Annotated in this window: 64 protein-coding genes, 2 pseudogenes and 2 other annotated features (1 of these 68 running past the window's edge); of the genes and pseudogenes, 47 read left to right on the forward strand and 19 right to left on the reverse strand. The window is 35.2% G+C overall.

Annotation, left to right across the window (positions count from 1 at the left end; translation table 11 throughout):
• Nucleotides 1-310: 310 nt before the first annotated feature.
• On the reverse strand, nt 311-1702 hold the full coding sequence (gene fumC, locus ACFCYJ_RS18280; RefSeq protein ID WP_376075635.1) for a class II fumarate hydratase: 1392 nt from the start codon (nt 1700-1702) through the stop codon (nt 311-313).
• Between the two features lie 381 nt (nt 1703-2083).
• Nucleotides 2084-2299 (reverse strand): hypothetical protein, encoded by a 216-nt coding sequence (locus ACFCYJ_RS18285; RefSeq protein ID WP_376075636.1) that lies wholly within the window; start codon nt 2297-2299, stop codon nt 2084-2086.
• A gap of 237 nt (nt 2300-2536) precedes the next feature.
• Nucleotides 2537-2736 (forward strand) — a binding site (T-box leader).
• A 138-nt stretch (nt 2737-2874) separates the two neighbouring features.
• Here ACFCYJ_RS18285 and ACFCYJ_RS18290 point away from each other — a divergent pair.
• The 4 genes from ACFCYJ_RS18290 (at nt 2875) to ACFCYJ_RS18305 (ending at nt 6497) form a co-directional block, all read left to right on the forward strand.
• The gene (locus tag ACFCYJ_RS18290) at nt 2875-3786 is read left to right on the forward strand and encodes an EamA family transporter (protein ID WP_376075637.1); all 912 of its coding nucleotides are present in this window, start codon (nt 2875-2877) and stop codon (nt 3784-3786) included.
• A 38-nt stretch (nt 3787-3824) separates the two neighbouring features.
• Entirely contained in the window at nt 3825-4562 is a 738-nt protein-coding gene (locus tag ACFCYJ_RS18295) for an AAA family ATPase (protein ID WP_376075638.1), read from the forward strand.
• Complete coding sequence (locus tag ACFCYJ_RS18300) at nt 4559-5782, forward strand: GNAT family N-acetyltransferase (protein WP_376075640.1); 1224 nt, start codon at nt 4559-4561, stop codon at nt 5780-5782. The genes ACFCYJ_RS18295 and ACFCYJ_RS18300 overlap by 4 nt, the downstream gene beginning before the upstream one ends.
• A gap of 271 nt (nt 5783-6053) precedes the next feature.
• Nucleotides 6054-6497 (forward strand): hypothetical protein, encoded by a 444-nt coding sequence (locus tag ACFCYJ_RS18305; protein ID WP_376075642.1) that lies wholly within the window; start codon nt 6054-6056, stop codon nt 6495-6497.
• Between the two features lie 32 nt (nt 6498-6529).
• Here the strand turns inward: ACFCYJ_RS18305 and ACFCYJ_RS18310 are convergent, their stop codons facing one another.
• Nucleotides 6530-6952: a hypothetical protein gene (locus ACFCYJ_RS18310; RefSeq protein ID WP_376075643.1), complete on the reverse strand. Its 423-nt coding sequence runs from the start codon at nt 6950-6952 to the stop codon at nt 6530-6532.
• A gap of 149 nt (nt 6953-7101) precedes the next feature.
• Here ACFCYJ_RS18310 and ACFCYJ_RS18315 point away from each other — a divergent pair, with 149 nt between their 5' ends.
• The 3 genes from ACFCYJ_RS18315 (at nt 7102) to ACFCYJ_RS18325 (ending at nt 8145) form a co-directional block, all read left to right on the forward strand.
• Entirely contained in the window at nt 7102-7278 is a 177-nt protein-coding gene (locus tag ACFCYJ_RS18315; RefSeq protein ID WP_376075644.1) for a hypothetical protein, read from the forward strand.
• Between the two features lie 95 nt (nt 7279-7373).
• Complete coding sequence (locus ACFCYJ_RS18320) at nt 7374-7913, forward strand: sigma factor-like helix-turn-helix DNA-binding protein (protein ID WP_376075645.1); 540 nt, start codon at nt 7374-7376, stop codon at nt 7911-7913.
• 10 nt (nt 7914-7923) lie between these two features.
• Complete coding sequence (locus ACFCYJ_RS18325) at nt 7924-8145, forward strand: hypothetical protein (protein ID WP_376075647.1); 222 nt, start codon at nt 7924-7926, stop codon at nt 8143-8145.
• A gap of 602 nt (nt 8146-8747) precedes the next feature.
• Here ACFCYJ_RS18325 and ACFCYJ_RS18330 read toward each other — a convergent pair.
• Together ACFCYJ_RS18330 and pdxR are read right to left on the reverse strand one after the other, a co-directional pair.
• Nucleotides 8748-9068 (reverse strand): hypothetical protein, encoded by a 321-nt coding sequence (locus ACFCYJ_RS18330; RefSeq protein ID WP_376075648.1) that lies wholly within the window; start codon nt 9066-9068, stop codon nt 8748-8750.
• Nucleotides 9053-10441 carry a MocR-like pyridoxine biosynthesis transcription factor PdxR gene (gene pdxR, locus ACFCYJ_RS18335; protein ID WP_376075650.1) on the reverse strand — a complete coding sequence of 463 codons (1389 nt, stop codon included), beginning with the start codon at nt 10439-10441 and terminating at the stop codon, nt 9053-9055. The genes ACFCYJ_RS18330 and pdxR overlap by 16 nt, the downstream gene beginning before the upstream one ends.
• Nucleotides 10442-10554: 113 nt before the next feature.
• Between pdxR and ACFCYJ_RS18340 the strand changes: the two genes are divergently transcribed.
• The 5 genes from ACFCYJ_RS18340 to ACFCYJ_RS18360 all read left to right on the forward strand — a co-directional run bounded on the left by ACFCYJ_RS18340 (nt 10555) and on the right by ACFCYJ_RS18360 (nt 13003).
• Nucleotides 10555-10995: a GNAT family N-acetyltransferase gene (locus ACFCYJ_RS18340; protein ID WP_376075651.1), complete on the forward strand. Its 441-nt coding sequence runs from the start codon at nt 10555-10557 to the stop codon at nt 10993-10995.
• A gap of 15 nt (nt 10996-11010) precedes the next feature.
• Nucleotides 11011-11439, forward strand: a complete 429-nt coding sequence (locus ACFCYJ_RS18345) for a GNAT family N-acetyltransferase (protein WP_376075652.1) — start codon at nt 11011-11013, stop codon at nt 11437-11439.
• Between the two features lie 337 nt (nt 11440-11776).
• Nucleotides 11777-12385 (forward strand): CPBP family intramembrane glutamic endopeptidase, encoded by a 609-nt coding sequence (locus ACFCYJ_RS18350; RefSeq protein ID WP_376075653.1) that lies wholly within the window; start codon nt 11777-11779, stop codon nt 12383-12385.
• 272 nt (nt 12386-12657) lie between these two features.
• On the forward strand, nt 12658-12843 hold the full coding sequence (locus ACFCYJ_RS18355; RefSeq protein WP_376075654.1) for a helix-hairpin-helix domain-containing protein: 186 nt from the start codon (nt 12658-12660) through the stop codon (nt 12841-12843).
• Nucleotides 12836-13003, forward strand: a complete 168-nt coding sequence (locus ACFCYJ_RS18360; protein WP_376075656.1) for a hypothetical protein — start codon at nt 12836-12838, stop codon at nt 13001-13003. The genes ACFCYJ_RS18355 and ACFCYJ_RS18360 overlap by 8 nt, the downstream gene beginning before the upstream one ends.
• 329 nt (nt 13004-13332) lie before the next feature.
• Here ACFCYJ_RS18360 and ACFCYJ_RS18365 read toward each other — a convergent pair whose 3' ends face one another.
• A complete protein-coding gene (locus ACFCYJ_RS18365) occupies nt 13333-14052 on the reverse strand; it encodes a metallophosphoesterase family protein (protein WP_376075658.1) in 720 nt (239 codons plus the stop codon).
• Nucleotides 14053-14284: 232 nt separating this feature from the next.
• Entirely contained in the window at nt 14285-14782 is a 498-nt protein-coding gene (locus tag ACFCYJ_RS18370) for a DUF1648 domain-containing protein (protein WP_376075659.1), read from the reverse strand.
• Between the two features lie 87 nt (nt 14783-14869).
• Here ACFCYJ_RS18370 and ACFCYJ_RS18375 point away from each other — a divergent pair, with 87 nt between their 5' ends.
• The 3 genes from ACFCYJ_RS18375 (at nt 14870) to ACFCYJ_RS18385 (ending at nt 17687) form a co-directional block, all read left to right on the forward strand.
• A complete protein-coding gene (locus ACFCYJ_RS18375; RefSeq protein WP_376075661.1) occupies nt 14870-15610 on the forward strand; it encodes a sulfite exporter TauE/SafE family protein in 741 nt (246 codons plus the stop codon).
• Nucleotides 15611-15623: 13 nt separating this feature from the next.
• Nucleotides 15624-16559, forward strand: a complete 936-nt coding sequence (locus ACFCYJ_RS18380) for a PD-(D/E)XK nuclease family protein (protein WP_376075663.1) — start codon at nt 15624-15626, stop codon at nt 16557-16559.
• A 900-nt stretch (nt 16560-17459) separates the two neighbouring features.
• Nucleotides 17460-17687, forward strand: coding sequence for a hypothetical protein (locus tag ACFCYJ_RS18385; RefSeq protein WP_376075665.1), 228 nt, complete (start codon nt 17460-17462; stop codon nt 17685-17687).
• A gap of 167 nt (nt 17688-17854) precedes the next feature.
• Here the strand turns inward: ACFCYJ_RS18385 and ACFCYJ_RS18390 are convergent, their stop codons facing one another.
• Entirely contained in the window at nt 17855-18298 is a 444-nt protein-coding gene (locus ACFCYJ_RS18390; RefSeq protein WP_483869488.1) for a tubby C-terminal domain-like protein, read from the reverse strand.
• Nucleotides 18299-18574: 276 nt separating this feature from the next.
• Here ACFCYJ_RS18390 and ACFCYJ_RS18395 point away from each other — a divergent pair, with 276 nt between their 5' ends.
• Nucleotides 18575-18964: a RidA family protein gene (locus tag ACFCYJ_RS18395; protein ID WP_376075668.1), complete on the forward strand. Its 390-nt coding sequence runs from the start codon at nt 18575-18577 to the stop codon at nt 18962-18964.
• Between the two features lie 359 nt (nt 18965-19323).
• Here the strand turns inward: ACFCYJ_RS18395 and ACFCYJ_RS18400 are convergent, their stop codons facing one another.
• A complete protein-coding gene (locus ACFCYJ_RS18400) occupies nt 19324-20247 on the reverse strand; it encodes a VanZ family protein (protein ID WP_376075670.1) in 924 nt (307 codons plus the stop codon).
• 470 nt (nt 20248-20717) lie between these two features.
• Between ACFCYJ_RS18400 and ACFCYJ_RS18405 the strand changes: the two genes are divergently transcribed.
• The 3 genes and pseudogenes from ACFCYJ_RS18405 to ACFCYJ_RS18415 all read left to right on the forward strand — a co-directional run.
• Nucleotides 20718-20915, forward strand: a complete 198-nt coding sequence (locus tag ACFCYJ_RS18405; RefSeq protein ID WP_376075672.1) for a hypothetical protein — start codon at nt 20718-20720, stop codon at nt 20913-20915.
• Nucleotides 20916-21013: 98 nt separating this feature from the next.
• On the forward strand, nt 21014-21325 hold the full coding sequence (locus ACFCYJ_RS18410; RefSeq protein WP_376075674.1) for a YfzA family protein: 312 nt from the start codon (nt 21014-21016) through the stop codon (nt 21323-21325).
• 42 nt (nt 21326-21367) lie between these two features.
• Nucleotides 21368-21566: pseudogene (locus ACFCYJ_RS18415) on the forward strand (CPCC family cysteine-rich protein); the annotation flags it as partial.
• 67 nt (nt 21567-21633) lie between these two features.
• Here the strand turns inward: ACFCYJ_RS18415 and ACFCYJ_RS18420 are convergent.
• Nucleotides 21634-21879 (reverse strand): YkuS family protein, encoded by a 246-nt coding sequence (locus ACFCYJ_RS18420; RefSeq protein ID WP_376075675.1) that lies wholly within the window; start codon nt 21877-21879, stop codon nt 21634-21636.
• Nucleotides 21880-22024: 145 nt separating this feature from the next.
• Between ACFCYJ_RS18420 and ACFCYJ_RS18425 the strand changes: the two genes are divergently transcribed.
• A complete protein-coding gene (locus ACFCYJ_RS18425) occupies nt 22025-22468 on the forward strand; it encodes a hypothetical protein (protein WP_376075677.1) in 444 nt (147 codons plus the stop codon).
• Between the two features lie 87 nt (nt 22469-22555).
• Here ACFCYJ_RS18425 and ACFCYJ_RS18430 read toward each other — a convergent pair whose 3' ends face one another.
• The 3 genes from ACFCYJ_RS18430 to ACFCYJ_RS18440 form a co-directional block, all read right to left on the reverse strand.
• Nucleotides 22556-23713: a hypothetical protein gene (locus ACFCYJ_RS18430; protein WP_376075679.1), complete on the reverse strand. Its 1158-nt coding sequence runs from the start codon at nt 23711-23713 to the stop codon at nt 22556-22558.
• 436 nt (nt 23714-24149) lie between these two features.
• Nucleotides 24150-25307: a hypothetical protein gene (locus ACFCYJ_RS18435; protein ID WP_376075680.1), complete on the reverse strand. Its 1158-nt coding sequence runs from the start codon at nt 25305-25307 to the stop codon at nt 24150-24152.
• Nucleotides 25308-25664: 357 nt separating this feature from the next.
• The gene (locus ACFCYJ_RS18440; RefSeq protein ID WP_376075681.1) at nt 25665-26822 is read right to left on the reverse strand and encodes a hypothetical protein; all 1158 of its coding nucleotides are present in this window, start codon (nt 26820-26822) and stop codon (nt 25665-25667) included.
• Nucleotides 26823-26964: 142 nt separating this feature from the next.
• On the opposite strand from ACFCYJ_RS18440, the gene ACFCYJ_RS18445 reads away from it, so the two are divergent.
• Both ACFCYJ_RS18445 and ACFCYJ_RS18450 read left to right on the forward strand, forming a co-directional pair.
• Nucleotides 26965-27132 carry a transmembrane Fragile-X-F protein gene (locus ACFCYJ_RS18445; RefSeq protein WP_376075682.1) on the forward strand — a complete coding sequence of 56 codons (168 nt, stop codon included), beginning with the start codon at nt 26965-26967 and terminating at the stop codon, nt 27130-27132.
• A gap of 41 nt (nt 27133-27173) precedes the next feature.
• Nucleotides 27174-27848, forward strand: coding sequence for an HAD family hydrolase (locus ACFCYJ_RS18450; RefSeq protein ID WP_376075684.1), 675 nt, complete (start codon nt 27174-27176; stop codon nt 27846-27848).
• A gap of 149 nt (nt 27849-27997) precedes the next feature.
• On the opposite strand, the gene ACFCYJ_RS18455 is transcribed toward ACFCYJ_RS18450, so the two are convergent.
• Entirely contained in the window at nt 27998-28759 is a 762-nt protein-coding gene (locus tag ACFCYJ_RS18455) for a hypothetical protein (protein WP_376075686.1), read from the reverse strand.
• Nucleotides 28760-29102: 343 nt separating this feature from the next.
• Complete coding sequence (locus tag ACFCYJ_RS18460) at nt 29103-29678, reverse strand: LOG family protein (protein ID WP_376075688.1); 576 nt, start codon at nt 29676-29678, stop codon at nt 29103-29105.
• Nucleotides 29679-29827: 149 nt separating this feature from the next.
• On the opposite strand from ACFCYJ_RS18460, the gene ACFCYJ_RS18465 reads away from it, so the two are divergent.
• Both ACFCYJ_RS18465 and ACFCYJ_RS18470 read left to right on the forward strand, forming a co-directional pair.
• Nucleotides 29828-30145 (forward strand): MazG nucleotide pyrophosphohydrolase domain-containing protein, encoded by a 318-nt coding sequence (locus tag ACFCYJ_RS18465; protein WP_376075755.1) that lies wholly within the window; start codon nt 29828-29830, stop codon nt 30143-30145.
• Between the two features lie 25 nt (nt 30146-30170).
• Nucleotides 30171-30614, forward strand: coding sequence for a GNAT family N-acetyltransferase (locus tag ACFCYJ_RS18470; RefSeq protein WP_376075690.1), 444 nt, complete (start codon nt 30171-30173; stop codon nt 30612-30614).
• Between the two features lie 50 nt (nt 30615-30664).
• Here the strand turns inward: ACFCYJ_RS18470 and ACFCYJ_RS18475 are convergent, their stop codons facing one another.
• Complete coding sequence (locus ACFCYJ_RS18475; RefSeq protein ID WP_376075691.1) at nt 30665-31129, reverse strand: NUDIX domain-containing protein; 465 nt, start codon at nt 31127-31129, stop codon at nt 30665-30667.
• A gap of 95 nt (nt 31130-31224) precedes the next feature.
• Between ACFCYJ_RS18475 and ACFCYJ_RS18480 the strand changes: the two genes are divergently transcribed.
• Nucleotides 31225-31731, forward strand: coding sequence for a hypothetical protein (locus ACFCYJ_RS18480; protein ID WP_376075693.1), 507 nt, complete (start codon nt 31225-31227; stop codon nt 31729-31731).
• A 78-nt stretch (nt 31732-31809) separates the two neighbouring features.
• On the opposite strand, the gene ACFCYJ_RS18485 is transcribed toward ACFCYJ_RS18480, so the two are convergent.
• Nucleotides 31810-32982 carry a multidrug effflux MFS transporter gene (locus ACFCYJ_RS18485; protein WP_376075695.1) on the reverse strand — a complete coding sequence of 391 codons (1173 nt, stop codon included), beginning with the start codon at nt 32980-32982 and terminating at the stop codon, nt 31810-31812.
• 307 nt (nt 32983-33289) lie between these two features.
• On the opposite strand from ACFCYJ_RS18485, the gene ACFCYJ_RS18490 reads away from it, so the two are divergent.
• From ACFCYJ_RS18490 to ACFCYJ_RS18505, 4 genes are all read left to right on the forward strand, one after another.
• Nucleotides 33290-33493, forward strand: coding sequence for a hypothetical protein (locus ACFCYJ_RS18490; protein ID WP_376075697.1), 204 nt, complete (start codon nt 33290-33292; stop codon nt 33491-33493).
• A gap of 38 nt (nt 33494-33531) precedes the next feature.
• On the forward strand, nt 33532-34395 hold the full coding sequence (locus ACFCYJ_RS18495; protein WP_376075699.1) for a GNAT family N-acetyltransferase: 864 nt from the start codon (nt 33532-33534) through the stop codon (nt 34393-34395).
• A gap of 107 nt (nt 34396-34502) precedes the next feature.
• Nucleotides 34503-35027, forward strand: coding sequence for a GNAT family N-acetyltransferase (locus ACFCYJ_RS18500; protein WP_376075700.1), 525 nt, complete (start codon nt 34503-34505; stop codon nt 35025-35027).
• 203 nt (nt 35028-35230) lie between these two features.
• Complete coding sequence (locus tag ACFCYJ_RS18505; RefSeq protein ID WP_376075702.1) at nt 35231-35440, forward strand: hypothetical protein; 210 nt, start codon at nt 35231-35233, stop codon at nt 35438-35440.
• 72 nt (nt 35441-35512) lie between these two features.
• Here the strand turns inward: ACFCYJ_RS18505 and ACFCYJ_RS18510 are convergent, their stop codons facing one another.
• Nucleotides 35513-36682 (reverse strand): YhgE/Pip domain-containing protein, encoded by a 1170-nt coding sequence (locus ACFCYJ_RS18510; RefSeq protein ID WP_376075703.1) that lies wholly within the window; start codon nt 36680-36682, stop codon nt 35513-35515.
• Nucleotides 36683-36836: 154 nt separating this feature from the next.
• Between ACFCYJ_RS18510 and ACFCYJ_RS18515 the strand changes: the two genes are divergently transcribed.
• The 3 genes from ACFCYJ_RS18515 (at nt 36837) to ACFCYJ_RS18525 (ending at nt 39204) form a co-directional block, all read left to right on the forward strand.
• On the forward strand, nt 36837-37457 hold the full coding sequence (locus ACFCYJ_RS18515; protein WP_376075705.1) for a TetR/AcrR family transcriptional regulator: 621 nt from the start codon (nt 36837-36839) through the stop codon (nt 37455-37457).
• Nucleotides 37458-37654: 197 nt separating this feature from the next.
• Entirely contained in the window at nt 37655-38278 is a 624-nt protein-coding gene (locus ACFCYJ_RS18520; RefSeq protein WP_376075707.1) for a DJ-1/PfpI family protein, read from the forward strand.
• A gap of 149 nt (nt 38279-38427) precedes the next feature.
• A complete protein-coding gene (locus ACFCYJ_RS18525) occupies nt 38428-39204 on the forward strand; it encodes a class I SAM-dependent methyltransferase (protein WP_376075709.1) in 777 nt (258 codons plus the stop codon).
• Nucleotides 39205-39342: 138 nt separating this feature from the next.
• On the opposite strand, the gene ACFCYJ_RS18530 is transcribed toward ACFCYJ_RS18525, so the two are convergent.
• Complete coding sequence (locus tag ACFCYJ_RS18530; RefSeq protein ID WP_376075711.1) at nt 39343-39741, reverse strand: glucosamine 6-phosphate synthetase; 399 nt, start codon at nt 39739-39741, stop codon at nt 39343-39345.
• Between the two features lie 317 nt (nt 39742-40058).
• Here ACFCYJ_RS18530 and ACFCYJ_RS18535 point away from each other — a divergent pair, with 317 nt between their 5' ends.
• From ACFCYJ_RS18535 to ACFCYJ_RS18605, 15 genes and pseudogenes are all read left to right on the forward strand, one after another.
• Nucleotides 40059-40649 carry an undecaprenyl-diphosphatase gene (locus ACFCYJ_RS18535; protein ID WP_376075712.1) on the forward strand — a complete coding sequence of 197 codons (591 nt, stop codon included), beginning with the start codon at nt 40059-40061 and terminating at the stop codon, nt 40647-40649.
• 125 nt (nt 40650-40774) lie between these two features.
• A pseudogene (locus ACFCYJ_RS18540) lies at nt 40775-40957 on the forward strand (23S rRNA (adenine(2503)-C(8))-methyltransferase ClbB); the annotation flags it as partial.
• Nucleotides 40958-41424: 467 nt separating this feature from the next.
• Complete coding sequence (locus ACFCYJ_RS18545) at nt 41425-42903, forward strand: Lsa family ABC-F type ribosomal protection protein (protein ID WP_376075713.1); 1479 nt, start codon at nt 41425-41427, stop codon at nt 42901-42903.
• Between the two features lie 1012 nt (nt 42904-43915).
• On the forward strand, nt 43916-44146 hold the full coding sequence (locus ACFCYJ_RS18550; protein WP_376075714.1) for a helix-turn-helix transcriptional regulator: 231 nt from the start codon (nt 43916-43918) through the stop codon (nt 44144-44146).
• Nucleotides 44147-44148: 2 nt separating this feature from the next.
• The gene (locus tag ACFCYJ_RS18555) at nt 44149-44451 is read left to right on the forward strand and encodes a hypothetical protein (protein WP_376075716.1); all 303 of its coding nucleotides are present in this window, start codon (nt 44149-44151) and stop codon (nt 44449-44451) included.
• A 449-nt stretch (nt 44452-44900) separates the two neighbouring features.
• Nucleotides 44901-45485, forward strand: a complete 585-nt coding sequence (locus ACFCYJ_RS18560) for a hypothetical protein (RefSeq protein ID WP_376075718.1) — start codon at nt 44901-44903, stop codon at nt 45483-45485.
• A gap of 37 nt (nt 45486-45522) precedes the next feature.
• Complete coding sequence (locus ACFCYJ_RS18565; RefSeq protein WP_376075720.1) at nt 45523-45831, forward strand: hypothetical protein; 309 nt, start codon at nt 45523-45525, stop codon at nt 45829-45831.
• Between the two features lie 488 nt (nt 45832-46319).
• Nucleotides 46320-48143, forward strand: coding sequence for an IucA/IucC family protein (locus ACFCYJ_RS18570; RefSeq protein ID WP_376075721.1), 1824 nt, complete (start codon nt 46320-46322; stop codon nt 48141-48143).
• Complete coding sequence (locus tag ACFCYJ_RS18575; protein WP_376075723.1) at nt 48115-49869, forward strand: IucA/IucC family protein; 1755 nt, start codon at nt 48115-48117, stop codon at nt 49867-49869. The genes ACFCYJ_RS18570 and ACFCYJ_RS18575 overlap by 29 nt, the downstream gene beginning before the upstream one ends.
• The gene (locus tag ACFCYJ_RS18580; protein ID WP_376075725.1) at nt 49866-51104 is read left to right on the forward strand and encodes an AMP-binding protein; all 1239 of its coding nucleotides are present in this window, start codon (nt 49866-49868) and stop codon (nt 51102-51104) included. Before ACFCYJ_RS18575 ends, ACFCYJ_RS18580 begins: the two co-directional genes overlap by 4 nt.
• The gene (gene asbD / locus ACFCYJ_RS18585; protein ID WP_376075727.1) at nt 51101-51358 is read left to right on the forward strand and encodes a petrobactin biosynthesis protein AsbD; all 258 of its coding nucleotides are present in this window, start codon (nt 51101-51103) and stop codon (nt 51356-51358) included. Before ACFCYJ_RS18580 ends, asbD begins: the two co-directional genes overlap by 4 nt.
• Nucleotides 51359-51371: 13 nt before the next feature.
• Nucleotides 51372-52346, forward strand: a complete 975-nt coding sequence (locus tag ACFCYJ_RS18590) for a DUF6005 family protein (RefSeq protein ID WP_376075729.1) — start codon at nt 51372-51374, stop codon at nt 52344-52346.
• A complete protein-coding gene (locus ACFCYJ_RS18595) occupies nt 52343-53167 on the forward strand; it encodes a sugar phosphate isomerase/epimerase family protein (protein ID WP_376075731.1) in 825 nt (274 codons plus the stop codon). The genes ACFCYJ_RS18590 and ACFCYJ_RS18595 overlap by 4 nt, the downstream gene beginning before the upstream one ends.
• A gap of 453 nt (nt 53168-53620) precedes the next feature.
• The gene (locus ACFCYJ_RS18600) at nt 53621-55750 is read left to right on the forward strand and encodes a type IA DNA topoisomerase (protein WP_376075732.1); all 2130 of its coding nucleotides are present in this window, start codon (nt 53621-53623) and stop codon (nt 55748-55750) included.
• A 279-nt stretch (nt 55751-56029) separates the two neighbouring features.
• Nucleotides 56030-56293 (forward strand) — a binding site (T-box leader).
• 64 nt (nt 56294-56357) lie between these two features.
• A protein-coding gene (locus ACFCYJ_RS18605; RefSeq protein WP_376075733.1) for an MFS transporter crosses the window boundary here: on the forward strand, nt 56358-56651 show its 5' portion. 933 nt of this gene lie beyond the right edge of the window; only the first 294 of its 1227 coding nucleotides appear in the window; it begins with the start codon at nt 56358-56360; its stop codon lies beyond the right edge, outside the window.

Consider the following 56651-nt stretch of genomic DNA (forward strand, 5'->3'; position numbering starts at 1 on the left):
CTTGAAAAAGCTGCCGCCTGCAAAATACAGACAGCAGCTTCAAAAAGTTGCCTAGCTTTTTTTCAAAATGTCCTTTACAAAGGGTACACTTTATTAACCCCAATCCTACTCATACTTTTTTATCTAAACGATTACCCTATTTGATAGCTCAATTTTCATTTAACAAGCCATTATTAAATTAAATAGCCCCAATCTTGCCCCAAATCGATGCCGTAATATGCATTAACTTACTTGGTTCAAAAGGGTCCTCATCATCAAAAAACTGTATATCAATGTTTTGTCAGCTTGGTGTTTTCAACTTGCGCTAATATCACTTTACATTTGGATAAATCATCGTCGCAGGGTCCACATATTCATCGAACTGTTCTTCCGTTAGTAACCCTGTAGCAATCACTGCTTCTTTTAAAGTTGTACCTTCTTTATGGGCTTTCTTCGCGATTTTTGCCGCATTTTCATAACCGATGTAAGGGTTTAATGCAGTTACAAGCATTAATGAGTTTTGTAAATTATGATCAAGCACTTCTTTATTTGGCTCAATTCCTACAGCGCAATGATCATTAAATGATTTCATTGTGTCCGCAAGTAGGCGAGTGGATTGTAAGAAGTTATAAATAATTACTGGCTTAAAGACATTCAGCTCGAAATTACCTTGGGAAGCGGCAAAGGCAATTGTTGCGTCATTGCCAACGACTTGTGTAACAACCATCGTCATCGCTTCACTTTGCGTTGGATTTACTTTACCAGGCATAATAGATGAGCCTGGCTCGTTTTCTGGAATCGTAATTTCACCGATACCTGAACGAGGACCGCTCGCTAACCAACGAACATCATTGGCAATTTTCATTAAGTCAGCTGCAAGAGCCTTTAATGCGCCATGTGCGACAACGGCTTCATCATGACTTGTTAGTGCATGGAATTTGTTTGCGGCTGAAGTAAAATGTTTGTCAGTAAGTACACTAATTTCAGCTGCTACACGCTCACCAAATTCAGGATGTGCGTTAATACCCGTACCAACTGCTGTTCCACCAATCGCTAGTTCTTTCATATATTCAATATTTTGGACAATCATATGCTCAGATTTAGCAAGCATTGCTACCCAGCCACTAATTTCTTGACCTAAAGTAAGTGGTGTTGCGTCTTGTAAATGCGTACGACCAATTTTAATAATATCTTTGAATTTCTCTGCTTTGTCATCCAGTGTTGCTTTTAGTAAGCGTAGACGAGGAAGTAAATAATCTTCTACTTTTAACACTGCTGCAATATGCAAAGCAGTTGGGAAAGTATCGTTTGAGCTTTGAGATTTGTTGACATCATCGTTAGGATGAATACGATCAGCCTCACCAGCATTTTGTAAAATTTGGTTTGCTCGGTGCGCAATTACTTCGTTGACGTTCATATTTGACTGTGTGCCACTACCAGTCTGCCAAACTACAAGAGGGAATTGATCGTTCCATTGACCATTTAAAATTTCATCAGCTGCTTGCACAATCGCATTTGCTTTAATATCTGAAAGTTTACCTAGTTTATTATTGGTGATCGCAGCACTTTTCTTTAAAATAGCCATTGCTTGAATTAGCTCAATAGGCATTTTTTCTGTACCGATTTGGAAATTTTCTTTACTGCGCTGCGTTTGAGCACCCCAAATTTTATCTGCAGGTACTTTAATTTCACCCATAGTGTCTTTTTCAATACGATAATCCATGTAAAACAGCTCCTTTATTTATGTAAATCTCTCCAATTAATAATCATCAATTATGCATTGGCGTAATTTTGTCCGATTTGGCTTTGTGCTTGCACAAAGAAGTTAAAAAACGGATATTCTTAGTCTGATGTAAGAATATCCGTTTGATACATGCTTATTTCAAAAAAATAGGGGGGATTCTGAACTAAGCATGTCGGAGTAAAGAAATAATCTACCGATAATGATAATCGTTATCAATTAAAAAGTCAAATACTTTACTTGGAATATTTATGGTCATTGAGAACAATTTTCGATGAAAGTTTTATTAGCGTTCGATTCCCGCTTTTTAATAGTTAAGACGCTACCATTAAATGATAGCGTCGGCAGATAAAAAGGGAAGAGCTATCTCTTTTTCTTCCCAATTTCTTTTAATGGTTGTTTTTTAGGTATTTTTTCAAAAATGATACTTACATGATAGTTGTGGTCGTCTATTTGAGTAATCTGAACAACTTTTGCTTTACGTCCTTTAATTTTTATGTTCTCTTCGATAATAGGAAGATTAACTAGTAGCTGGCTTAAAACGGACGTTTTGTTTTCATAAAAATGAGTTACAAACATATTTTTTCTCCTTATAACTTTTTTATTAAACCTAGAAAAAACTTGAGTTTCATACCTTCCTTTACGATTCGTTTGTAATCTAAAAGAGACAGGAGGTTCATTAGAAGGGGGAAGGTTTTACTCAATGTATGATAAGAACTTATCGTATAGAACATTTGTTAACCGGCGGTAGACCCTATTTTGGAATCATTTTAGTGGCTTGACGAAAAAGTGAAAATCGATTATGATGTATCGAATAAATTAACAATGATTGGAAGTAGTAATGAATGTAGTTTGCTTTAGAGAGATGATGGCTGGTGGAAATCATCGCAAACCATTTATGAACTCGTCCAGGAGTTTTTATGCAGAATGAAGTAAGCATAAACGGCAACTACCGTTATAGTAAAGTGAGCTTTTTAGCTAATCAGAGTGGTACCGCGGATAACTTCGTCTCTATATTTATTTGAGATGAAGTTTTTTTATTTGGGAAATTGAGAAACGCTCGAATACCGGATCGCTCAGAAAAGATGAATTGCTTCATCGACAAAATTCTCGGGCTGTGTGTGTTTATAAAAATAAATACGAGGGGGAAATGTATGGAGATTACAAAAAAACAGGCAACTACAGTAGGATTAGTAGCTCTTGTATTTTCAGCACTTTTAACTTCGATGAGCCAGGTTTTCTATGCAAAGCAGGTGCAAGAAGTACCGACATTTTTATTTACGGGTATTAGTTTTTTCATGACAGCTATTTATTTCTCTTTCTTTGCACGCAAACAGAAACAAGCTAATCGGTGGAAGGGAAATATAAATGATGTAGTGAAGTTGAATGTCGCATCCGTGTTAGCTTTTATGGGGTTTTATTTCGCTCTAAAATATGTAGAGTCAGCGATTGTAAGTGCACTTGAGATGGGCATTGGACCACTTTTTGTCTTGGTGTTAGCCGTTTTCGCCAAGGAATCAATTCCGAAAGCACAATGGGTAATTGCCACAGGGACATTTATCGCTTGTACTATATTAATAGTAGCAGTTGTTAGTGGGAAATCAGCTGTTCAAATGGACATAACATGGCCCGTGATCTTAGCATTAATAGCAAGTGTTGGCTGTGGAGTTGGAGCTGTACTATGTACGATATATTCTAAGAGATTAAGTGAGGCTGGTTGGACGACTTCAATGATTTTAGCGAATCGTTATTATGGCATAATTTTATTATCTTTTTTCGCGACTTTCGACATATTTTTCAAATATTTCTCGGGAAATATTTCATGGATAATCGCAGTGACAGCAGTGGGTGTCATGCTTCCAATGTATTTATTAAAGATAGGTATTCAGTATTGTTCGCCCTTAATCGTAATGATGAGTTTATGCTTTGTTCCATTATTCACATTTTTCTTTCAGATGTTTGATGTAAGGCTATCATGGTCGCCCGTTTCCTTGATAGGAATCAGTCTTTTGTTTATTTTGGGCGTGTGTAGCTTGTATTTAGAGAAAAGATCGGTTTCAGAGTAGCGTAAGCGCGGTATAATAGTAGTAAGGGAGGAAACAAAATGTATTTAAAATCATGTAAGGTATTACAGGGAGATATTGTGGATAAAGACCAGTATCCCTTTAATATACCAAGTTTACAGGATTTACAGGAGCTAGAGTTTCCTACGAATGTGACCTTCTTTGTTGGGGAAAACGGCTCTGGGAAATCAACCTTGTTGGAGGCTATAGCTGATCGCTGTGATTTTAATACAGCGGGTGGTGGTCGTCAAAATTTATATGAAGTACATAAGGCGGAGTCTTCACTCGGGGAATTCATCCGTTTATCCTGGTGGCCAAAGGTTTCAAATGGCTTTTTCCTACGTTCGGAAACGTTTTATCAATTTGCGAGTCATATTGATTTGTTAGAAGAAAGGGACCCAAAGAAAAAGTATGCCGCTTTTGGTGGTAAATCGTTACATCATCAATCACATGGTGAGTCCTTTTTATCGCTATTCATACATCGTTTTAAAGGCAAGGCCATTTATTTATTGGATGAGCCTGAAGCGGCATTGTCACCGACTAGACAGCTTAGTCTCCTTAAAATTATGAAGGATTTGGAGCATGAGGCACAATTTATTATCGCCACACATTCACCTATTTTGCTTGGCTATCCAAATGCGACCATCTATAGTTTTGATAATGGGGACATTGAGTCTATTCGCTATGAGGATACCATTCATTACATTGTTACGAAGCGCTTTTTAAATGCACCAGAAACTATTTTTTCAGAGTTATTTGATGAGGAGAGAGAATCATGAATCAACGTAAAGGCTTAGTCATGCGAGAAATTCGATTAGATGAAATGGCACAGTCTATCGATTTGCTTAATTATGTTTTTCAAATGTCCATGTCCATTCATAAGGATCGTCGCTTTGTGAATGCTAAAAGTAAGCAATTTAATGAGGGGCATGCCATTGGTTGGTTTGATGGTTCACATCTTGTATCTCAAATTTTAAGCCTACCTTTTGAGGTAAATGTTCATGGTAGGATCTATGAAATGGGAGGCATTACTGCGGTCGGAACGTATCCTGAATATTCTGGGCATGGTTTGATGGAGAGCCTTATTATTGAGAGCTTGGAGCGGATGCGCAATGAAGGACAATGTATATCCTATTTATTTCCATATTCAATCCCGTATTACCGAAAAAAGGGCTGGGAAATTATGAGTGACATTGTGGAATTTCAAATCAAAGATACGCAGCTTCCTCACCATAAAGGCTTAAACGGTAAAATTCGCCGTGTCGATCCGAAACATGAAGATGTTGTAACCATTTATGCGCGCTATGCCAAGAAGACACACGGTGTCATGGTACGTAATAGCATTGCTTGGAATGAAAAGTTTCAGGAAGATTTTTGGGAAGAAAAATTTATTGATAGTGATGTGAACCTCCAGGCAGCAGTGTATTATGATGAGGATGATCTGCCACAGGGGTATATGTTTTACCGCATTATGGAGGAAAATTACTACATCGACGAGATTGTCTATTTGCAGGAAGAGGCGCGTAAAGGCTTATGGAATTTTGTCTCAGCACATAGCTCGATGATTTATAATGTCTATGGTAAAACAACTGGCAATGAAGCCGTTGCCTTTTTACTAGAAGATAGTGAAATTATTCAAAAGGTATCCCCTTATTTTATGGCACGAATTGTAGATGTAAAAGAATTTCTGTTACGCTATCCATTCACCGGAAATGATTTTCAGCTTCGACTCGCTGTTACTGATCGCATTGTGGCATGGAATAATGGCACATTTGTCATTACAAAGCAAAATGGAAAAGTTGCAGTCGAAATGGTGAGTGAGACACAGTCTGAAAATGCTATTCAGCTAACGGTCCAAACGCTTGCCACGATGTTACTTGGCTATAAACGACCGAGCTATTTAGAAAAAATTGAGCGTTTACACGGAAATGCCATTGAAATTGCATTACTAGAGACGGTACTACCAATAGGCATTCCAACGTTTATTGATTATTTTTAACAAATATATGGGGATTTGTGCAGAGACAGCCTGTGCAGATTCCTTTTTTATGGGTTCAGGGGGAAAGTAATTGGTCAGGTACAAGGGAAAACTAATCGGGTAAGCGAAAAAACCGCTCTACAGGGATTTGACTACTTCTAATGTTATGTAATTTCAAAATGTATGGACATAAATAAAGAGATTTTAAAAAAAGAGGTTGTTAAATCGAATCAACATTTCCCTTTATAGAGTGTTAGCTAACAAAATAAAATCATAAATAGGGGGAATTACAATGGGACTTTATTCAACAACTCGAACGGTCGATGTTACAACAGCACAAATCGCGGAGATGGTTCGTGCACAAAAAAAAGTAGTTGAACTACTTGCAAATAAAAAGGTAAATGAATCTGTTGTAAAGAATTCATACACTTCATTTGGTACCGGTGTTTTAGGACTCGTTTTCTTGACAAGCGCAGTGACTTCTGTAGCAGCAGGTTTTATGAGTCTTTTAACAAGTCTTAATGCTTCGGAAATATCGTGGCTGATGAACGATGTAAACACGGGGTACACACAGCTTTTAGAATCTCACTTCACGATGGTAAATGGTGGATGGGCTAAATGTAATATGACGATTACGGATAATCGCGAACGTCCTAATTACGAATTCGGATTTATCAAATCTCGAAAAGTTAATAGCTTTACAACGCCCGGTGGACAAATAGGTTATCCGGCTTAATAAAAAGGCACTTACTAAATTGTAAGTGCCTCTTATTTCGTTGCTTTTTCTAAAATACTAAAAAAGTCGCTATCGTTTACGATGGCATAGTCTTTGTTAGTACTAATGATAGTCAGTGATTTCTCATCTGAATCAAGGTACATTGCATAACCTGTATTTAATGCAATGGTGATTCGGTAATCGTAATTAAAGGCGTTTATGGTTGTTTTTTTAAATTTTGCGTTTTGAAAAGCTTTTATAAGTTCTCGTTTTGTTTTTTCTGGGATTTCAATTTCCGTATATATATCTTCTTTGTCTGTATTGATACTATGAATGGTTACAGTTGGATTTTTTGCTTTAAAATCAGCGTTTTCTAATACATCTGTTGCAGAGTAGTTTTGGTTTTTCATTGCAATAAAAAAAACACTGGCTATAACGATTATGAGTAAAGGTAATATAATTTTGAACTTTTTCATATAGCCCCCCTCTTTATCTTTTTTAAAATTATAGCAAATTTTAGGGATTAATGGACTTTTAGAGGCATAATAAGTGTTAATTTAACGAATTTTAAAAAAGGTTGTCAAACTATTTATAGATTTCCCTTTATAAAAAAAGGAGGGATTCGATGGGAGAATATGAATTCTTAATTGGTTTGATTAGTAATACAGGATTTCCAATTGTCGCTTTTTTATTGGTCTTTTGGAAATTCGATAAATCGTTAGGTTTATTAACCGAAGCTGTAAACAACAACACAAACGCTGTTCAACTATTAATACAAAAAGAAAATCATGAAAATAAGTAAATTTTAAAAAGTAAATTGAACATAATTGTGGATATACATTTTCTTTTTTTACTCTAAAATAGAACATATATTCCAATTTGATTGGAGTTGATTTTTTGTTTCAAAATCGTCTATTAAAGTCTTTTTTAGATGATGAAAAAGTAAGTGAACTTTATAAAAGCTATTTAAAGAATCCTACAACTCATACAAGAGATACTATTGAAAAGCTATTCCAAATTCACGTTAGAAAAATTCAATTACTTAGTTACTTTTCTCGTGTTTTACATTTCGAATCTCAAAGATATGACAAGAAAATTCGCCGTAATAATCGATTTAATCAGTTGATCTTAGATAATGACATTAATGATGGTGAGAATAAGTTTATTGATTTAATTTCAAATGAAAGTTTGTATGGTGATTTTGAATTGATATATTCTACGGAATATACTCATTTAGAAACTATTTTCGAGGACAAGCAACTTTATAATATTGTTTCGAAATTAAGTCAAAAAAAGAAACATATACTGCATTCTATTTTTGTAGAAAATCTAACGGAAGAAGAAGTTTCGAAAAAAATAGGTGTTTCGAAACAAGCGGTCAATAAAGTTAAAAACGAAACTTTTCAAAAGATTAGGCAGGATTATAAAAAAATTTGAGGTGATGTTGATGCCTATGAATGAATTAAGAAGTACGGCATTTCAACTAGAAATTCTAGATATGTTGCAGCCTAAAATTAAATCAGTTTTACATCAGACGAGTTTTCAAAATAGATTGGATTTAGAGCAAGAAATTTCGTTAATGATCATTATGACTGTTCAAACAAAACAATTCAGAAAAGTACCTTCGTTCTTCAAACTTATTGAATGTGAAAAAATTAAAATTATATAAAGACAATCTTCCCCGAAAAATAATAGTATTATTAGTTAACGCTTAGAAAGATTTTAAATACACGTGATACACTATACGAGAAGTATTTAATTCAATAGGCTACTTCTTTAATAAATCGCAACATGACGCCAATTTTCCTGATAAAGATATGACTTTAATGAAGCATTGGTAAAGCTAAAAGCAGCTGCATCTAAGCAAAAGCCTAAAGTGAATAAAAAATAATAGAAGTTAATAAAGACCTAAAAGAAACTAATAAAGAAGTAGCTTACTTCTCCTAATAATGAACTAATAGTAATCAAAATTTAGACGTTTTGAACGCTATTGGCTTATCAGAAAACAATAATTCAAGAGCGAATTCGACAAGAGGATCCGCATGACCGGTGATCAATTTTTAATGAGATTGCGAATTTAAATACAAGAAGTAGAAAAAATAAAACATATTATGTTTCAGAGGAGTTAGCACAAGTAGACCTAGCAGATGAGTTAAATATAAAAAAACGCAGTTAGTTAAGTCAGATGTAATGGCTTTAAAAAAACATCTACTCGAAGAAGAAGTAGATGTTTTTTAATTTGTTTTTTTGTGTTTATTGTAAATGTATATTTTAATAGGCTTTTCTTTTATAAGTTTGTTTGAATTTCGCTAAAACTTCAGTAATTTTGTTTTCCATTTCTTTACCGATATCTGTTGGTTTTTGATTTTCATCTAATAGTAATTTTGCTTTTTTAATGTGAACAGAATAATTTTTAAATTCAGTCGATTTGATTACGTTTTGAACAAGGGTTTCTATCGCATTTTTTACTGAAGTATAGTATTCTGCGATTCTAATGACTGCTATGTTTATTTCGTTTGAGCTAATTTTGTACGTGAGGGGATTGACTACCTCGCTACACCCGAACCCACTTGGAATTAAATTAAAATCCAAGCTTTTTTTAGCAGTCGCACACCTAGGATGATTTCTTCCATTTTTAACTTACTAAAGCCTAATTGAATAATTGGCACTGAACTTGGCTGTTGTAGAAAATAGGGGCTCGTAGGGTAGACTTTTACTCCGTGTTGTTGTGCATTTTGAATGAGCTGTTCTTCTGAAAATTGTGTATGCACTTTAACCAATATATAAAGCCCAGATTGCTCTCCGAGAATCGTAATTTTTTCTCCGAATTGCTTGTTAAGTTCCTCTACAAGTGTATTTATTTTATGTTTATAGGTGATACGCATTCTTTTAATATGACGTGTCCATTCGCCTTGTTCCATGAATTTCGCCATTGTTAATTGATGTAAGGACGAGGCGTTATGTTCAAAATGAGCAAAGCGTTTTTTATATGGCTGAACAAGTGCTTTTGGTAGCACCATATAACTTAAACGAATCGCTGGTAAAAATGATTTTGAAAATGTCCCCATGTAAATAACACGAGACTTGTCGATGGAGGCGAGAGCAGGAAACGGCTGTTGCGTATAACGGAATTCACCATCATAATCATCCTCAAGTATATATCCATCAACATTTTTGGCCCACTGAATTAAAGCTTGTCGTTGCTGAATGCTCATGGAAACACCATATGGAAAATGGTGAGAAGGGGTGACATAGAGTAGGCGCGAATGAAACTGCGTTAAATACTCAAGCTGTGCACCGTTTTCCAACACAGGTAATGTCTCTATATGAAAGTCATGAAGCTTGAACGCTTCCCGTGCACCGTTGTAGCCAGGGTCTTCTAAAATAACACTTTGGAAATCCTGCTTTAATAGAAATCCTAGATAAATTAACATTTGTTGCGTGCTGCTACCAATAATTATGTCCTCTTCATTTACATGAACCCCACGAGCTTGAAGTAAATAATGTACAAGCTGTTCCTTTAAAAGGGGCTCACCGAAAGGATCGCCATATTGATAGCACTCGTTTAAAGGTAACACTTGATTAGCTACTTGACGCCATATTTTTAAAGGGAAATGCTGTTGATCGACAGCGCCAGCACGAAAGTCAATGATGATATCTTCACTGTTATTTTTCGTATTTTGAGTAAGGCTTGATCGTTCTTTCTCCTGTAGAAACACTTGCTCAAATTCATTGACGAAATAACCCTTTCGTCCTTCACCGCGTATGAATCCTTCCGCTACGAGCTGCTCATAGGCAGTTAACGTTGTATTCCGACTGACATGTAAAGTATCGGCTAGCCGTCGAATAGAAGGAAGAGAATCATTCGTTTTCAATCTCCCTTGTTCGATTAACCATTTGACCTGCTGATAAATTTGTTTATATTTTGCCTCTGCATCTGTGAATAAGAAAATAAAATCCTTCATAAAGTCCCTCCTTGACATGTTGAAATGTCTAGAACTGTTTCTTTTTAAATGTCAGTTTGTTATTTATCATCATACTAGAATGACCTATAAAAAAGAAATGGGGAGATAAGTGCATGGAGATTCGTAAAGTAACTTTAGCAACAGTTGGGGACGTGGTGCCATTATTTAATGCCTATCGAGAATTTTACGATCAACAATCTGACTTAGAACAGGCTGAACAGTTTCTATTGGAGCGTTTAAATAAGGAGGAGTCGTCCATTTTTTTAGCTTATATAGATAAGCAGCCAGTTGGTTTTGTTCAGCTCTTTCCCACTTTTTCATCTGTTGCCATGAAAAAGGCGTTTATTTTAAACGATTTATTTGTGGCTGAGCATGCTAGGAAACAAGGTGTAGCACAGGCACTAATTGAACAGTGCTATTCGTATTGTGTACAGAAGGATGCACGTTATATAGGTTTAGAAACAGCGACAGATAACGTTCGTGCTCAAAAACTATATGAGAGGCTCGGAATGAAAATCGATGATGGAGTATTTCATTATATTAAGTATTGGTAAACGGAGGTTCGAATAATGACTGTATCCATAAAACAATTAACAACGGAGCAGGAGTGGATGGAAGCATATGCCGTTATGGTGCAGCTCCGGACGGAATTAACGGTAGAAAAATATCAAACATTGTTAAAAGAAATGATCCAAGATGGCTATTTGTTATTTGCTTTATACGAAAATATAAACATTGTGGCAGTCGCCGGATTAAGTTGGCGAGTCAACTTTTACAATGAACGCCATATTTTTATCTATGATTTAGTAACGGATGAGGCCCATCGTTCAAGAGGCTATGGTGAGAAATTATTGCATTATCTTCATCAATGGGGCAAAGAAAATGGGGCACACTATATTTCTTTAGAGTCTGGTATCCAAAGGATTAGTGCACATCGTTTTTATGAAGATCGATTAGGGTATGAGAAATGGTGCTATTCTTTTCGAAAAGCATTGTGATGAAATAAAGAGAGAAATCCGAATAAAGAATGAAAGCGACTAGTGTTTTTCTAGTCGTATTTTTTATGTATAAATACTGATTAACATTTAATATTTAGTTATAAAAGATAATTATTTAATGATTATCATTAAATTTGTCTTGATTTTAACTCCGCTATTTAATATGCTTAACATGAAGAAGGACAGAAATATTGACAACCGACGATAAAGTAGATGTTACCGGCGTGTTTCAAACATCAAGCGGAGATAAAGTAGTTCCTTCCGGCGATTTCCGAGAAGAACCTTTCAACATCGCTTGTCATTCTTCATGTAAAACATTATGAACAGGGGGAAAGTTATGGTTTTGGAAAGTGCGATAAATGCAATTATTCAAGTCATTTTATTTTCAGTTATTCCGTTTATTTGGTGGTTTTTCTCAGCAAGAAAGGAACAATCATTTTTAACATGGCTCGGCCTTCAAAAGCCTGTAGTGGAAAATAAAGGGAATTATTTTCTATGGTTTTTATTCATTATTATTTTATTATTCGTACCCCTTACTACAATCAGCTATTTCTACCTAGATAGTTCAACCTTAGCGACCAATCGTTTTACAGGACTTGGCTTTTCAGCGCTCATTCCAGCACTTTTCCATTCAATTGTACAAACGGGGTTGTCAGAGGAGCTGTTATTCCGAGGCTTTTTATTGAAAAGATTCATGCATAAATTTGGTTTTCAAATGGGAAATATCATGCAAAGTTTACTATTTGGCATTTTACATGGATTGTTGATGTTTTCTTTTATTCCTTTTGGAGTTGTAGTATTAGTTGTTATAGCAACCGCATTTGTAGGTTATTTAATGGGGTGGATCAATGAACGAAAATCTAATGGTTCCATCCTAACAAGCTGGGGCATCCATAGCATTGTCAATCTGATTGCCGCCTTCATGGCAATGTTTAATATGCTCTAAGAGCCTAGCTCATTTGCATTTCATCATGTTCGATTGCATAATAAAGCGAAGAGGTGATTGAAATGCAACTCATCGAGCAGGTAGTAAAAGGATGCTTGATTATCGGATTTATATTAATGGGAGGGCGTATTATCACCGCAATATGCCGCTATTATAATATAGCATTTACGACTTTTTTCGTTGATTATCATGTCGCCTCACTAGCTATACTATTAATAGGTATTATAGGAACAGAGATCCTTAATAGACGTAAAAGGAAGGGACGAGCATAAATGACGGAATGGCCAAAGGGAATAGCGAAGCCTGCTATACGTGCATTAAATGCGGCAGGGTATACACGATTAGAGCAATTGGAAAAGGTTGATTTATCGACGTTAAAAAATTTACATGGGATGGGACCGAAAGCGCTAGCGGCCATTGAAGCAGCACGGAATGAAAGTAGGGAGTACAGTGAATAAACTAACATTATTTTTACTGGCAATGGTGGCCTATTATATCCTTGTTGTTTTTGTGATTAGCAAGTTATTTATTATTCCTCTCATGAAGTTTATGGCACTTTTATTCTTCCTTGGAGCAGGCTTTATTTTTTCTCGAAAAATGCGAAGGAAATTACAATAGGAGGAAAATTAGTCATATTTAATTTGGTCATTTTTATGTTGGCAATATTACTATCACTAGCTGGGGTTCGCCTATCTAATTCACTCGGCATTTTTATCCTTATTTATGTGTACAAAGTCAAGAATAAAAAAGCCCTCCTACATTTTGCCCTGGAAAGCATTGAATTGGCTCGGGGTGTACAAAATATGCGTAATACATACATTTGAACAGATGAAAACGGATCTGTAAAATTTTTTTAGGCTACTCGATGCTATTTGGCATCAAGTAGCTTATTTTTTTCTGTAGATTTGAAATAAAGTATGATCGATGCACCCGATAAAAAAACAGCTCTAAGCATTTCGATACTTTGCTAACATAATTTCATCATAATATTTATCTAGTTGGGGCAAACCCAACTCTTCTGCAATCATAAGCTCAGCCTGTCTGTCATAATCTACTCTAATAAATTGGATGGCATTGTTTGAATGTGTTCCATCTAGGATCGCATATGAAGCTGAAGTTAAGTCAAGTGAATTTCCGACACTCCCAACGTTACATAGAATACCCTTTTTATATGTATGTAAAAAAGTCGTATGTATATCGCCGTAGAATACAATATCAGGGAATTTATTGTTATTGATTGAATTTGTTACTTCACTATTCTCAAACATAGATAAACGCTTTTCAATAGGATGATTAACTGAGATACGTTCAAATTCACTTCTTGGAGATGCATGGAAAAACCTTATTAATTGTCCATTTAATTCAAGATCAATATTAAATGGTAACGAAGCTAAATACTGATAATCTTTTTCTGTTAGTCTATCTTTGAACCACTGTATAAAATCATTATCAGTAGGTGATTGAATGAATACGTCCCAATTACCTCGAACTACTCTTTCGCAGTTCTTTTGGATGAGTTCTATACATTCAGATCCTTGGGGACCTTTGCCGATTAAATCACCTAAACAAAAAATTCTTTCAATCTTTCTTAATCGAATGTCTTTTAAAACTGCTTCTAATGCCGTTTTATTCCCGTGGATATCTGAAATAATTGCAATTTTTGTCACAAATCGTCCCCCTCATAAAAATCCATCTATTCTTTATAGTTGTTTCTCCATGTTATTCGACAAACTGCATTTTAATCCTTTAAAAAATAAATGAACCGAAAAAAAGAGCAAAGGAGCCCCTTTAGACAAAACATATCTAAAGGGGCAAAACGATGCAACTTTTTTATAAACAGTTACTTTAAATCTACATTTACTGTTATTTATCATACATTAGTACAGCTTAGGGCATGCTCTATCCCTTTTTATTCAATAAAATCCCACGCACGATCCCCATTATAAATATTGTACTTAGTACAAATAGAAATACATAAGCATGCCACTGCTGTAAAATACGATGATGGCCTAAAGCAACTGTTAAATCATTGAATAGTGAATATGTAAAGTATAAGAGTATACTATTTTTGATGAGACAAAAGGTAATGATACCATTTTGTCGCTGGATATGAGACAAGGTAGGCTTATTTTTACGTAGGATAGGATAAGCTGCTCTCATCTCTAAATAGTGTAAAAGCAAAAATAGCATGCAGGCAATGAAAGGTAAATAAAAAATGGCGATTTTCGGGCCAAATTGCGCATGTTCACTCTTAAAGCTTTGCAAAACAGGTATAGAAGCGGGGAGCTTATTATATTGGATTAGCGTTGCCGTAATGCCAGCTAAAAAAATAGTCGCGACAATAAGCGTTAGCGATTTACAAACACGCGGTGTAGGTGTTTTTTGTTGTTCAAGCATTCGTTCACCTCATAGTTCAACTTAATTACAGTCTGTTATACTGTATCATAAGAATACCATCATGTGTGTCATAGAAAGAAGGGTTAAATGGAATACTTGTTGTTTTTACTAATTGGAATCGTTGGCAACGTCATTGGTACGTTAGTTGGTGGTGGGGGGTTGATAACATTACCGACCATGATGTTAGTGGGGGTCCCAGTCCATTCAGCGATTGGTGCGAATAAGGTTTCTAATATGGTCAGTGCCTTTTCAAGCTTTTACACAATCTATAAAAGAAAAGAATTGTTATGGTCAGAAATGCGTTCAGTATTACTTGTTTCCTTAGTCGGTGGTACACTTGGGGGGCTGTTTGCATCGTTTATGAGCAGTCAAACATTAACGCTTATCGCTATTATTTTATTAGGCTTTGCTCTTATTATGTCCTTTATTGGTGGGGCTGAATTTGGAGATAAAGAAAGCTTCACAATGAATCGTAAAAACGGTCCAATTCTTCTTGGGATTGGTTTTTATGACGGCATGTTCGGCCCTGGTAGCAGTACGCTGGCCCTTTATACATATGCACATGAAAAAATTTCTTATATGAAAGCAGTAGGTTTGTCGCGTGTAGGTGTTTTTGCGATGTGCTCAGGAGCCGCGATTACGTATATTGCTACAGGTAAAATTGATTGGACGTTGACCATCGTTTTAATGATTGGTTCTGTAATTGGTGCGCAAATAGGCATTATCCTTGCAAGTAAGGTTAAGGCAAATCAAGTAAAGCTATTGCTACGTATTGTGACAATTGTGCTAATAGTACAGCTAGTATATGATTTTTTCAAACAGATATAGGGAGGCGATATCCATGTTTGAAATCACACCTTATCCATCTTTTTCGTGGTCACTGTCACGTCATAAAACGTTAACAAGCTGTGCGCGAAAATATGGCTATGAATATTATTTTTCTCATAATGGTTGGCTAAGTTACAATGTGGAGCCATATCATCAACATGTCTATCGCTTAAAAAAGCTTCAATCCATGCCGATTTTATTTGGGCAAATCGTCCATCATTTAATAGAGCAATCGATCAATGATTATTTGCAAACAGGCAAGGCGCCGACTGTTGCTGAACTTGTAAATCGTGCGCGTGGCCAGCTCAATGCCGCTTTTATCGATTCTACACGCCGAATAGATTTATGGAGACATAAGCCTAATAAATTTTATATGATGCAAGAAATTTATTACGAAGGGCAGTTAAATCCCGAACTTGTACAGGACTATAAAGAGCGCATGACGGCTGTGTTTGACAACTTTCTTAATAGTGAAACATTCCAGCAAATTACCGCACAAAAAGGCTCGTTACGAATCGGTGAGCCTGAACAATTTCGTTCCATGAAAATCGAGGGTGTACAAGTTTTTGTCGTAATGGATTTTCATTATTTTGATGAGATGACAGACAAGTGGATTATTATCGACTGGAAAACTGGAGGAGAGTCCGATGATGATCGCCAACAGTTAGCACTCTATGCTTACTATATTCAGCAGAAATATCGCGTATCTCTTGACCAGATTGATGTTTATAATGAATATTTATTGACTGGCAAACGAAAAAAATACACCTTTACAGCATTTGATATGGACAATATTTTACATACGTTCCAGCGAAGTGTGCTGGAAATGAAAAAATATCAGGCGGATATTTTCTCGAATGAACCTGTAGACTTTGAGGAATTTGAGCAAACCCTTGAAAAATGGCACTGTAAAGGGTGTAATTTTAAAGAATTATGTGTGCACAATTGAATTTGAAAATGGAGCGAGTGACCAACTAAAAAAGTCATCAAACTCGAAAGAATCAAAGAAAAACGAAGCGCCGTTAATTTTCGGTGCTTTTTTAAATTATGTATAACGGGTTATAGGAAATATACAACAAATCTAATAATGTTATCGTTATTGTAACTAATCATACATAGAAATCAGAGTTCAATACTCTCATTTAGTTAAGGAGTGTGAAATGGATATTAAGTCATTTTTTCAATATTTATCTTATGTAGTTTATTTTTTAATAGTGTTTATCTTAACCTACTATATGCAATGGATAACTGTACTTTTGGTGGGCAGTATACGTTTTACAGCTGCAGATAGTTATCCAGGAGATTTAAGTCGTTTTTCTTTAATCACAATGAGTTTCGTGTTTTCTATCATGCATTTTGTTGTATTAACAATATATTTACTTCTTCATTATATACTGGTGTCTTTATTTAAAATTAGGTTTCAATATAAGATTGCTTTGGTGTTCAATACGGTTGTTGCGGTCAGTTTAATTATTTACTTTATAAAAGTATTTTTATATTGAGCCCTTAAATACTGAGTAATGTGCAGTAAGCGCTATTTAACAAAGCAGAGGTAAAGAATACTGTAAAAGTAATAAAATTTGTTCTGGAGAAAAATTCTACTAACCCAATGGAAAACCTTCAATAATATACATTGGCTCTTGGAGAGGTATGTCTGTTAATTGGGAATAAGAATGAGCGTGTATTTTAAAGTATTGTGTGAGCAGAATTGAATCTGAAAATGGAGCGAGTGAGCCAAAAGTGAAAGCTTACTTATAAAATGTCATACCTAACTAGGTGTGGCTTTTTATTATGCTCATATTTCTGGTCATTACAATCCATTATATAGGTAGATGGGAGGTGTTAACTTATGGAGTATGAATATAAAGTGAAGTATTATTTTAACGAGGGTCATGAAGAAGAATATAAAATCAAGAATAATATTGAACAAGAAACATTTGTAGAAGAAATTTCTAAAGGGTTCAATGAGAAGCCTTGGTATTCATTTACTGAAACAGAACATTATAAAACGATTTTAATTAGTACTATAGATGTTTACAAAGTAGTAGTAGAAAAAAATGTTTTAGAATTTGATTAATCAAATGTAATTAGTCACATCTTCTATCAAGGTGTGGCTTTTTATTATGCTTTGAAAGGATAGATAAATTTTAAGGGCGCGTTTATAAAGACAGGATTAATTTACAAAAATTTTTAGAATCAATTCTGCCTTTAAAGCGCATGAAATAAAACAGTATCAAACATTTTTTAATAGACAAATGTTTGATAAATGATAGCAATTAGAGAGGCGATGTCATCATTGATAGCTTCAATGTGGATACGATTCGTTAAATTTGTATTTGTACTATCTAAATTTCTAATTACAGCAATTTTTTCACCATTTAACGTTAAGGTTCCTGAATAAGTGTAGTCTTTCTCAAATTGGTACACGTCCCCGTTGAGCATAAAAGATTGCACCTTTTCAATTAATTGCACACGATTTTGTGTAATTGAAACCTTATCCATTGTATTGCAGCTATAAAGTGTATATCGAACACCTGTAAATACACAATCAATTTTGTATATTGGATGATTATCGATTGAAAAAGCATTATAGCAGTAGGGCATTCCATATCGTAGAAGCATATGAGACAGTTGTGTTAGGAAACGATGGCGATTTTTTTTTGAGAATACTAATAACTTTGTTGTCATTGTTATAAATGGGAATACTTGTGTAATAGGAATCTAATTTTGGGATGCTATATGAATAAATCTGCAAAGATGTCTCTCCTCTATGATCTCTCTTAAATAATTCGATCTTTATCAATTTTAATATGCATTGATATCCCTGTCCAAATAAGTTGTACCGTAATTAGTTACAATCTGTTTTTGAACTTATGGTGCAGGTTAGTTCAGTAGTTACGAATTGATTTTGTGTTATAATGAAATACAGAATTTTACAACAAAAAAATAAAGGAATGGTGCCTTTTGAAAATTTCAAGAAACCCAGAAACAGTACATAAACCAGTAGCACCGTACGTACACCAAATAGAGGTCACAGGTCCTCAAAAGTGGCTTACTTTGTCGGGTCAACTTGGATTGGAAGTAGATGGAACAGTACCTGAGAATCCATTAGAGCAATTACAGTTAGCTTTGGAGAATATAAAAAGAAACCTTGAGTCAGCTGAGATGGATGTTTGTGATTTAACAAAGTTGGTTTTTTACTTAGTTGGTGACTTTGAAGCAGAGCAAAGAAGAAAAATTATTGGCGATTTTTTAGGTGAACATCTCCCTTGTACGACAATGATATATGTAGTAGCTCTGGCAGCACCAGTCTTTAAAGTAGAGGTTGATGCTTGTGCGTGTAAAGATATTTAAAAGTATTGAGGGCCTTATGCTAGGGGGCTTTTCTATATAAGATTAAACTAGGAGCAAAATAGATTTTTATGTTTAAACTTTATTTTAAAGCTGCAGTAGCTATTTGACGGGATTCTCGATTGATAATTCAGTATCTATCAAAGTTAGTTGTTACAAAGTTTTTTACGATTCAACAACATTGAAATAAAAAATATACAATAACCAAAGTGAAGCCTAAGTACTCAATTAATTTGAGCCAAAGCTTCACTTTGTTTATGGACGTAAGAGAACGTCCAGTATTGTATAAAGAAGAAAACGAATAAAGCATTCTTCTGCATTGTTTAGAAAGATGCAATTACTCCGATGCGAAATGAATCACTCTATTCCCACCAATGCTTCAGTTCTGTGAAGCCTACATCCCATAGCTTTATATTACCAGTGATCATAATGGTCATTTTTTTGGCTTCGTAATATAACGGAATTTCTAATGGCATTTCAATTGTTTCGGATTCTTCTTTCAAATTCACTTCATTTTTTTGGAATATTACATTTCCGTCCGTAATTATGGTCACTTCACCTTTGAATTCCTCTTGATCTGGAATTCCAATGTTTAGAAAGAATGTTAGCTCCTCTTTATCTTCAATAGTATAAGTATAGGTTTTGGTAGTATTTCCTTTATTACTATATAAATTGAATTGAGGTTCTATTTTATTACCAGCTACAGTGAAGGTCGGTACATCGTTCGTTAGTGGTTTAGCTCCTGTGATTTCTTCAATAGCATGCAAGGGTTGTACAGGACTTACTCGTTTATCTAAAACTTCAGAGACAATCATCACGCAAACTAACAGTATAATGGCAGACAAGGACGAAGCGATGAGTTTTTTAAAAGTCAAGTTTGAAGTGAATCCAACTTTGTAAACAACATATCCTATTGTTGCACCTATAGTATTTGAAATAACATCATTTACATCAAAAGTCCCGAGATGTACTAAAGATTGAATCGTTTCCAATCCAAGTATCACGATCATGAACCATCCTATAAATTTTTTATAATCAATTTGATTGACTAAAGGAAATAGGATACCAAAGGGAATAAATGCTGCTATATTTCCAAAATTGTATAGCCAAGAAAATGTAAATCTAGGGAAATTCAAAGGAACACCTGATGGGATGAGCAAAAATTCGTAGCCGTAGCTTTTGTAATCTTCGTAATGGTCTAGACGATTAAATCCAAAAAACATGAAGTATAAGATCAGACCTGTGTATAGAATAGTAATCATTATAATTAAATTTCGTTTTTTCATATTTTTTATCTCCTTTTCATACCGATACCTCTAGTCATTTACGAACTACTTTGTGTACTTTACTTTTTCGAAAATTTCCTCTAACAGGAATCATAGTGTGGAAACATATAAGAATCTTTCATAGAGTACTAGGGGTACTTATTAACCACTTACACGATATTCCTGACTTATTTTATTGTGATGATTTCCAAACAGTCACAATTTTTCGCGGTCTACACGTATAAGATTGCCTATATTTCACTTAGCATTCCTATAGAATCCTTTGGGTTTTATCATTATTGTAAGTGGAAATAATTAATAATTATTGAGGGTATTTATGAAGATTTCTTAAGAACTTAAACTTTCTTTATTTGCTGTGGAGTAATGACAATGGATTGCCTAGTAGGGAGAAGTATTGTGATGCAAAAATGTATGAGGATCAGCAAGCTAGTCATTTTTCATTAAATTTTCTTGCTAATAGCATATGTGGAATGATGAAAGAGCAACCGATTATCGGTAAAAATGATGTATGTATTTATGTTAGAGAAGTAACACAAAGGCATATCAAAGTCATAAAAATTGTTGGTGATTCATTACAAACATTCTGTTTTACACAACAACATGTTGGATGGAATGGTAAAGGAAAGGGTTGTCCAATAGTGCAGGATAGTTCAATAATAATAGTTTAGAGTTTTTTGTAAAACAGGAACATTTGTTTAATATTGGAATTAAACCCTTGATTTTACGTATATTTATAATTAGTATTTAAAAGAGGGAGGGATAATACTTGGCTAATAAACAACATCATATTCCATTTTTGAAAAGACCTTGGGTATCTTCTATTGGTGTATTTGTATTGTCACAAATAATTTTTATTACATTAGAAGCAACAGGGTGGATACCTAATTATCGAGATATTAGTGGAACATTATTTGGAAGAATTACAGACTCTTCAATTTTCAAAGAGTGGTTTACTTTTTATGAAACAAAAAATTTCAATTTACTTACTATCTTTTTTGGCATTGTATTTCTAGTGCCTGGAATAATAGGTGCGATAAAAAATGTTTTTTCACCAAGTCTACAAAAGAAAAGACTTTAAAGAGTGTTGTCGAAAACAAAAGTTTGTGGAATTTGAGCAACGCCAGATACATATGAGATTTGTAAGATTTGCTTCTGGGAAGAAGATGGAGTTCAATTTAATGATCAAGAGTATAGTGAGGGTGCAAATGAAGTATCCTTAAATCAAGCACAAAAAGTTTTTTTATTTTGGAGCTTGTGTTGAAGAGTACGTAACATTTGTAAGACAAAGAAGATATAAAAGATTAATGAGCATTCTATAATCACATAAATAGTAAAAGGTGCTGCTCTATAGTCAAAAAAGCTATAGCGACAGCACCTAGTTATTTATTAGTGGAAATATTTGTCGACACGCTGAAGTACTTCGTCAGCAGAAAGACCATCAGCGTCAATAACAGGTCCTGCCATGACAGGATCGCTAATTCCCATGATATCTCTATCTTGTCCAGTGATTACACAAGCATCACATTTTTTTGCATCCTCTTCAGTACGAAGCTGAATAACTTCATAACCTTTTGCTTTTAAAGCGTCTTCAACGTTTGTTAATGTTTGTTCCACACCAATTATTCTAGTCATTATTCTTCCACCTCCTATATGTAATGTGTCATATAGGATTGCTAATTATTCACTACATTCATTTTTTTGTTATACATAATAAAAATGGCGTCTAAATTGACTCTAAATTAATGAATAAAATTTAATGTTAGGAGGCATCTTTTAAATGGGAAGTCTAAAGATAAAAATATTTAGTCTTATAATTATTATTGCATTTGTATGGATTATTATGCTATTTAATGCTGGACCACCCAAGCCTGTTGTATTGTCAGAAGGTAAAGAAGTATCAATTGTACAAGGTACTTATTGTTGGAAAAATTTTATAAATAATAAATGTGTTGATAAAATTCCCCCACCGGAAATTATTGCTAATAAAAAAATTGTTCCGTTTTCTGTTTCACCTCAAAGTGAAATTAACATTAATTTTAAGAAAGCACCTATTGAGGGAATAGAAGTAGATAAATGGTTAAGCAGCGATGAAATTGAGGTAGTAAAAGTACAAGGTAATGTTTTCTCTGTACCGAAAGAAAAGGGGACTTATATTTATAGTGTTTTCGGAAGATGGGCTAAAGGAAGTTCTTCTTATATTTTTGCTATAGAAGTAAAATGAATACGATAAAAAGTGGCTTATTATTAAAAAAGGGGGACTCCCAACAATCATCTTTAAATGATTGTTGAGGCCCCCTGATGCCTTTACTTATTGTGGAAGGTAATCTTGGCCGTTAATTGTTAATTTAGAAGCAGAGATTAGAATATCTCTATTTGCTTCAAAATATGGCTCTAAAATATTGTAAAATTCTTCCCATTTTTCTTCCGTCTTTGCTGAATCTTCTTTTCTATCTAGCTTTAAGATTTCTTCATAAAGTTGTTTTAATTGTTTGCTATCCGCTTTATTAACTTTGAATTCAAAGTTAGACATGTATTCTTCAAACGTTGGAGGTATTATGAATTGACTAAGGGTATCATGGAATTCACTCCAGATTTCACCAAATAACTCATAATTATCTTCTCTTTGTGCTTTTCGTGCTTCTTCATAAATATTTTTAAGTTTTGCTAAAGTTTCAGCAGGGATATCTAATAAGTCTAAGCGTTCGATATATTCTTTAAATGTTGGAGTTGGATAAAGCTCATCAAGATATGGTTGGAGTATTTTATTAAATCCTTTCATTTTTTCCTTAGCCTTTTCCTCTTGACCATCTTTTTCAAGCTTTACCCATTCTTCATAAATAGCTTTAAGCTCTTTTTTATCATTTTCTGCAATAACTATATTGTTTTCACTAAATCCGTAGTCTTCTAGAAACTCTTCAAAAGGTTGGGGCTGCCAACTAGCTAAATAATATGGTTTCGTGATTTTATTCATTTCTTCATAAATTTTATTCATTTCTTCAAATTTCTTTTCAGCCTCGTCCATCTTTTTATTTGTTATCGCATTTGAAGCTTCTTTTTCTAGCTTCTTAACTTCACTAAACATTTTTTCTAATTTTGTTAACTCTTCATTTGGTACACTTTTAGGCAAGTACTTTTTATAAACTTCGAAAGTGTAGAAGTCTGCATAATTCTCGACTACTCCGCCTTCAACTGTGATTTCCTGTCCTTCTACTAAGTTCATTTGTTCTAGTTGCTCGTCAGTAAATTTAAAGAAACTGATATAGTAGTTTTTACCATCTCTACCTTTTAGCTCAACCCCGAATCCATTAAGGTTTGTAATCGTTCCCGTAATTTGTTGTTCGATTTGAACAGTAATATCATTTGATGGTTCCAATGAAGTAGCTCCTGCTTGAAGTGGCGTCAGAACGGCCATTCCTATTGTTAGTGCTGAAGCAATCATCCAAGATTTTTTAATCGGTTTTTTCATGATCATTTCTCCTTTATTTTTACTTTGGAAATCAGAGTTTCCAATATTTAGACGAATTTCCAAATAAAAAGGTTCGTCACTTTTCAAAAAAAGTTGGAAAGTTTCAAACATTTCTTATAAATAATGAATGTGTTGATAATTTTCACCATCAGCCTATGGATGGCATCGAAGGAGAAGGGGAGATAACTGCAGATGCGATTGAACAAATAAAAGTTGAAAGTAGTATTTTTTCCATACCAAAAGAAAAGGGGGGTATATTTATCATATGTATGGAAGGTGGGCTAAAGGAAGTTCTTCTTATACTTTTACTATAGAATTTAAACGATTACACTGTGGGATAGACTTTGAAAAAATCCCCAAAAATTATTGTGGAATCAACAAAAAGGGGAATCCCAACAGTCATTTTAATGTTTGTTGAGACACCCGATTCTTTTACTTATTGTGGTAGGTATTCTTGGCCGTTAATTGTTAGTTTAGAAGCAGAGATTAGGATTTCTCTATTTGCTTCAAAATATGGCTCTAAAATAGTGTAAAATGCTTCCCATTTCTCTTCAACTTTTGCTTGGTCTTCTTTTTTATCTAGCTTTAAGATTTCTTCATAAAGTTGTTTTAATTGCTTGCTATCCGCTTCACTAACTTTGAATTCATAGTCAGCCATGTATTCTTCAAATGTTTGAGGTTTTGTGAACTGACCAATGATCTCATAGAATTCCCCGTATAGTTTATTTAATAAGTCAGTATTGTCATCTTTTTCTGCTTTTCGGGCATCCTCATAAATAGTTTTTAGTTTTGCTAAAGTTTCAGCAGGGATATCTACTAAGTCGAAGTGTTCCATATATTCTTCAAATGTTGGATCTGGATAAAGTTCTTCAAAATATGGATTGAGGATTTTGTGGAATTTTTCCATTTTCTCATTAGCCTCTTCTTCTTGACCATCTTTTTCAAGCTTTACCCATTCTTCATAAATAGCTTTAAGCTGATTTTTATCATTTTCTGCAATAACTATATTATTTGCACTAATTTCATAATCCCCCAAATACTCTTCAAATGATTGAGGCTGCCAATTAGCTAAATAATATGACTTAGTAATTTTTTTCATTTCTACATAAATTTCACCCATTTCTTCAAATTTCTTTTCCGCCTCTTCTGTTGCTTTATTTTCCACCGCTTTTGAAGCTTCTTTTTCCAGCTTTTTCACTTCATTAAACATTTTCTCTAACTTTGTTAAATCCTCATTTGATACACCTTTAGGTAATTGCTTTTTATAAGCTTCGAATGTGAAGAAGTCTAAATAATCTTCTGCTACGCTGCCTTCAACTGTGATTTCCTGTCCTTCTACTAAGTTCATTTTTTCTAGTTGTTCTTCAGAAAATTTGTAGAAACTGATGTAGTAGTTTTTACCGTCTCTACCTCTTAGATCAATCCCGTCTCCGTAGATGGCTTTAATCGTTCCTGTAATTTGTTGTTCGATTTGAACAGTAACACCATTTGTTGGTTCTACTGAAGTAGCTCCTGCTTGTAGTGGCGTCAGAACAGCCATTCCTATTGTTAGTGCTGAAACAATCATCCAAGATTTTTTTATTGGTCTTTTCATAATCATATCTCCCTTTTTTTTACTCTGGAAAACAGGGTTTCCAATATTTAGACGAATTACCAAATAAAAAGGTTCGTCAATTATTGAAAAAATGAAAAGTTTTAAACATTCCATGATAGTGTTTGAATAGTTAACAAAAAGTTTGAGCAGTAACAATTGGACAAGGGAGATAAATGGAGATACGATTGAACCAATAAAAATTGAAGTTAGTATTTTTTACACCAAAAGAGAAGGGGGGTAAATTTATCATATTTATGGATAGTAGGTTTAAAGGAAGTTTTTTTATTTTGGAGCCAACAAAAAAGGGGAATCCCAACAATCATTTTAATGATTGTTGAGACACCCCGATTCATTTATTTATTGTGGTAGGTATTCTTGGCCGTTAATTATTAGTTTAGAAGCAGCGATTAGAACTTCTTTATTTGCTTTAAAATATGGCTCTAAAATAGTGTGGAAAGCTTCCCATTTCTCTTCAATTTTTGCGTGTTCTTCTTTTTTATCTAGCTTTAAGATTTCTTCATAAAGCTGTTTTAATTGCTTGCTATCCGCTTTACTAACTTTGAATTCAAAGTCAGCCATATATTCTTCAAATGTTTGAGGCTTTATAAACTGATCAATGATGTCATAGAATTCCCCGTATAGTTTATTTAATAAGTCAGTATTGTCATCTTTTTCTGCTTTTCGGGCATCCTCATAAAGATTTTTTAGTTTTGCTAAAGTTTCAGCAGGGATATCTACTAACTCGAAACCTTCCATATATTCTTCAAATGTCATAGGTGGATAAAGTTCATCAAAATATGGTTTGAGGATTCCATGAAATTTCTCCATTTTTTCGTTAGCCTTTTCCTCTTGACCATCTTTTTCAAGCTTTACCCATTCTTCATAAATAGCTTCAAGCTGTTTTTTATCATTTTCTGCAATAACTATATTATTTTCACTAAATTCATAATCCCCCAAATACTCTTCAAATGTTTGAGGCTGCCAATTAGCTAAAAAATACGGCCTAGTAATTTTTCTCATTTCTACATAAATATTACTCATTTCCTCATATTTCTTTTCTGCCACTTCCTTCTCTTTATTTTCCACCGCTTTTGCAGCTTCTTTTTCCAGCTTTCTCACTTCATTAAACATTTTCTCTAACTTTGTTAAATCATCTCTTGATACCTCATTAGGTAAGTACTTTTTATAAGCTTCGAATGTGAAGAAGTCTAAATAATCCTCTGCTACGCTGCCTTCAACTGTGATCTCCTGTCCTGCTACTAATTTCATTTGTTCTAGTTGTTCTTCAGAAAATTTATAGAAACTGATATAGTAATTTTTACCGTCTCTACCTTTTAAGTCAATCCCGTCTCCGTTGATGTTTTTAATCGTTCCTGTAATTTGTTGTTCGATTTGAACAGTAACACCATTTGTTGGTTCTACTGCAGTAGCTCCTGCTTGTAGTGGCGTCAGAACAGCCATGCCTATTGTTAGTGCTGAAGCAATCATCCAAGATTTTTTAATTGGTTTTTTCATGATCATATCTCCCTTATTTTTTACTTTGGAACTCGGTGTTTCCAATATTTAAACAAATTACCAAATAAAAAGGTTCATTATTTTTTAAAAAAGTTAAAAGTTTTAAACGTTCCAGTATTCCAATTTGATAGGTGGTGCGAACTTGGGAATCGCTGAAGTATTAACAATTGTCTTTGTAGTATTAAAACTATCGGAAGTTATCGCATGGTCTTGGTGGTTCGTGCTTTTGCCAGCGATCATATCTTTTAGCATTTACGCATTCATTTTGATGATGAAGTTAGTAATGGTTATAACAGCTGTAGTGGCATGAAAAAACGTAGTTGAGGATTTAAATAAAGGGGATGAATACTAATGGTTAAAGCTGTGATTTTTGATTTAGATGGAACATTTTTAGATCGTGATAGTTCTGTTCGCACATTTATAGATCAGCAATACGAGCGATTAAAGCCACATCTATCACATATTTTAAAAGAGAATTACGTTCATCGCTTTATTGAACTCGATAATCATGGCTATGTATGGAAAGATAAAGTCTATCAGCAATTAATTGAAGAGTTTTCTATTGATTTGTCTCCAGAAGCAATGTTAGAGGATTACTTACAGGAGTTTAAGAATCATTGTGTTCCATTTGAAAATTTGCATAGCATGTTGCAAAATTTGAAAAAACAAGGCTTAAAACTGGGTATGATAACGAATGGTTATGGACAATTTCAACTAGATAATATACGAGCGCTAGGAATTGAAAATGATTTTGACGTGATTCTTATTTCTGAATGGGAGGGCATTAAAAAGCCAAATGCAGAAATATTTAATCGAGCATTATCTGAACTAGGGGTATCCGCTAAAGAAAGTCTGTACGTTGGAGATCATCCTTTTAATGATGTACAGGCTTCAAAAAAGGTAGGGATGATGGCTATTTGGAAACGAAATGATGCATGGCGAAATGTTGAAGCGGATTACACCATTGATAATTTAATAGAAATTCAAGATATTTTAAAGGTAATAGGGAAGGCCAATGATTTATAAGGGTTAAATACTGGCCTTTTTTATAATTCACTTATTTACTTCAAGAACTACTGCCATGATTAATGGCGGTGATAATTACCTTCTATGATTCCGTATCTATAGAAAGAAAAGCTGACCGTACGACAAAATGGTCAGCTTTTCTCACTATTTTAATTTGTTTTAGTTGGTTTTACTTCTATTTGATCAACAATGAATTCGTTCTTAGCACTATCAAATTTGTATGTGATAAAGAAATCAGCTACAAATGTTTGAGACACTCTCCCATCAAGTTTTGGAGATACACTAGCAGCAAGATGTAATTTTATTTTTTGGTCTTCTAAATAGTAAATAGTGATGGCACCAAAACCAAGTTCATTCTTCTCTAACTCTAGTTTTGGTTCTGGGTTGGAATCATCATCAAATTTATATTCTTTTCCCTGAGCTTTAACTGTAATCCCTAATGTACCATCATCATTTTTAATAACTTTTGACTCAATATGGTTAGCAACAATTTCCTCATAATCGGGCACTTTTATTTCAGTAAAGTCCTTTTTTACAACATGAATATCATAATTATCTAGCCCTGTTCCTTTACCTCTTTGAATAATAATGACGGCTTCTTCTTCTCCGTCACCCGTAACATCCGTATAAAACACTTGTGGAGGATTCAGTACACTATTATTATCGAAAAACCAATTAAACTCTTTTTCTTCACCATTAAATTCTAGTTTTACGCCATTCGCTACTTCATAAAGATTTACTTCTTTATTCGCAGAAGTTCCAATTAATTTTGCATTCTGCTTTGTTGTTACCTGTTCACTGGTCGTCTCACCCGAACCTTGTTCTTGTGTATTATCCTCCTTATTATCTGGACTACATCCTGAAAACATAACAGCACTCAACAATAACAACGTACTCATTTCTTTTTTCAATCTTTATCGGCCCCTTTCTTTTGACATTAACAAAACATTCCTCAAAGATATTATATAGAGATTATTTCCAATTTACAAAGAACGTAAACGGGTGATCATTGAGACAGATATTGATGTGTCGCTGATGGAAAACCACATAGACGGTGGTCAAGCAAATTATGTCACATTATTATTAAGTCTGGAGAAATAACAAGAAAGTTATGAGAGTAGTATAAAATTATCAACAACATGAAAAACAGCTGAATGCATATGTTCAGCTGTTTTTTGAGAATGTAAGATAGTAATGAATTTTTATTATAACCCATACAATATCCTATAATTAATGGTTTAAGAAGTCTTTATTTCATTTATTTGTTTGATATGTTTTAACTGCAGGAGGAACATAGGCTGCACACTTATCTATTAGTGCCGCAACGTCTTCATCTACAAGTAGTGCATTTCGGGATTGGGCTTGTAAAAATTGTTCATTTTGCATATGGTCAAATAATCCAATGAGTAAGTCATAATAATGATTGATATTTAAAATACCACAAGGCTTTTGCAGAAGGCCGATTTGATTCCAAGTGAATACTTCGAATAATTCTTCTAACGTACCAGGTCCTCCAGGTAAAGCAATAAAGCCGTCAGCTAGTTCCATCATTTTGCTTTTGCGTTCATGCATTGAATTGACGACAATGAGCTCTGTTAAATGTTTATGAGAAATTTCACGTTCCTCTAATAACGTCGGAATAACCCCAATCACCTTGCCACCTTCACGAAGAACCGTGTCTGCTACTGTTCCCATCACACCGACACTCGCTCCGCCATAAATTAAGGTAATATTACGTTTTGCTAATTCTTTTCCTAGAAGAATAGCTCCTTCTTGATATGCCTCAGAAGCACCGATGCTTGATCCGCAAAATACTGCAATACTATTCATAATGGTTCCTCCATATCTGATACGTTATTTTCCGCAATAACGGTTAGTGAACATTATTAATAAGTGGGGGATGAAAAAACCTCACCGATTCACGTTTCACTTTTATAGTATAATTTAATTTTAAGAGGAAAGAAATGGAGGAAATAGAAATGGAATTAAATGAGTTTCAAAAATTCGTGAAAGATTACTATGATACACGTGGTTGGTCTGATTTAAGTATTTTTACGCGTATTGGCTTTCTAGCTGAAGAAACTGGGGAAGTAGCAAGAGCTATACGAGCGTTGGAAATTGGTAGGGATCGACCAGATGAAAAGATTCAATCCTATGACGAAAATAAGCAAGAATTAGTAGAGGAGCTTGGAGATGTTTTAGGGAATATTATAGTTATTGCAAATAAATATGATATTTCACTTGAAGAAATTTTTTCAACTCATCAGGAAAAGCTAATGGAGCGTTATAAAGCATAGTGATACATATGGAAAGGGGATTCATATGGATTATCAAGTAGAGATATTATTAGAAAATCACGATGACTTTACTACGTTTCTAAATACAAAGATTAGAGAGTACAACGATGAACATTCACCGTATCATAAAGAAAGTAGAAAAAAGGGTTCTGTTCGTCCGTTAAACTTAATCGTAACTGACCTTCAACAGCAATGGATTGGCGGCATCACTGCTGAGGTATATTGGGGTTGGGTAGAAATCAATAAGTTTTGGTTTAGTCAAGACTACCGTGGAAAAGGTATTGGAGGACAGCTACTAGAGAAAGCTGAAGAAACAGCCAAGCAAATGGGAGTAACGAAGGCTTTGTTAACTACCTATGATTTTCAAGCGCGTACGTTTTATGAAACAAGGGGCTATCAGGTTGTAGGAGAAATTAAAGAATATCCTCCTGGAAGTAGCTATTACACAATGGTAAAACATCTAGTTTAAATATAGAAAGGCTGTCACAATTTCCCTTTGTGATAGCCTTTTGTCATATACTAATTGATATCTCCTAAATAGATGGGAGTCTCTTGACCGTTACAATATTGTTGGAGATACTTTATTAATTCTTTTGGGTATAGTCGATAGGTAGATAAGTCTTCAATCGTCAGCCATTCTAATCCAATTTGATAACTATCAGGATTTGTTGGCTGAAATTTCGTTTGTATTCCTTGTGCTAACTGACAAACAAAATAAAACTCCACTTGATGAACATTAAAGTCAAAAGATGCATGCTCATGGTTTTTTCCAACATATTCACGAATAAAAAGTAGCTCTCCAACATCGACTGAACAGCCAATCTCCTCAATGCATTCCCTTACTAAAGTAGCGTGAAAAATCTCTCCATGTTCCTGCCCACCACCAGGACAAAGATAAAAGTTGCCTTCTGCATCTTGGTTTTTTGTTAGTAAAATTTTGTCATCCTCTATTATTAATGCTTTAACAGAATTTCTTATATGCATGTAATCTCTCCTAAATTAAATTATTGTTCTAAATGGCTGAAAGATGACTAAAAAAACGCCCAATTGTCAAACTTATAAAAAAGGGGAGATTTAGTGTGTATTCAATATCAAACTTTAAATTACTTGTTGATCATCAAGCGGAAATTGATACCATTCATCAAAATTGTGATAATTTAATACAGACGTCTGTAACGCCCAAAATGGATGCAGAAGTCAATACATTGTTAGATGCCATTAATAAAAAATTAACTGAACAAGGCTTTACTATTACAGTGACATCTACGGGACTAATCGCAAAATATAATGAAGCAGTTATTAATGTTGACAAACATTCAAAAGATTTAGAGGAGTGCTTTTTCATTAATTTAAATAGTTATACCGAGGATCAAGTTTCCATTGTTTTAGACGTTTCCGATACAATGATGCCAAAGATCTCTAATAACCTTGATGGCTATTCTGAGATTATCGAGCAAATGACCGATACATTAAAGTACGCAAAAAGTCTCGAAAAAGCTTGTACGTCACCAAAGTTTATTTATAAAACGCAAAGCAATATTATTTTTCATTCAGCTGAAGAAGTAGTCAATTATTATTTTCAGTAAATAAGAAGCCACCCTAATAGATATATAGGGTGGCCAGTAAGGAAGAGCTATTGATTTAGATATTCCCGCTACAATAGTTTAATCAATAAATTTTCTTCCGAATATGAACAGTATCATTGTTAGGATGAAGAAATATAGTGGCATAATTATTAATGAACCATTATGGAGGAAACTCATACCAGACGTTATGAAGCTTACGAGTAAGTAATAGCCTAAGCTGAAAATCGCGCCAGCTGTCCCGATAACGTCCTGAAAGTTGACAAGCGCAAGGCTTAAGCAATTAGGTAGAGCAATTCCTGATCCTAATAACGTAATAAAAATGGTTACTAAAATGCCTATTAGTAAAACGATAGTAGGCAATGGTAATGTACTAACGATTAGTAGTAATAAAGCACCGACAGTCATGACCAAACAACCGAGATGAATAACTTTTTCGGGCTGATATTTGTTGACTAGTCGTTTAGAAATCATGGCACCGATAATAGAGGCAAGCGCCACAATTATACCAAGAAATCCATAAAGACCAGGGGATAAATGGAAGTGGTCAATAAAGATAAAAGGAGCTTCAGCATAATAACTGAATAACACACCATTTATCCCACCAATCAGCAATCCAAAGACAAGAACCCGTGGAGATGAAATCATTCGTTTTACAACTGGGAAAATAGCCATTCTTTTTCTCGTTGATTTATCTGTTGTTTCAGGAAGTCTGAAATAAGTATAGATAAACAACAAAATACTCATCGCAACGAGCACAAAGAAAACAGCTCTAAAACCAAGTGCTTGATCGACCCAGCCACCAATCAGTGGCCCTACTGCAGGAGTAAACGCAATCACTGCAGAAATTTGCGCAAACATCGCATGTCTTTTACTACCAGATACACTTTCCCGCAAAATGGTTTGCGTTATAATGGAGCCTGTCGCTGCCCCAAAAGCCTGTATAAATCTACTAACTAATAGAAAAGTGATAGTTTCCGCGTAAAAACACATGAAACTTCCAATACCATAAAAAATTAAACCGCCTAGCATGGCCGGTCTTCGTCCAATAAAATCAGAAAGCCATCCCCAACAAAAGACACCGATAGCAAACCCTATAAAATAAATACTCAAGGTTAACTGTACAGAGCGATTTGAAGCATTTAATGCAACTGAAATATCAGGTAGAGATGGTGTATAGATTGTCTCGCTAATCTGTGGAAAAGCTACAAGAACAATCATTAATAATAAAGATGGTGCTACATGTTTTTTCAACTTATTGCCCTCCTACAAGCAAAATCTACTTCTTTAGAAAAGAGTAGACGTAGCTAGGGAAACGGCGGGACCATTATAAGTATTCGTTCATAAGATGTCATTTTCAATCACCTAAATATGCTTAAAGTAGGAGTGCATAGTCTAGTCTCTATTATAGAGATATTTGAAATTTTTTAAAGGGAAATATAGAAATATTTTCTATCATTTGCATACGTTAGGTCTTCATCAGAACGTGGGGGTGATTTCCGTTCCGGCTGGGGGTGTCCGATGAGCCGCTTCGCTGCGCTGCAGGGTCTCGGGCCAACAGATGTTTTTTGCGCGAAAGCGTAGTGCTAACGTAGCGGCAGCAGCACGATGTGGTCACGAAGGCGTTATCACAGGACGTGATGCTTTTAGCCTTCGTTCCTCTACCGCTGATCCCCGAGGAGTCGCCCAGCCTCCACTGCAATCAACTTATTCACATTGCTACGTTTTAAAAATTGCACTTGTGCACAATAGAGTATATATATAAAATAGAAACAAATGTTCTTGTGTGGAGAGAGGGAAAGAATGACTACATTAAATCAATTACAGTTAGTAGTATTCGAAGAAAATGATATTCCAGGATTAATTGCCCTTTCTGACTCTGTCGGGTGGGATTACGATGAATTCGAAATTAGAACGCTGATGATGTCAGGCAAAATATTTGGGCATAAAAATGCTGAGGGGAAAACTGTTTCAAGTGCGGCCATTATCACATATGATTCAAATGTAGCTTCTATAGGCATGGTTATTGTGCATGAAAAATACAGAGGGCTTGGTCTCGGGAAATTAACTACTCAAAAATGTATTGAAAGTGTTTCAGAATATAAGGCAATTATGCTCGTCGCAACGAAAGAGGGGGAACCGTTATATAAGAAAATGGGCTTTACCACTGTTGATTATGTGCATAAATATCTGACTGACCAATATATCGGAGCACATAACTCAGCTTCTAATGAATATACAATTGAAGATTATAATGAGAGCGATTTTACTGAAATTATCCGATTAGATGCTGCTGCCTTCGGAGATAAAAGAAGTAATTTTCTACGGCATAGAATAAAGCAATCTAAGCACTGTATCGTTATGAGAGATCCCCAAGCAAATATTATAGGCTTTGGATTGTCCATTTTAGGGCCGATCAATCTAATTTTAGGTCCAATTGTAGCGCCTGATTCAAAAACAGCTAGTCTCATCATTAATATTTTGGCGAAAGAACATAATGGAAAATTAAGAATTGATGTACCATCTGGTCATACTGAATGTATAAAATGGTTAGAGCGATGTGGTTTTACAGAAGCAAATACACCGCCCGTTATGATTCTTCATGGTGAAAAAATGCCGACTAGAAACAATACGCTATTTGCTATAGCTGCACAAGTTTTTGGATAAAATCACTCAAACAATGTGAGCACACTTTCTAATTGGTGTGCTTTTTTGTTTTTAAAGGATTTTAATGGGAGTGCGGAGAATAGATGTTATGAAAGGGGGAGAAGGATGTGTTTCCAAATTTAGAGACAGAAAGACTTATTTTAAGAGAGCTTACGCAGGATGATGCGGAATCCATTTTTAATTGTTTTTCAAACGAAGAAGTCACACGCTATTACGGACAAGAACCATTTATAGAGATACAACAAGCAAAAGATTTAGTAGAATTATTTTCAAAGAACTTTGCTGCAAAAAGAGGCATAAGATGGGGCATTGAAAGGAAGGGGATAAAGGGTATAATCGGGACAATTGGTTTTCACGCTTGGTCGCCTATACATAGACGAGCAGAAATCGGTTATGAAATTCATCCTGATTATTGGAGAAAAGGATATACGCAAGAAGCAGTTACCGAAATTGTGTCGTATGGCTTTCAGCATATGGGGTTAACTCGTATAGGTGCTGTTGTATTTATAGAAAATGAAGCTTCGAATAAGCTACTAACCAAAATAGGCTTTCAACAGGAAGGCATTCTTAGAGATTATATGTATCAAAATGGGCTGGCACACGATACATTTATCTATTCCATTTTAAGATAAAGAAAACCCTGCTGATTAAAGTTTCACTTTATTAATAACAAATCTTTTATCCTATGAAAATATATTTTTAATATAGGTATACCTTTTATTGGATAATAAATGATAGCTAACACATGGTTTTGTGCTTACTTTTTTCGGTTATAGTGCTAGTAAAGACAGCGTTTTATTAGTAGTGAAAAAGTAACGTAAGGAGCTTTGGTAGAATGGAGATACAATATAGCACAGCTTATTTTGAAAAGTTGGATTTACTTGAAATTTTATATGCGGGGCAGGCAGCGTTAAAAGAAGCACTACCCACGCACAATGTCAGTAAAAATCATTTGGAACGCTTTGAACAAATAGAAGCAGCCATTACTAAGTTAAATAAGGAAATTCGAATACTCGAGCTAAACATAATCCAGTCCGTAAAATAAACAAAATAAAAAAACTCATGCAAAAAAGTGATGAATTGCATGAGTTTTTTGTTTGGCTTCATATAAAATGATTTAAACTTCTTCCTCTCTCATAACAGTAGTTATTCCTGCAGATGTATCGTCCTCTTTATAGGAACTACGTTTTACTAAAGATAGAAGTAAACCTAAAATACTGATAACAGCAATCCAGCATAATGTAACTGCTGCTGTGCCCCAAAGCTCTCCGTTAAAGAATAGAATCTCTTTTAAACCTTCAAACATAAAGCGGAACGGTAACCATGGATAGATCCAATCAGCGTAAAAACTAGGCATCATTTCTGGTGCGATTTGTAGAAGCGGTAAACCAAAGAACATTAAAAGAATGAAAATTGGTAAACTTGCAAATTGAATCCATGTAGTGATCGCTAGTATTAATAAAATAAATGTTGCGCAAGTCAGTGATAAAAATAGAGCAACATGGTTAAAATCTGCAAACTCATAATCCAATATCCAAGTGGAGTACCAAGTTAATAAATATCCTCCAAATAAACCAATGATAATGGCCATCAAAGCCTGCAATCCTCGGAATTTCAATTGCTCCAATGCAGAATTAAACTTACGATTTCTTCCAGTGAACCACAACAGAATAGCACTGACTAAACTACTGATCCAAATAGGTTGGAAGAATGATAGTGGTGCATTGCCTAATTTACCCGTTTCATGTACAGTGACTATTTCGTTTTGGATAGGCGTTGAATAAGTACGTGCTTGATTAGCATTTAACGGCATATTATTTTTTTCAGAAACAGCTAATAATTGGGCACTGACATTGTCATTCATTTTTTCGACCATTGTAGATAAAGCTTGTGTAACCATAGTTGCAACGTTAGCATTTTTTCCTTGGTTTATATAAATTTTAAGCATGGCTGATGTAGGTGTGGGTGTTTGGAATGAAGCATACTTTTCAGAAAAGTCTTTAGGGATATAAATAGCTCCATACAATTCTTGATTCGTTAATTTTTCTTTCATCTCTTGTTCATTTTTTAATACTACCCATTTAAAGGGTGCTTCCTTTGTTGCTTGTGAATTTTTTTGAATCGTCTCGACAAACGTTTGCCCCATGTTACCCTCATCCTCAAGAACAAGACCGATTGGAAGATTTTTAGGGGATGAATGGGCTCCAGGAATTTGTGTTGCTACAAAAATGAAGGACAATAACAGTACAGCAACGAACGCGATACCGAAAAACTTATTTTCTTTCATTGAAATTCTCCTTTCAGATAATGTACATCGTGTTGATTATTTCTTAACTTGATTATATACTGTTAAAAAATCAATTCCTATAATCAAAAACAGCCAAAGTGTTCAATACTCAACATATAAAAAAATGTGTTCATAAAAAGGGGGGAATGACTCCATGTCTAAAACCGATCGACGAATTATACGAACGAAAAATGAAATTAAACAAGCATTTTTCTTTTTACTTTCTGAAAAGAACTTTGAAGCCATCACGGTTCGAGATATTACGGAGCGGGCCAATATTAATCGTGGGACTTTTTATCTGCACTACGTGGATAAATACAATTTATTAGAACAGTACGAGAACGAAATTTTTGAAAAATTCAACGTCATTTTAGATGAAACTACAAAATTAGAGTTGGACGTCAATCAGTTTTTAGATGAACGATTACCTGTAATGATTCGAATCTTACATGTGTTTTATGAAGAAGCTGATTTCTTAAAATTAATTTTAGGTCCAAATGGTGACCCTTTTTTTCATGAAAAAATGAGACAGTTTTTTGTGAGATATTTCAATACTTTTCTAGTTAATCGTATTGATAAAAGCAAATGGAGGTTTCCAATTGAATTAATATTAGCGTATAACTCAAATGCAATTTTAGGAGTTATTACGTACTGGCTACAACACGATACGCAACAATCACCAGATGAAATCGCTACTATGTTGATGGAAACAATGCTAAAAGGAACTTTTGAAGCTAGTGGATTACGTTCAATTATTGAAAAAGATAATGAGTAGGGGTAGGTATATAAATTCCTTTGATATGAAGAGGCACAGTAAAGAAGTACTGAAGAAATCTAAGCAACATTTAAAAACCAGTGATATTTTCCGTTAAATTACAGAAGTGGTTGTATGATAAGTTAAATGGATAATCGTGTTATAATCGTACTTAAAGAACTATTAATAAATGGATCATGGGGATGGGGGATCTTAAAATGAAAACAAAAAGAGTTGGCATTTTAATTTATGATTATGTAGATGTTTTAGATTTTACTGGCCCAGCAGAAGTACTAGCACTGACAACCAAGAATAAAGTCGAGGAAGCTCTTACTCTTTATAAAAAAGAATTATTACCTACGAAACCATTTGATGTATTTACTATTTCAGAAACTGGGAAGCAAATTAAAACGCATTCAGGGATAAAAGTAGAACCTGACTTTAGTTTTGACAATAGTCCTGAATTAGATATTCTAATCATTCCAGGGGGACCTTTAAGAGCTGTACAATCAATGATTAAAAACAAAAAAATTCAAGAGTGGATTATCAAACATAAAAATAGTGAATACATATGCTCGGTTTGTACGGGTGCGTATATTTTAGGACAAACTGGATTATTAAACGGAAAAAAAGCAACTACCCATCATTTAGCATTGAAAAATTTACAAGAAAAATATCCTGAGATTCAAGTAGTATTAGGAAGCAAAGTTATACATGATGGTAAACTCATAACTTCAGGCGGGGTTTCATCGGGTATTGATATGGCGTTATATCTTGTTGAGCAAATTATGGGGAAATCTGTAGCGAAGAGGACAGCTAAAACAATCGAATTTGTACGATAATAATTTCAATCACTGCTGATTTTTGATAACAATAACTTATGGAAATTGATAATTAACATTAATTTTATTTATGTATCAAAAAATTGTAAAATAGTGTTGGCAAGAATATCCATAAAGATCGGTATTAAAAACAGAAAAGAGTGATGAAGATGGGCATTGATTTTCACAATAAGGACAATCAAACTACTTATACAACTCGGCATGCTGACCACTCGTGGATGGAAATAATGAAAGAACTTGTCCCTATCATGAATACTTTTAAGGCTGCAGATATTGGCTGTGGTGGAGGAATTTACGCAAAAGCATTAGCAGATATGGGCGTAACTTCAGTGATCGGTGTGGATTTTTCACAGGCTATGCTCGTTGGGGCAAAAGAAAATTGTAAAGACTATCATCATCTAACTTTCAAGCAAGGAAATGCATTGGCTACAGGCTTAGACGATGACAGCTTCCAGTTAGTACTGGAACGGGCTTTAATTCATCATATACAAGATTTAAAAGCTTGTTTTCAAGAGGCATTTAGAATTTTGGAGGATAAAGGGATCTACATTATCCAAGACCGAACACCTGAAGATTGCTTACTAAAAGGGGATAACGGCCATATAAGAGGCTATTTCTTTGAACGTTTTCCAAAATTAAAGGAAAAAGAAATTAAACGCAGACATAGCAGTGAGCTAGTCGTTGAGACCCTTAAGGAAATTGGCTTTAGCGAGATTACTGAAGTGAAATTATTGGAAACAAGAAATGTGTATGAACAGAAAGATCAGTTGTTAAACGATTTACGGGAAAGAACAGGTAGAAGTATTTTACATGAGTTAGACGATACAGAATTAAATGACTTACTGAATTATATTGATCAGGCCATTTCAACTGAGAGTTCTATAGTGGAAAAGGATCGATGGACCATTTGGAAAGCTGTGAAATGATGAATAAGGGTCCTTTATCGAATGTAGAAAGGTGTTATCCGTCGGTTGAGTAATTCAATCCGTCAGTTCGACTTTTCTATCCGTCGATTCAATAAAATGAAGCTCTCGTTCGCTATTTAAACGAGAGCTTCATTTTATTTATTCACCTACTAAAGCGACTAGGTATTTATCTCGATCTGCTTCCTCCTGCATGTTATTATCGACCAGCATTGCACCGTATCTCACATTTGTCATATCACGATCCACTAAAAATTGAGCATTCACTTTTGCGGTTTTATTATTGATAGGACAGTCTCCTTTAAATTCTACAACGTCCTGTCCTTTTTGGGTTTCAAAATACACCCAATATGGATTTTTACAAGCGTCGGCAAAGCCAGATTCTAACGTTTTATTACTATTTTCGAATGAATAGTTTTTAACATATGTAATATATTCGTTATCTGTAATATCCTTTTGTGGACCGTAAAAATACCAGAATACCCCTAAAATCCCGATAGGCACAATCCACAGTATGTTCCTTTTGCTTAATTTCCCCATATTTGAAGCCCCCCCTTTATGAAAATATTTTATCATCTTTTCACTGATTTTTGCTAGCTTACAATAATATTTTCTAGTTTAGGATTTAATATTGTAGAAAAAGCCATTCGACTGAAGTTTATTGATGAATGTTTTTTTGAATTTCTAAATACTTAAGGAAACTATGACGCTTATTATGACGTCTTTTATGACAGTAAGTAGGTATTCAACTGGATTTATGTCGAAATGTTTGAGCACTGAGCTACTAAAAAGTTACGTGTTACATGACAAAATGAATTGGAGATTTACTGAGAATTTAATGTAAGGAGATTTACAAAATGAATTATGGACTATTTCAATGGATTAATGATATAGCGGGTCGCTATCCTTTTCTGGATAAAGGGATGATTTTCATCACCGATAGTGTTCCTTATGTCGTAATCGTATTCATGTTATTTTTATGGTTTACTGCAAACAAGGAAAAGAGGATAGAAAAACAATATACTGCTTTCTACATTGTCTTTACATGTTTACTTGGATTGGGTTTAAACGCACTTATTCACTTGGTCAACTACCATCCACGACCATTCATCACATATAGTGTTCATCAATTAGTACCACATGCTGATGATTCTTCGTTTGTAAGTGATCATTCAGTATTAGTATTCGCTGTTGCATGTACGTTGCTTTTACGAAAAGATTCGTGGAAGTATCCTGTATTAATATGGGCATTCCTAGTAGGTATTTCTCGTATTTATGTCGGCGTTCATTATCCAGCGGACGTGATTGGCGGAGCCCTTCTGTCATTTGGGGCAAGTTTAGTCATTATCAAGTTTTCTGAAAAATTGGAACCGGTCGTAAAAATCCTATTCAATATCTATAACGGACTAACGAAACGTATCCCTTTTTTAGCGAAATTTGGCCAATAAGATCTACGTCAGGAAAATTAATGAAGCAAAGATGGAGAGTCACATTTTAATGTGGCTCTTCGTTTTGTTAATAAAGAATATATAGATTGATAATTTTTAATGAAGTCGAACTAAACTTTACATTTGTAATGGACACATTAGATGAGCATATACGAATAACGTCAAGAAAAGTATATATTGCTTATATTTTTTATAAACAATTAAAATCATCCGGTATTAATGTGACCATTAGAAGTCAATTTGGCATTGATATCGACGCTGCTTGTGGTCAATTGTATGGTAATTATCAAAAGAGCAACAAACAGTAATGTTTGAAATGAAGATGATACTGAATTGTATTTCCTAAAAAAATTTGGTAAAATTAAAATACAAATTATGAGAGGACTGATGAATGGACGATGATTAACTAAACTATATTTTTATTTGAAATGAACAACTTCAAACTTCAAATTACAAAATATAGGATTAGTCTGTCCATTTTTATAAATCAGTTTATACTTTTTTTGTCATGTTTCTAATGGCAATTAAGGGACTTATTTACGCTAAGTGAAAGACTAATCCTTCCAATTACTAATTGGGAGGATTTTTTATTCTCTCATAATCTAATCAATAAAGGGGAGAGAAAAATGAGCGATTCAGATACTATTGTTACGCATGTAATGCTCCGTACAAGTCGTTAATATCCATCAAACTTATACGGAGAAATTCAGAATGGATGGATATACCGACTTTGTATAAACAGTAAAAAGTATAGCTATACAAAGGAGGAATTTTCATGTCAATGATACAAGTTCAAAATTTAACTTTTTCTTATCCAAGCAGCTTTGACAATATTTTTGAAAATGTAAACTTTCAAATAGATACGGATTGGAAACTTGGATTTATCGGTAGAAATGGACGAGGAAAAACAACATTCTTTAATTTATTATTAGGGAATTATGAGTACAGTGGGAAAATCAATTCTTCGGTAGAATTTAATTATTTCCCTTATCCAGTTTCGGATAAAAACAAGTATACACATGAAATCATGGAAGAAATTTGCCCACAGGCAGAAGATTGGGAAATTCTTCGTGAAATATCCTATTTAGACGTTGATGCCGAGGCAATGTATCGGCCTTTTAAAACATTGTCAAATGGAGAACAAACAAAGGTGTTGCTAGCTGCACTTTTTTTAACGGAGGGTCAATTTCTATTAATTGATGAGCCAACCAACCATCTAGACACGGAAGCACGAAAGATGGTCTCTGAATATTTAGGGAAGAAAAAAGGGTTTATATTAATTTCACATGACCGAAACTTTTTAGATGGCTGCGTTGACCATATTTTATCTATAAATAGGGCAAATATTGAAGTTCAAAGTGGTAACTATTCTTCTTGGAAGTTGAATTTTGATCGACAGCAAGAACATGAAGAGGCAACTAATGAGCGTCTACAAAAAGACATAGGGAGATTAAAACAGTCTTCAAAGCGTACATCAGGTTGGTCTAATCAAGTGGAGGCTTCCAAAAATGGGACAACGAATTCAGGCTCTAAGTTAGACAAAGGTTTTGTAGGACATAAAGCAGCGAAGATGATGAAGAGAGCAAAGAACCTTGAATCAAGGCAACAAAAAGCTATTGAGGAGAAGTCAAAACTGCTAAAAAATGTGGAAAAAACCGAGTCATTAAAATTAGAATCATTGGCGTTTCATTCAAATGAATTGATTGTTTTGGCCGATGTGTCTGTTCAGTACGATCATCAAATAGTGAATAAGCCAATTAGCTTTAAACTAGAACAAGGTGACCGAATTGTGCTTGATGGAAAGAATGGAAGCGGAAAAAGTAGTATCCTCAAACTAATTCAAGGAGATCGGATACAGCATACAGGCTCGATGTATGTAGGTTCAGGTCTCGTTATTTCCTATGTCCAACAAGACACTTCTCATTTGAAGGGACTGTTATCGGACTTTATTGAAGAGCATGGGATTGATGAAACGTTATTTAAATCTATCCTACGCAAGATGGACTTTGACCGAATTCAATTTGAGAAAGATATATCTCATTATTCTGGTGGACAAAAGAAAAAGCTGCTTATAGCCAAAAGTTTATGTGAAAAAGCGCATATCTATATTTGGGATGAACCGTTGAATTTTATTGATATTTATTCGCGCATGCAGATTGAAGAGCTTATTCAAAAATTTAATCCGACAATGGTGTTTGTTGAGCATGATCAAGCATTTCAACAAACAGTTGCAACAAAAACGATAACGCTGTAAAAGATAATATGAAAGCTAAAACCTTTTAAAGAAGAATCCATTTTGATCAATCTTTTCAAAATGGATTCTTTTATTTATTGTAAAATATCGGTTTATTCCGCGTTAACGGGCAGTACTACTCCCACCTCTAAAGCAAAGAAGTTAGTTGGGAGTAGTACAGCCTGTAAAAGCCCGATTTCGTTCAACTAATAATCAGTGGGGATGAAAAAAACCTCACTGATTAAGTTTCACTTTATTTACATATGAAATGACAAAGATTTACGATACTTAACGTTGTCGAAGTTCAATTTTTAAAATAGACATATGACCAACTATTGGTAATAGAAAAAAATGTCCGTTTACTAAATCGGTTAGATTTAGAGTTGCGAAAATAACACCTACATAGTCATCTTCGGTAGCCTCCTCCTAATTGATCTATCGTTCTCCGTTAGCCATCCATGAAGCGCAAAAATCAGCTCTTCACCACAGAAAATGAAAGATGATTAAGTTCTTTCATGGGAGTTCAATTCCACTGCATTCTACTACTTATCAAGTCATGATGCCATCAGCCACTTATCACTTCCAGATAACGACTATAAAATAGCTTTTGAGCCTATCTTTTGTATATACGTCCTCTACTACTTTTTTATAATTTGCTATTGATATCAACTGGCGATTTCTTGTTCTGCCTTGTTACAAGACAATCATCTTTTTCACCTGGCATCGTTTTTGCCGCATCGCTTTTGAAAGATCTATTTCCGTTAAATATTCCGTAGATAACTACTGCCGTCAGTATAAGCCTGTTGAGAATTACGAATTCACATTCAAGAAGCAACCATTGAATTAGATGCACTTTTTACTCCGCAAGTGCTCCTACATGTGATGCAGACGGTGAAATAACATTGATAGTAGAGGATAATCCATAGCAAGGTACTGCTTTTAATCATTAAGAGTAATGTATTTCATACTATATGTAAAAAAAACTTTACTTAATGTTGGAAATATATTACTCTTTTGTAAGGGGTGAGCTGAGATGCCGTTAAGTAATGAAAGAAAGATTTGTAATAGAATTGTTGTGTTAAGAGCTGAACGGGGGTTATCACAAAGAGAGGTCGCTGATAAGCTGGGCGTGAGCCGACAAACGATTATTTCGCTTGAAAAAAACAGGTATAATCCATCTTTAAAGTTAGCCTTTGATATAGCACTAATGTTCGGTGTGGATTTACATGAAGTTTTTCAATATGAAGTAGAGGAGGAGAAATAAATATGGAAGTTATTCAAACTATTTTACGTATTATTTACGTACTTATTTTCTTTATCGCGGTCTTTATTTCACTGAAATTCGAAATGGGTGAAGAGAAAAAGGATGAGCGTGGGAAGAGCATTTCCAATAAATCCTATGGCATTGTATTTCCTTTAATGCCTTTGGGATGGTTTTTAATCGAGTTGTATGAACAATTCATTGGTCAACTGGATTACGATACATACAAATTAGTTATTTGGTTTTTAATCTCAGGTTTAATGATCCTTCATGCAATCATCATAACGGTATTAAAGAGAAAATATTAAGTTGCCGTTACCTTTACATAAAAGGGAAATCGAAAGAAAGGAAGTGGCTGTATGAATATTTGGGCGTGGGTTGGAATGATAGGAATTTTAATTCTTGCACCTTTGCCTTTACTTAAAAAAGAGAACAGGACAATAGAGGAAATTAGAAAAGTTATTGTGACGGTTGCCTAGTAAAATACTAAACGCTTTTTGATTCCATTATTGGATATGAAACAAAGATAGGAGGAAGGATCTTATATGGGAAACCGAACATACCTGAGCGTCACAAATGCCGATACCGGTTCAGTGGCTTATGAGAATATAGCTTTCGAGACGAATAATTTTCTCGCTCCAGTATGGTTTTGTCTGGTCAGTCAAGAGGAGTTCGAGCGCTATAGTAGGTAGCTTATGCAAGCATGGAGCAAGATTCAACCCCTTATGGACCATCCGGATGTGGAGGATCTGCCTGAGTGGGAATGCTTTTCCAAGGCATTCCAATGGCAGATTCCATGGGCGGATGCTGCAGAGCAGTTGCGCCTGAGTTTACCCGTTATACTGGCCATTTCCCATCGTTAGCAACTCCTGTGCATGAGTGGCTAAAAACCTTATCGACCCATGTACAGCAGTATTCAGCTGCCGTTATTCATCTGGAGCTTTCGCAATATTTCTCGTTCACGGGTGATTCAGCCCTCTATTTGAAAGATATTGAAGAATACGTTACTCTCTGGCAGTCGCCGCATCCATCGCAGGAGAAGGTCTGGCAGGGAGTAGACGATAACTCCTATATGCTGAATAGGGAGCATTTGCCATGGAGAGAACGTACGGTAGCTCAACCGGAGCAAAATCCGGAAATTCAGCTAGCGCAGTCTATTCCTCCAACATCTGGGAAGCGCCAGCCCAAATGGCGGCAAGAGCTCTACATATGGTGCTTGCGATTCTGTCCGCAGCCATCTTTCTTACCGTCTATGTCAATACCTCCAGTGTTGGATTGGGGTGCTCGGCTTCCTTATTCCTTCTATGTTTATCGTTTTGTGGAATATGATTATCGGCCCTAAAAAAACCTCCCGTCATCGGATGGAAGCGGCCACTGCCTTGAATAGGAAAAGTACCCCGTCTAATGCTGTGCTAAGGATTGAGTATTTCGATGGGTATTCACCTATTAGGACGGATGGCATGGAAACTGGCCTTTCGGAAGATAAATCATTACCGGATCTTATTCCCTGGCTGCAAATCGTGCAAGCGAAGGTGCTTTCATTTCAGGATGTTGAGCTCATGATTTCTACTAAAATTCCACCAGTCTCTACATTTCAACTTCATTTGAAGCTGGATGAACAGATGGTAGCAAAAGATACCGTATCAGCGATTAATGCCATTGTGTTGGCTCATAAACTGTCCGTTTAACTGCAATCACTTCTGGTTCAACCAGAAAGCCATTCTTACGGTAATTGCACAGCCGTGATAATATAAATTATTTTTGTATTAATTGAGTAAATATTCATTATAAAACGTCAAACAAGGTTCACATAAAATGATGTGAACTTTTTTGATGTTTTCTAGTTCTGCATAATATTTTGTCGTCACGCCGTATCTTGTATCAATAATCTTGCGCATGTGATACAAGAAACGAAATATTCTTCTACACTTTTACCTATTTCGATGGCTTATATTGCCATATAGGTCTTTAGACAGTTGAGTCATTTCCATCTTTCCTATAATATGTAATTGTAATTGAAAGTGATAATCATTATCAATTGTTATCAGCACCACATTTGTTTCTATTCGCTTCTTATCATCAGTCTTTCTAATTAGGGAGACTAATTTTTTTATCAGTGAGTGATAATCATTATCATTTGGTAGGGAGAAGGCTTTGTGAAAGGATGATTAATTACATGCAACAGATAGCTAAACAGATTGCAGAAAATGCAACGTTTCAGGCGTTTATGAATTGTTATATACGAGAGGTGAGTAGCGGACATTGGGTCAGAAAGGAGGAGTGGATAAAAGAACAGCGACTATCTATCCTGATTACAGAGGCACATATGTTAGAGATTGAGTTGCCGATCCAAAACACACGTTTTGCATTTGGCATGGAATACAAATCTCTTGTTGGAAGACATATATTTGGTGTCTCGTTGAAGTATTGTACGAAACAAAAACAATGGCTTGTCGAAGATAAATTAACGATACTCATCACGCTCATTCAGGAACTACATTTTATGGCTAAGGCGGATGGATGTCTTGGACTTTCTTCCCATTTTGATGAACTCATTCTTCGCATAATAGAGAGCTATCAAACGATGGCAAATTATATTGAAAAGAGTTTGGAAGGTAAGAAACAAAATGGAGCTAACTGTACGTTTATTGAAGCTGAGCAGTCACTCTTACTTGGACATTGGCTTCATCCGACACCTAAAAGCAGACAAGGGATGGCAGATTGGCAACAAACGAGTTTTGCTCCAGAGTTACAAGGTTCTTTCCAACTTCACTATTTCCGTGTCGACCATAAAATTGTGAAAGAGTCTTCTGTATTAGAAAAAAGTGCAAGTGAACTCATTACTCAGTCTTTAACAAAATCACAGCCTGATTTTGTTATGTCAGAGAAGCATTGCCTCATTCCGATGCACCCGCTTCAAGCACAGTGGCTTTTACAGCAACAGTATGTAAAAGAAGCGATTGCTGAAGGGTTGATAAAATACGAAGGTGCGCTTGGGGCATTTTATACAGCAACCTCTTCAATTAGAACGGTATATAGCTCAAATGAAGAAATGATGTATAAGTTTTCAATTCCTGTAAAAATAACGAATTCATTGAGGGTAAATAGAACTCATGAACTAAAAGCTGGAATTGTTATGGCTCGGTTAATGAATAAGATTGATTTCTTACAGAACCATCCATTTTTCCGGATGATTGATGACCCAGCCTATATGACTGTAGAGTTCCCAAATCAGACGGAGTCAGGGTTTGAGGTTATTTTTCGCTCAAACGTATTTCCTAAAGGGCATGATGAAGGAATATGCATGATCGCTACTCTTGTGCAAGAGCCCTTGCCAAACGAAAAATCAAAACTGTGTCAGCTCATTATGAAAATCTCTCAATCAGAATTCCGCTCAATAGAGAGTGTAAGCTTAGACTGGTTTAAAGACTATTGGAAATGTGCTATCGAATCATTATTAAGATTATACGATGAGCATGGGATCGCTCTCGAAGCACACCAGCAAAATAGTCTGTTAAACATTTCTTCTGGTTATCCAACTATTTATTTTTATCGTGATAACCAAGGTTATTACTTATCAAAAACATATAAAGAAGTACTTCTTTCAATAGAGCCTTCTTTACATGAAACAGCTGAGCTATTTTACGAAGATGCCCTTATTCATGATAGATTTACATATTATTTGTTTATGAATCAACTGTTTCCCGTTATATCTCGATTTGGAGCAGATCAGCTAATCGATGAAAAAATTCTTTTGAAGTGGTCTATCGATCAACTCCACTTATTAGAAAAAGAATTTACAGGTTTCGGGAAGGCATTTGTTCGTAACATTCTAAAACAAGAAGAGCTTGCGTTCAAAGCAAATTTATTAACAAGGTTTCATGATGTAGATGAACTAGAAGCCGAACTTGAACAAGCGGTATACACGAAAATTCCAAATCCGTTTGTTCTTCAGCATGAGGAGGCAGAATATGCAGCAGCTACAGCCTTTAGCTTCTAAACAAGGAGAGCTACGTGTAAGGCGGCAGCTTGTAGAAGCAATGATTTTTGAAGGACTAATCAAATATGAAGAAACACGTTTAGATAAATGGACTTCAATTTTTACTCTTGTTGGTCAGAAGTGCACCTATCGTTGTGAAGGAAGAAGAATGGCATTTGATCGCATCCGAATAAAGGGAGATAGTATTTTTCTCATAGGAAAAGATGAAACGTTACTAGAAGCAACGCTTGAGGATCTAGTAGATGAATTACTTTCGACTCGTAAAGACAAAGTTCGGTTACTGAAAGAACTTCATTTGACGAGTAAGCTTTGTGAATGGAATGATCATCATCTCCAAATGCCGATGTCGAGAAGAAGTTCGAGCTATGAAGAATTAGAATCAGAAATCATTGAAGGACATCCATATCACCCTTGTTTTAAATCCAGAACCGGTTTTACGATCGACGACCATAAAGACTATGGCCCTGAGGCAAAACAATCTTTTACCCTTCAATGGGTTGCAGTGAGAAGAAGCTACGTACGAATTTCAGTTCTTGAAGAGGAAGAGAACTTTTGGAAAAGAGAGCTAGGGCATTTGCTGTGGGAAGACCTTCTTGCAACGCTTGCGGTATTCGATGGAACATTTGAAGTATATACGTTCTTACCGGTTCATCCTTGGCAATGGCATAACATGAAGCAAGAACTAGCTGGATTAATGGAGCAAAAAGATCTAATACCTCTAAATGTGAAAGGAGATTACTATAGGGCAACCCAATCAGTGCGAACATTATGGAATTTTTCAAATCCAAAAAAGCCGCAATTAAAATGCTCGATGAATATGGTGAATACCTCTTCATTACGAAAGTTACATTCTCATGCTGTTTGTGCCGCTCCTCATATTTCAGCATGGCTTAAACGGGTGATTCAATTAGACGACTATTTACATAATGAAGCGTCTCTTATTGTACTGGAAGAATATGCAGGGATTATTTTTGAACCGAATGTAAAAAAGCATAGCAGCAAACTAGAAGGTCAGCTTGGCTCCATATGGCGAGAAAGTGTGCGCTCGTATATGAAGGATGAAGAGGAAGCGGTACCGTTTACGGTACTAATGATGATGGAGAGAGATGGGCGTACATTTATTGATGATTGGCTTTGCCGATATGGAACGGAGGAGTGGATAAAACGCTTGATCGAAGTGAGTGTTATTCCTGTGTGGCACTTGCAAGTCGCACACGGTATTGCTGTTGAGGCACATGCGCAAAATATGATTTTATTACATCAAAATGGGTGGCCAACTCGAGTTGTACTGAGGGATTTCCATGACAGTATCGAATATATGGAAGAATTCATTGCAGACAGAAGCCTCGTTCCAGACTTTGAAACGGTACACGAACGTTTTAAAGATGCACCTGTCGATCATTATTATTGGATGTCTTCTGTAGAGGCTTTACGAGAGTTAGCTATGGATACACTATTCGTGTTTCATTTAAGTGAACTATCTTATTTGCTAGAAGAGCAGTATGTATTTACAGAAACACGTTTTTGGAGTCTAGTTAAGAACGGAATACAGAAGCACTTTGAACGTTTTCCATCATTATGCTCAAGAAATGAACAGCTTCAGCATACTAGCACACATATTTATGTTGAATCTTTGCTAACAAAGAAAGTTCAAAATCAAGAAGAAGGTAATTTTCGACATATCGTCAACAATACGTTGGCGCAAGCGGATGAAAAGGGGAAATGATGATGTTTTATGTCAATGATCAATTTTATACAGTAGAAGATATCGAGAAGCAGTTTGAACTATTTGAAAGCTTACCTCATCTAAGGGAGTGTAACAATCGCAGGCTAGCTATTTGTACGGATGATACTTTCCAATATATAGCTCTTTGTTTATACATTCGCGGAAAAGGTGGATCAGTTGTCCCAATCCATCCTGCGACGCCAAAAGAGGGCTCTATACGGCTTGCTTCTTCAGCACGTAGTCATCTTTTGTTGTTCCAATCAATCGATTCTTTCATCGAACTATCAAATCATTCCAATAACCAAGAAGGCGTATTAGTTCAAATGAGCTCAGGTACAACAGGAGCTCCAAAATGTATTGAACGAACGTGGAGTTCAGTGGAAGAAGAGATTGAAAGCTATGTGAAGGCGTTACCTGTTGATCCCTTGACAAATTCTGTTGTTGCTTGTCCGGTTACTCATTCTTATGGATTCATTTGTGGTGTCTTAGCTTGCATAAGAAGGGGAGCAAAGCCGGTTATTATTACGAATAGTAATCCTAAATATATTTTGAAAAAGCTAAAAGAATATCCTAAGCACATACTCTATGGGGCTCCAGCGTTACTTTATACATTAAGTAAATTATTACCTATTGATCAACAATTTGATCGCGTGATGACGTCAGGAACTGTGATGCCACATAGCTGGTTGACATCGTTAAGAGAGAAATCTAACCAAGTACTACAGCAGTATGGATGCTCTGAATCAGGGTGTGTTGCGATTCACCCTAGTGTGGAAGATCCGAAAGAAATGGGTTATCCCCTTCCTCATGTGAAGGTGACAGCTGGTAATAAACAAACACCGAGCGAAATTATCATTGAAACGTCTATACAAACGATCTATACGAAAGATCTTGGCTATATAGAGGATAATGTTCTTTCTTTTCTTGCAAGAATAGATGACACGATTAATGTAGCAGGCTTGAATGTGTATCCGCAAGAAGTTGAAAACGTGTTAATGGATGAGCCAAGGATAGTCGAAGCAGTCGTATATAAGAAACAAGACAACTTATCAGGAGAGCGAGTATGCGCACTATATGTGTCTACTGAACCGATCGATAATATGGAACTTAGAGAATGGTGCCGGAAATTTCTCGCGCCACATCAAATTCCGATGGATTTTGTGTTTGTTCATGAAATTGAAAAGCTACCTAACGGAAAAGTAAGTAGAAAAAAACTTGGAGGCATACCAGTATGACGCGCCAACAATTGATCAAGAGCATCTATGATATTATGGGAAATTCATTAGAGTTGCAGACATTGTCCTCTTTTAATGAAGATGCCCGATTAAATGAGGATTTGTATATGGATTCAATTATGGTCCTTCAACTGATTCTTCATATAGAGTTGGATCTTGGCATTTCCATTCCCGATGAGGTTCTCGTTCCGAAAGATTTCAAAACAGTAGGAACACTAGCAAGTTTTTTAGAAAAACAGCAAAAGGTAGAATAATCGGAGGCTAAAAATGATAAAAGTTCATTGTTTTGTAAGCTGTGTTTGTGAGGTTATTAAGAAAACGAAAGGCGTCGATCATAGGCCCTACTATTTTGGAGTATGGGACGCAGATTTTGATGTGCTTGATAACGGAGTGCTAGCATACCACTCTGATCAAATTGATCATCATTTCTTTCAAACATGGTATGAAATGCTCTATGGAATCAAGCTTTACAAATGGTATGACGAAAAGCAATCAAAACAAGGAAATATAAACAAACTGCTAGGATTATTAGAGAATAAATCTTCACATCAACATGTGATGGTGATGCTGGATTTATCGATGCTTCCAGAGCGAGAGAATAAATTTCATCAACGTCCATTCCCTCATTATGTGATGCTAGAATCGACAGAAAATGAAGAAGAATGGTTTATGTATGACCCTGATTTTCGCTGGGAAGGGATTTTACCGAAGGAGAGAATTTTAGCTGCAATTCAAGAACCAACTGTCGGAGGTGGCTATTACTTTGATTCTGAGACGATTATTGCTCCAACTACAGAGACGGTTGAAGCCTATTTTAATACATGTATAAAGCTTCATTGTAATCCGTTGACAGATGCAATTACCAAAATTATTAAAGAGTATATTGCTGGAAAAGAAAAAGAAAGGATGTCAAAACTTCCGACTGCATTAAAACAATTGCCGGTTATAGCGATTAGAAAGTATGCATATGAGCATGCGTTTGCATTTTTTTGGGAAGTACTTGGCCGCGAAGAGGAAGGCTTTGACACATGGTGTAATGAAATTGAGCGTCTAGTGAATGGCTATACAACGATTCAGTATCGAGCGATGAAGCTGGCGCTGACGGAAAATTTGTTATTAGCGGAAGATATTTTTGTGAAGTTAGAAGAACAAAATCTCCTTGAGTTCAAGATTAAGCAAGAATTACAAGAATGCTTTCAAGCATGGTTAACATTACAGCACAAGAAAGAGGTTATAATATGAAACTATCTATCTGTACAATCTCGTTTCGGCACCATCTCCACTCGATTGACCAATTAGCCCAATTTGCAAAAACGCAAGGTTTTCAAGGAATCGAGCTCTGGGGTGTTCATGCAAAGAACTTGGCAGATGAACTTCATTATGGAGCAGATTGGCTAAGCTCCTACGGTTTGGAAACGAGCATGCTTAGTGATTATTTGCCATTAGAAGCACCAGTTTCTGTGATGATGGCTGAAACAGAGAGGTTATCTTCACTTGCAAGGCGCTGGGGAACAAATAAGATTCGTACATTTGTAGGAAAGAAGGGCAGCTCAGACACGAGTACAAAAGAAAGGGAAGAACTTATTTTTAGACTTAGAATGCTCTGTGATTATCTTGAGTCAAAAGGACAATATTTGCTTGTTGAAACTCATCCGAACACATTGACAGATAATCTACCTTCAACAATGCAGTTACTCGAAGAAACGAATCACTCAAGCCTACGAGTGAACTTTGACGTTTTACATATATGGGAATCAGGGATGGACCCTATTGTCGCCATGAATCAACTTCGTCCTTATATCTCACATTTTCACTTTAAAAATATTGCCTCACGTGCACAACTTGGTGTTTTTGCTCCTAACAATGTTTATGCTGCAGCAGGGTCTAGAGAAGGGATGGTTCCATTGTTTGAAGGTGCAGTTGATTACGATGACTTCCTAGCAGAAGTAGATTCAAACATGGAGGCAGATGCGTCATTGGAATGGTTTGGATCGAATGTGAAGAGAGTATTAGCAAAAGATGTTCAGGAGGTTAAGAAGGCAATGCAGGTGGTGCAAATATAAGGCTGTTTAAAACATATGCATGAATCACAAGAATGGTATTTAAAGAGAAGGTATAAGCTATTTAACTAGCACGAATAGGTACACTCGGGGGCAATAAGCCAATTTGATGCAGATCAGACCCCCAATGGAGAAACATTTACTTTAGAAAAAACTACACTTCCAATAGCTGATGAAATGTTCCCCTCGTACGAAAATCGCTATGTTCCAATAGGTACATAGCGATTTTTTGTGCATTTTTCAATACAATCAAAGAATTGTCCCCTGATGAATGGGATGATAATAAGGACACGTATTACACTCCTGGTACAAAGATTTTAGTAAGTGATATTTTAGATTGTTTAAAGTAAGATAGTAGTAAGGTATTTTACACTAAACTCAACTAATCTAATTAGTTGAGTTTTATGTTTATATATATAAAGCTACTAAAATATTTTAAAGAAGATGTGATGATTAATGGGGAAAATCGCCATTTTGGCAGAGAAACCATCTCAAGCAAGAGCTTATGCAGACGCATTTAAAATTAAACAAAAAGAGAAAGTATTTATTGAATTGGAACCTTGTTCTACTTTTCCTGAAGGTGCAGTAATTACCTGGGCAGTTGGTCATCTTGTTGAATTAAAGGAACCAAAAGAATATCAAAAGGAATGGGAGAAGTGGTCGCTTGGATCATTACCTATCATTCCACAAAAATTTGAAGATAAAGTTGTCTCTAAAATGTATTCACAATTTAATGCTGTAAAAAAAATCTTTAGTGATCCGCAAGTAACAATGATTTATAACTGCTGCGATAGTGAACGTGAGGGTTCAAATATCTTCTACTCACTTTTAAAAATGACGAAAGTAAATAAGCCTGTTAAACGATTATGGATCAATTCATTAGAGGTTGAGGAAATTCGAAAAGGTTTTAATAATATGCAAAGTAATGAGCGTGATTTGCTCATGTACCAAGAAGCAAAAACACGTCAAATTAGTGATTGGTTAGTAGGGATGAACTGTAGTCGCCTATATACGCTACTTTTACAAAAAAATGGCTTTAAGGGTAGTATCTCCATCGGACGTGTGCAATCGCCAACCGTATATTTAATTTATAAAAGACAACAGGAAATCGAACATTTCAAACCTGAAAATTTTTATGAAATTGAAGGGGTTTTTAAAGCACAAAATGGTGTATATAAAGGGAAGGCAAAGTTAAAAACAAAAGAGCGTACAGAGGCTGTGCAATTATTGCAACAACATGGGGTAGAACCGATGGATACAGGTCTAATTACGAGTGTAACGAACAAAACGAAGCGTATTGCACCACCCAAACTACATGCGTTATCAACATTACAAGCCGCCGCCAATAAACGTTGGAAATACAGTCCGTCGCATGTGTTGAAACTTACGCAATCACTTTATGAGAAAAAGCTCGTTTCTTACCCACGTACCGATTCACAGCTCATTACACATAATGAATTTGCCTATTTAAATGAATCATTGGCAAAATATCAGCAGCTCGTTGGAAAGTCATTTAATGCGATAAATCGAGGGAATAACAAACGCTACGTCGACAGTGCCAACGTTGGGGAGCACTATGCTATTATTCCAACGAAAAAAGTGCCGACAGAAAAAACGTTACAATCAATGAATGCTGATGAACGAAATATTTATTTCGAAATAGTCAATACGACACTCGCCATGTTTCACCAAGATTATGAATACGATGAAAAAACGATTATAACGAATGTCAAAAATTTAGAGTTTAAAACGGTAGGGAAAACAGAACTTGTTAAAGGTTGGAAAGAATTGTTTTCAAGTGAAAAAGAGTTGCAGGAGCGGGAAAAGTCGTTACCTGTCGTATTCCAAGATGAGATAGTACAAAGTAAGGTTTCTATTCTAGAAGGTACGACAACGCCTCCTAAGCCTTATACAGAAGGGCAACTCATTACGATGATGAAAACATGTGGTAAATCAGTTGAGGATGAAGAGGAAATCGAGGTGCTGAAATCGATTGAAGGTATTGGTACAGAAGCAACTCGGAGTGGCATTATAGAGACGATTAAAAAGCATGGATTTATTGAAGTGCGAAAAAACATAGTGAGTATTACACCTAAAGGGGAGCTTTTATGTCGGGCAATTGAAGGGACATTACTTTCAAGTCCATCTATGACTGCAAAATGGGAAATTTACTTAAATAAAATTGGTCGTGGGGAAGGCTCTGCTAAACATTTTATTGAAAGCATAGGCAAGTTTGTTAATCAATTAATAGCGGAGGTGCCTAAACAGTTAGAGTCGCTCACGATTGAAGCTGAGCAGTTTAAACCAGCTGCTGTGAAAGATATTGTGACGTGTCCGACATGTAAAGTAGGGAAAATAGGTTTGCGTAAAAGCTTTTATGGTTGTTCGAATTATAAAAATGGTTGTAAGCAAACGTTCCCAGGAAGGCTATTAGGAAAAAAACTAACTGAAAAGAACATTAATGATTTATGTAAGATTGGTAAAACAGCCGTGGTTAAAGGGTTTAAATCAAAGAATGGTAAACAATTTAATGCATCACTCCGTTTGGTAGAAGGAAAAATTGAATTTGAGTTTAATGCAAAGTAAAAGTGGAAGAGATTTAAATTTCATAGTTGAAGCATTAAGAAAAGATAAAGGGCACCATTCTATCAGTTCCTTTTTAAACTGATGCAGTGGTGTAATGAAATTCAACTAACGGAACAGATTAGTTGAATAAGAATAATTGTAGTTACATGAAGTAAATAATTTCTGTAACACCAATACTATAAATGCTAATAATTCTACATTTGTCATAGAAAAAATTAGTGGTCTTCTTTTTGTATTGAATTTTAGCTTAGGATAGTATAAAATTTACAAAATTGCATATAAAAAGCTATGAAAAGAAGAGTAAACATACGTACTATCTACAGAGACCTCTGGTGGCTGAAAAAGAGGGATAGGAAATGTGTTGAAACAAGCCTTTGAGCTGTGCATTGGATTTGTTTGTTGGAACAATGATGGTGCAACGTATTCTCACGTTAAAGAGATAGAGTATCGCAGGTGATTTATTCACAAAGCTGTACTCGATAAGGCTTCTGCAGCAATGTAGAAATGAACTGGGGTGGCACCGCGATATGACTCGCCCCCAAGATAACTATCTTGGGGGTGAGTTTTTTTATTTTGTTTTCAAAAAAATAAAATAGGAGTGGTGATTATGTCCAGATGGAAGTATCCTTTAATACTATTAGGAGGAATAGGTATTTCAAATGTGGGTGCATGGGTTTACCTAATCGCACTAAATTTAATTATTTTGAATGAAACAGGTTCCCCATTTGCAATTGCTTTATTATATATACTTGGTCCAATTGCAACTATATGTTCTAATGCTTGGTCAGGTAGTTTAATTGATCGGGTAAATACACGGCGACTTATGATGGGATTAGACATTTTCCGAGCAATATGTATTGCGTTAATTCCATTTTTACCCTCACTTATTTATGTTTATGTA

Source organism: Lysinibacillus sp. NPDC056232, from assembly GCF_042267565.1.
Taxonomy (GTDB): domain Bacteria; phylum Bacillota; class Bacilli; order Bacillales_A; family Planococcaceae; genus Lysinibacillus.

Excerpts from the sequence above, each read along its gene's own strand:
- fumC (WP_376075635.1), bottom strand. The coding sequence starts at position 1,702 with ATGGATTATCGTATTGAAAAAGACACTATGGGTGAAATTAAAGTACCT.
- ACFCYJ_RS18285 (WP_376075636.1), bottom strand. The coding sequence starts at position 2,299 with ATGTTTGTAACTCATTTTTATGAAAACAAAACGTCCGTTTTAAGCCAG.
- ACFCYJ_RS18290 (WP_376075637.1), top strand. The coding sequence starts at position 2,875 with ATGGAGATTACAAAAAAACAGGCAACTACAGTAGGATTAGTAGCTCTT.
- ACFCYJ_RS18295 (WP_376075638.1), top strand. The coding sequence starts at position 3,825 with ATGTATTTAAAATCATGTAAGGTATTACAGGGAGATATTGTGGATAAA.
- ACFCYJ_RS18300 (WP_376075640.1), top strand. The coding sequence starts at position 4,559 with ATGAATCAACGTAAAGGCTTAGTCATGCGAGAAATTCGATTAGATGAA.
- ACFCYJ_RS18305 (WP_376075642.1), top strand. The coding sequence starts at position 6,054 with ATGGGACTTTATTCAACAACTCGAACGGTCGATGTTACAACAGCACAA.
- ACFCYJ_RS18310 (WP_376075643.1), bottom strand. The coding sequence starts at position 6,952 with ATGAAAAAGTTCAAAATTATATTACCTTTACTCATAATCGTTATAGCC.
- ACFCYJ_RS18315 (WP_376075644.1), top strand. The coding sequence starts at position 7,102 with ATGGGAGAATATGAATTCTTAATTGGTTTGATTAGTAATACAGGATTT.
- ACFCYJ_RS18325 (WP_376075647.1), top strand. The coding sequence starts at position 7,924 with ATGCCTATGAATGAATTAAGAAGTACGGCATTTCAACTAGAAATTCTA.
- pdxR (WP_376075650.1), bottom strand. The coding sequence starts at position 10,441 with ATGAAGGATTTTATTTTCTTATTCACAGATGCAGAGGCAAAATATAAA.
- ACFCYJ_RS18340 (WP_376075651.1), top strand. The coding sequence starts at position 10,555 with ATGGAGATTCGTAAAGTAACTTTAGCAACAGTTGGGGACGTGGTGCCA.
- ACFCYJ_RS18345 (WP_376075652.1), top strand. The coding sequence starts at position 11,011 with ATGACTGTATCCATAAAACAATTAACAACGGAGCAGGAGTGGATGGAA.
- ACFCYJ_RS18350 (WP_376075653.1), top strand. The coding sequence starts at position 11,777 with ATGGTTTTGGAAAGTGCGATAAATGCAATTATTCAAGTCATTTTATTT.
- ACFCYJ_RS18355 (WP_376075654.1), top strand. The coding sequence starts at position 12,658 with ATGACGGAATGGCCAAAGGGAATAGCGAAGCCTGCTATACGTGCATTA.
- ACFCYJ_RS18370 (WP_376075659.1), bottom strand. The coding sequence starts at position 14,782 with ATGCTTGAACAACAAAAAACACCTACACCGCGTGTTTGTAAATCGCTA.
- ACFCYJ_RS18375 (WP_376075661.1), top strand. The coding sequence starts at position 14,870 with ATGGAATACTTGTTGTTTTTACTAATTGGAATCGTTGGCAACGTCATT.
- ACFCYJ_RS18380 (WP_376075663.1), top strand. The coding sequence starts at position 15,624 with ATGTTTGAAATCACACCTTATCCATCTTTTTCGTGGTCACTGTCACGT.
- ACFCYJ_RS18385 (WP_376075665.1), top strand. The coding sequence starts at position 17,460 with ATGGAGTATGAATATAAAGTGAAGTATTATTTTAACGAGGGTCATGAA.
- ACFCYJ_RS18390 (WP_483869488.1), bottom strand. The coding sequence starts at position 18,298 with ATGACAACAAAGTTATTAGTATTCTCAAAAAAAAATCGCCATCGTTTC.
- ACFCYJ_RS18400 (WP_376075670.1), bottom strand. The coding sequence starts at position 20,247 with ATGAAAAAACGAAATTTAATTATAATGATTACTATTCTATACACAGGT.
- ACFCYJ_RS18405 (WP_376075672.1), top strand. The coding sequence starts at position 20,718 with ATGATGAAAGAGCAACCGATTATCGGTAAAAATGATGTATGTATTTAT.
- ACFCYJ_RS18420 (WP_376075675.1), bottom strand. The coding sequence starts at position 21,879 with ATGACTAGAATAATTGGTGTGGAACAAACATTAACAAACGTTGAAGAC.
- ACFCYJ_RS18425 (WP_376075677.1), top strand. The coding sequence starts at position 22,025 with ATGGGAAGTCTAAAGATAAAAATATTTAGTCTTATAATTATTATTGCA.
- ACFCYJ_RS18430 (WP_376075679.1), bottom strand. The coding sequence starts at position 23,713 with ATGAAAAAACCGATTAAAAAATCTTGGATGATTGCTTCAGCACTAACA.
- ACFCYJ_RS18435 (WP_376075680.1), bottom strand. The coding sequence starts at position 25,307 with ATGAAAAGACCAATAAAAAAATCTTGGATGATTGTTTCAGCACTAACA.
- ACFCYJ_RS18440 (WP_376075681.1), bottom strand. The coding sequence starts at position 26,822 with ATGAAAAAACCAATTAAAAAATCTTGGATGATTGCTTCAGCACTAACA.
- ACFCYJ_RS18450 (WP_376075684.1), top strand. The coding sequence starts at position 27,174 with ATGGTTAAAGCTGTGATTTTTGATTTAGATGGAACATTTTTAGATCGT.
- ACFCYJ_RS18460 (WP_376075688.1), bottom strand. The coding sequence starts at position 29,678 with ATGAATAGTATTGCAGTATTTTGCGGATCAAGCATCGGTGCTTCTGAG.
- ACFCYJ_RS18465 (WP_376075755.1), top strand. The coding sequence starts at position 29,828 with ATGGAATTAAATGAGTTTCAAAAATTCGTGAAAGATTACTATGATACA.
- ACFCYJ_RS18470 (WP_376075690.1), top strand. The coding sequence starts at position 30,171 with ATGGATTATCAAGTAGAGATATTATTAGAAAATCACGATGACTTTACT.
- ACFCYJ_RS18475 (WP_376075691.1), bottom strand. The coding sequence starts at position 31,129 with ATGCATATAAGAAATTCTGTTAAAGCATTAATAATAGAGGATGACAAA.
- ACFCYJ_RS18490 (WP_376075697.1), top strand. The coding sequence starts at position 33,290 with ATGTTTTTTGCGCGAAAGCGTAGTGCTAACGTAGCGGCAGCAGCACGA.
- ACFCYJ_RS18495 (WP_376075699.1), top strand. The coding sequence starts at position 33,532 with ATGACTACATTAAATCAATTACAGTTAGTAGTATTCGAAGAAAATGAT.
- ACFCYJ_RS18505 (WP_376075702.1), top strand. The coding sequence starts at position 35,231 with ATGGAGATACAATATAGCACAGCTTATTTTGAAAAGTTGGATTTACTT.
- ACFCYJ_RS18510 (WP_376075703.1), bottom strand. The coding sequence starts at position 36,682 with ATGAAAGAAAATAAGTTTTTCGGTATCGCGTTCGTTGCTGTACTGTTA.
- ACFCYJ_RS18515 (WP_376075705.1), top strand. The coding sequence starts at position 36,837 with ATGTCTAAAACCGATCGACGAATTATACGAACGAAAAATGAAATTAAA.
- ACFCYJ_RS18520 (WP_376075707.1), top strand. The coding sequence starts at position 37,655 with ATGAAAACAAAAAGAGTTGGCATTTTAATTTATGATTATGTAGATGTT.
- ACFCYJ_RS18525 (WP_376075709.1), top strand. The coding sequence starts at position 38,428 with ATGGGCATTGATTTTCACAATAAGGACAATCAAACTACTTATACAACT.
- ACFCYJ_RS18530 (WP_376075711.1), bottom strand. The coding sequence starts at position 39,741 with ATGGGGAAATTAAGCAAAAGGAACATACTGTGGATTGTGCCTATCGGG.
- ACFCYJ_RS18535 (WP_376075712.1), top strand. The coding sequence starts at position 40,059 with ATGAATTATGGACTATTTCAATGGATTAATGATATAGCGGGTCGCTAT.
- ACFCYJ_RS18545 (WP_376075713.1), top strand. The coding sequence starts at position 41,425 with ATGTCAATGATACAAGTTCAAAATTTAACTTTTTCTTATCCAAGCAGC.
- ACFCYJ_RS18550 (WP_376075714.1), top strand. The coding sequence starts at position 43,916 with ATGCCGTTAAGTAATGAAAGAAAGATTTGTAATAGAATTGTTGTGTTA.
- ACFCYJ_RS18555 (WP_376075716.1), top strand. The coding sequence starts at position 44,149 with ATGGAAGTTATTCAAACTATTTTACGTATTATTTACGTACTTATTTTC.
- ACFCYJ_RS18570 (WP_376075721.1), top strand. The coding sequence starts at position 46,320 with ATGCAACAGATAGCTAAACAGATTGCAGAAAATGCAACGTTTCAGGCG.
- ACFCYJ_RS18575 (WP_376075723.1), top strand. The coding sequence starts at position 48,115 with ATGCAGCAGCTACAGCCTTTAGCTTCTAAACAAGGAGAGCTACGTGTA.
- ACFCYJ_RS18580 (WP_376075725.1), top strand. The coding sequence starts at position 49,866 with ATGATGATGTTTTATGTCAATGATCAATTTTATACAGTAGAAGATATC.
- asbD (WP_376075727.1), top strand. The coding sequence starts at position 51,101 with ATGACGCGCCAACAATTGATCAAGAGCATCTATGATATTATGGGAAAT.
- ACFCYJ_RS18590 (WP_376075729.1), top strand. The coding sequence starts at position 51,372 with ATGATAAAAGTTCATTGTTTTGTAAGCTGTGTTTGTGAGGTTATTAAG.
- ACFCYJ_RS18595 (WP_376075731.1), top strand. The coding sequence starts at position 52,343 with ATGAAACTATCTATCTGTACAATCTCGTTTCGGCACCATCTCCACTCG.
- ACFCYJ_RS18600 (WP_376075732.1), top strand. The coding sequence starts at position 53,621 with ATGGGGAAAATCGCCATTTTGGCAGAGAAACCATCTCAAGCAAGAGCT.